Here is a 56872-nt window from a genome sequence, read left to right on the forward strand (position 1 = left end):
GCCGCCACCGCCCATGCCGCTCCGCAACCTGGATAACCTCACGGCTATCCGCCGTTCACTGGGCGCAACCCAGGCCCTGCCTGCCTCAGATCTCGACTTCCTCAGCCGCCGCGCCGACGATCTGGAATGCGCTCTTGCCTCCGTCACCTACGCCTTGCCCGGTGCGGTCCTCCAAGGCGACCCGCAGCACCGCAACGCCCTCCGTGACAGGCAGAGAACCGTACTGTGCGATTGGGATACTGCTGCCATCGGACAACCAGAGTGGGACCTCGTCACCGTGGAGATCCATTGCCGGCGGTTCGGCCATGGCCAGGGGCACTACAACGCCTTCTGCGATGCCTACGGATTCGACGTGACCGAGTGGCCGGGGTACCCAGTACTACGAGCTATCCGCGAGCTCCGCATGATCACCACGAACGCGCGCAAAGCCGATCATGCTCCTGGGACGCTCACTGAGGTCCGGCGCCGCATCAAAGCACTCCGTGTCGAAGAGGACACCCTGCTCTGGAGCATCCTGTGAACCAGGATCGTGGCAGGCATGCCATGGGCTCGGAAAGATCTATCGCGCCGTTCGACAAGCCTGCCCTGGCAGAGTCATCTCCAGCCGCCGACCAGCCAGAATTCCCGCTTTGGGTAAAGCCCCTGCCAGCAGCTGATGCGCTGATTTTCTAAGGTGGACATCCCATCAACGAAGGACATCCAGTGCCAGAGCGAAAGCGCGTCACAAGCCACGAGCGCGAGACCACCGTGCCAGCTCTCAGCAGCGAAGAGCAGGCGTCGAAGTGGAACGTCTTCGGCGAGGAGACGATCTACGAGAACCCCTGGGTCACCGTCGCGCTGGCCGACGTCCAGCCACCAGTCGGCGAGAGGTTCCAGCACCACAAGGTCTATCTGCCGCCAGCCGCGGTGCTCGCCATGCTCGATGACCAGGACCGCGTGTTCCTCATGTGGCGCCATCGGTTTATCTCGGACACCTGGAACTGGGAGTTGCCCGGCGGGGTCGTCGATGCCGGCGAAGACCCTGGTGCCGCTGCGGCCCGTGAGGCCATGGAGGAGACCGGATACCGGCTCACCGGCGACCTCGAGCACGTCGTCACATTCCAGCCGATGATCGGTACGGTCGCCTCAGCTCATCACGTCTACGTGGCTCGCGGAGTCGAGAAGGCCGGCGAGCCTACCGAGAAGAACGAGGCCGCGCGCACCGAGTGGATCCCGCTCGACCACATTCCCGTGATGATTGCGCAGGGGCTGATTCAGAACAGCGGCACGCTGGTCGCCGTCCTTCACCTGCTCGCGACACGCGACCGCGCCTAGGACGCCTTCGAGGTTGCTGCGAGCACCTGTGCAATCCGGCGGCGCTGGCGTACGGAGCTGGTCAGTGCCGCCAGGTCCTGGGCTCGCTGTGCTTGCTGGTGCGCCTCCTGCAGCTCACCGCGCCGGGCCAGCACCACTGCAAGATCGCACCGGACGCCGGCCTCGGCCCGGGTGAACCCCGACAGGTCCATGCTGTCAACCGCCGCCGTCAGATCCGTGAGTGCCTCATCAGCGCCCAGCGTCGCCAGGCAGTTGCCGCGCCACCGGTCGAGATGTGAGCCCCCCAGGAAGACGAACGGCAGAGCTGGGTCGGATGGATCAGCCGGCCGTATCGCCTCGGCCTGGTCCATCCCTCTGCGGCACGACGACTCGTCCTGCGCGGCCGCGTGCGCCTCTGCCTCGGCGGCGAACAGCCACGCCTGCATGAGCGGCGGGAGCCGCGTACCCGCTTCCCGCCGCGCATGGCGAATCTGCTGGATCGCAGCTTGCGGGCTTCCCAGATCCAGCAGGATGTACGCCTGCTGTGCTGTGGCGTGGGCCAGGAGGGCCGGTGAAGCGGACTCGCGTGCCGCGTTCTTGGCGGTCTCGTGCAGTTCCCACGACCTTTGGAATCTTCCCAGGTCGAGCGCCTGCCATGCGGCGAGCGTGGATGCCTCGGTCAAGGTAGAAGCCAGCGTAGTCCGCACATTGGGCGAGGACCCGAAGCGGAGTAGCTGCTCCATCTGCTGGACCTGCGCCTCAAGTTGCGGCAGCAACGTCCCTGCACCAAGCTGCCGATCCAGTTGCCGCATGGCGTCCACCTGCACTGCGAAGAGGCGGGCCACCGCGGGCTTCACGGATGTGGCGGCTCTCAACTCCCGCCGGAGTGCTACCGCATCATCGCCTTCCGCTGGTTCGATAGGCAGCAGCAGCGGGCGTTGCCTCGGAGTAGCCACGAGCGGCTGACCGCCCGTTGTGGCGCGTGAGCGCGTCCTCGATTCCCCAGCATCAGCGTTCTCCCACGCCCGACGGGCCAGTCCCAGCATCTTGCCGGGGATGCCCAATCCATCCGCAATCCGCTCGATCACGGACATCTGTGTAATTTTTCGCCGTCCTGCAATGACGTCCGAGACCCGGCTCGGCGTCAGTTCGCACTGCTTCGCGATCTGCGTCGGGTAGAAGGCTGCGCGCTGCGCCATCGTGAAGATCGTTCCGATGTCCCGATCTCGGCACGCCGCCTCCATTTTGGGGTCGTCAAGTATGCGCGCCGGGAGTCGTCGTCCCCCTCCGACTGTGCGCATCGGCATCGCTCCTGGGCACCAGACGGCAAACCTACCCGCAAGTTTACCCACTTGGGGATCCCCGCCGGGCCTTATCAGCAACTCCCGATCTATGGAGGCTGAATCAAGCGATCCGCATTAGTTCGAATACGGGGAGAACAGCATGCTCGCTCAATTCCAGGCCCATGCCGACCGGCCGCTCCACGGGCCTCTTCCCACGCCGGCCCTGGCGCACGCGACTCCTCGAACAGGCCAGATCACGATCTACTCCGCTTCCTGCACTCGCGGCGCAGAAGCCCGTCGACCAGAGACGGTCCGAGGAACCCGCGCCCGGTGGACCTCAGGCCGGGTAGTCGTATGCAAGCACGTACGCGGCGGCATCCATCGTCGTCTCTTCGACGCCGATCGGGTTTCGTGCGGCGTCGTATGCGATTCGGTACAACCTGAGCACGAATCGGTCGGCCGGGATGGACAGGAGGTCCACGTCCTCGCTGCTCGGCATCTGACTGCGGCCTTCGACGTAAATGCGCGAGGGCTGCTGGCCCAGGGCCTTCAGCGTGACGGCGATGTCACCAGGGACGATGTGGTGGAGGTCTGTCCGCTTTGCGTCGACCAGCCCGTGCGGCAGGAAGGTGCGGACGTATTTGACCGGCCTCCTGCCCAACGAGAAGCGAGCAGCATGACGCAGGACTGTGTCGCTCTCGCCAAGTCTCAGAGCTCGAGCTACCTCATCTGGCGGCGTCACCTCCTCAGCCGCCACGCAGTCAACGTCGAGCGACTGCCCGTCAGTTGTCTGCCAAATGGTGTTGCCGTCTCCCCAGTGATCACCCCCGGTGTACGGGAGGCCCTGATGTGTGAGGGCGAGCTGCTTTTGTACGTAGACGCCGGATCCCCGGCGTCCTTCGAGATAGCCCTGCACTTTGAGCAGTGCAACGGCGCGGGCAGCCGTGACGTGGCTGACCCGATGCTCGGCGGCCAGCTCGTCTTCGCTCGGAAGACGCTGACCGGGTTGAAGGTCCCCTGCGTCGATCGCCGCGCGGATTTTGTCAGCGATGCGCGTGTGCTTGGGCCGCGGGGAAGCCGGCGCGTCTGTCATGGATCTCCCTCTGGGTCTTCTTAGCGACCTGATCGTACGGGTGGCCCTCGCCGGGAGGCCATGAACCCGCGCCGCTCAGCACCGGGGCAGACCATCCCCAAAAAAGTTCCATAGGGAACTCCGTGACCTCCATAGTGAACTCCTTGATCTCCATAGGGAACTCTGGTTCACTAGTTCCGCGCCAACAGGGCTTCACGAGGACCCTGTTCGGCTCTTCAGGCGCTGGCTCTGCCTCGTTTCCACGTACCTCGGCCCCTCCGTGACGGGTGAGGGACGTGGCAGCGAGGGACCGGCCAGGACCGGATCCCCACCTCACTGCCGTGCAAGCGGTCGCTCGCAAGCGCTCGCTGCTCCCGCGACGAGATGGACAAACCGCCCGGAAACCTCCAGCGAAGGAGGCCGAAGGAAGCGGCCGTTCTTTGAAACCTCCACAGCGTGATCCACCGCAGCACGACAGCCGTGACCACACCGGCTGAGGTGAGTGGAGATCAGCCGGCCGAGAAGGGGCCCTACGCCCACGACGTATCGCGCAACCGGCTCAAAAGAACGACGCGGCAGACATTCACCGCACACCGTCCGGGACTGTCCTCCCCGGCGTAGCGGTCCGCGTCTAGATGAGGTCAACGCGCGCTGGAAACGCGCACCGGTTCACCAGTAACCGCAGTCGTCGACGCCCGCGCACACCACGGCGAGCGCCGACGGCCGCGGCCACTGGCACCAACCCCCGCCCCGCTACTCACCACATCCACGGCAACGAGATAGCCGGGCGAACACCATCCCGCTTGCCCGCCACATCGAGCAGCGAACCTGAAGGAGGAACCTATGGATTGGCGCTTCCGCGCGGTCTGTAAGGAAAAGGACCCAGAGCTCTTCTTCCCGATCGGCAATACCGGACCCGCGCTCCTCCAGATCGAGGAAGCCAAGGCCGTCTGCCGCACTTGCCCCGTCATGGAGCGGTGTCTGCAGTGGGCACTCGAGTACGGCCAGGACTCCGGCGTCTGGGGCGGCCTGAGCGAAGACGAACGCCGCGCCATGAAACGGCGCGCCGCCCGCAATCGGGCGCGCAACGCCAGCGCCTGAGCCACAGACCGCTGGCTCCGTCCCTTGCTCAAGCCAAGCGGTAGGACAGCGGTCGCCCATGACTCCGAAGCAGCCCCGGGGCGCCATTCCCCGGGGCTGCGCACAGTTCCTCGGCTGACAAGGAGATTCTGTGACCAGCAACATCATGACACGCCCGGCGCCCCGCCCCATCAGAATGGGGCGACAGGCCATCGATCCCGATGCCGCCGCAGGAAGCCGCGGAGACTCCAGTCGCCGCACGCCGACGGCCGACGAAGAGAAAGCGCTCGGCGAGCTGGTGACGCACCTGCGCCAGGACGGTGACGACCGGGCGCGCCGCGGTGGACGAAGCGCCGCCCGTACCGCGCAGGAGCGCAGGAACAGGGTAGACGGCCGGCTCATCGCGGTAGCCGACCATCTCGACTCCCACCGACCTGCTGACCGGATGGCGGGCGCAGCCCTGCGGCTCATCGTCGAGCGCCTGGTGGCCCCGGTTGACGTCGAGATTTTCCTTCGTCTCGTACCGCCCACGCAGGGAATGCCGCGCGGGATTTACGCAGCGCGTCTGCGTGAGCTCGCGGTCGCATCGACTCTGGCTACCGCCTGACCCACCGCGTTGCCGGGACGCGAGATGTCCCGAAGTCGTACGCAAATGCCCTGACCCGGAGTGTGTGCTCTGGGTCAGGGCCTGCCCGCAACCTCACTGAACTGAGGAGCAGCCGTGTCCAATCCTACCGATCACTCCGATCCTTCCCCGTCCGATGCCGAGAAGGCCGAGCCCGCCCGGTCGACGGCCGAACCGTCCACCCTCCGTGCTCCTTTGCCGACGGTCCCCGCCCGGGTGGCCGCCGCGAGGTACCACAACACGGTTGGTTCGCACTGATGGGCAGGCACAACTTCCACTTCGCCGACCGGCGCAGCTTCAGCCGCCGCACGGACACCGGCGGATCCGCCCTCCCTGCCTCCAAAACGCGCGGCGGGCTGCTCCGTAGGGGGACCTGAAATGGACACACAGCAGCAGGTATCCCGGGGAGCGGATGAAGACGTGGGCGCCAGTCGGCGCCCTGCTCTGTTCCACCGAGACCCCAAGGGCGGCAGCCCCATTCCCCTGGACGGCGCCGCAGTTCAAGCGGCCGTGCTGGATGCGCGGGAGCGGCGCCGGCGCCTGTTCGTCCACCAGCAACCGATTCGCCCTGAGCTCGCCGAAAAATACGCAAACAGGGCGCTCCTGAAGGAAGGGGTGACCGGATGACCCTGCACAGCACCTCCACGCAGGCCGGAGCGAAGCCGGCAGCCGAGGGACCGCGCGAGTCCCTCGTCCGGCAGGCTGCGGAGGCCATCGACGCCTTCTACGACGCGGCCGCCGCTGGCAAGGCCGATCTGGCCCCTGAACATCAGAGTGCCGCCGCCCAGACGCACCGCGCCCACCAGTTGGGTATCACCGACGTGGAGATCACCACTGCCCGCCGGAACGGCGGCATGGTCACCCTCTACGTCGGCAGGCACCGGCTGTCCGGCGCCGCAAGCCAGCCCCGACTGTGCGAGGCCGATGCCCGAGCGTTCTGCGAAGAGCAGGTTCGGCGCGACGAGCAGGACGCACCCCTGGAATGGTCGCCCGACCCCGAAGGCGAATGTCCCCGTGAGTTGTTCACCGAGGACGATCGGGGCGACCTGCGCGAAACGGGCTACAGCATCCAGCCCGTGTCCGTCCTCCTGGTCTTTGATCCCGGCCCCCCGGCCCAGCACGGTGTTTGACCTGATCGTCGGCCAGCAGGGACACGCGCCGCCGGACGACCGCCTGTTGACGACACATCAGGCACCCGAGCCACACCACAGATCACCTGGGCTCCGCCAATCGGCGGGGCCCTCTCACATGAGGAGTCCCATGAACCGCACAGCACGCATAGCCATCGCAGTCGCCGCGGCCATCACCGGCCTCGGGCTGGCCACCACCACTGCCCAGGCCGCCATCCCTAACCCGGGCCCCACCGGCACCCACACCGAGACGCGGATCGACCCGGCCACCGGCCGGCCCGCCCCGGCGCGGATCACCGAGTACCCCAGCATCACCATCCGCCCCGGCGGTCAGCAGAGCGCGTCCACCTCGATCGCGCCGGCCCCCGGCACCGACGGTCTCTTCCTGCGCGCCGCCAACGGTGGAATCAAGGGCCTCATGGCCGAAGGTGACCAGGCGCGCTTCCTGGCCTGCCACCCGACGAACCCCAACTTGGCCTTGGTCCGTCAGGTCACCCACGGCCACGGCGGGTGGGGCGCCTACGTGGGATACGTGAAGATCAGCGCCACCACGGAGCCCGGCCGCATCCCCTGCGCCGGATAGCCGGCGTCGCTCGCGCCCGACCAGAGGACAGCCAGCAAGAGGATCCCCGCGCCGAGCAGGCGGTGGGCTCCCCCGCTGTCATTTCCCTCGGGCAGCTCATGTCCCAAAGCACTTTGAACTGCGCGCCGGTCAACGGCCGCCCACCGCGGGTCGGGCCTCTCACGAGGCCCGACCCGCGCTTTTTTGTGAACGGAGGCAGGCGTGTCACGCAACAAGAAGAGGAGCCGGAAGCCGTCGCCCAAGCCGCGCCCGCGCCAGCTGTCCCCGGCTGAGCAGCCCAGCCTCGGCCAGGGCGACGCTGTCATCGACGATGGCCGCCACAGCGCCGCGAAGTTCGTGCTGCATGCCCGGCTGGCCTCGGCGGCCCGCGGAAGGTGCGCTCAGCTATCGGCCGAGGCGACGGCAGCCGAGGCCCGCGCCCGGGCTGACGCAGTGCTCACAGACGCCGAGCAGAGGGCCCATGAACTGACCGCCGAGTCCAAGCAGGCCGCCCAGCTGCTCCTGGACCGGGCCGACAGCGAGGCGCGGCGGTATCTCGATGAGGCCGGCGAGCGCGCAAATACAGTCCTTTCCGAAGCCTCGCTCCGGGCCGAGTCCCTGAGGGCGGAGGCCGAAGCGGATCGCCAGGACGCTGAGCGCTGCAAGGTCGAGGCAGAGGAGGCGGCCGGCGAGGCAAGGGCCGAGGCGCAGCGCGCAGCCGAGGAGGTTCTCCAGAAGGCGGGCAGCGACGCCGAAGAGATCGTCGAGGCTGCTCGTCGTAAGGCAGAAAGCACCCGGGCCGATGCAGCTGTGGCAGCTGAGCGCCGGCGTGAAAATGCGGAGAAGGCTTCCGCTGATCTTCGTAAGGAGGCCCAGGCGGAGGCCGCCCGGCTTCGCAAGGAGGCCGCGGAGCTTGTCACCGCTGCGCGTTCGGATGCCGCGGAGGAGCGTGCCGCTGCCCAGTCCGAGGTTGAAAGGGTCCGGCGGGAGAGCAGTTGGGAAGCTGAACGCCGGCGTGCCGAGGCCGACGCAGAACTGGCGGACGCCCAGCGACGGGCAGAGGCTCTGCAGGTTGAGGCGGACCGCAAGGTCAAGATCGCCTCGGAGGATGCGGGCCGAGCTGTTGCGGATGCCGAGGCAGAAGCCAAGCGCCTGCTCGAGGAGGCAAAGCGGGAGCGGGCCGCGCTGATGAAGTCAGCCACCGAGTCCCTGGCCCAGGCCAAGGAGCGGGAGACGGAAGCGGACGCTGAGAAGCGTGCGGCGAAGGTTGATCGGGAACAAGCAGCCGAGCTGATGCGTCAGGCGACTGATCGCACCGAGCGTCGGCTGGCACGCAAAGCGCTTCGTGAGAACGATCGTGACCGTCGTCGGGACAAGGCCAAAGCCCGCAAGCTGGAGAGGAATCGACAGCGGGATCAGCGGCGTGCGGAGCGTCCGTCCCTGTCGGAGCGGACGCGGCGTGTCGTTCGCCAGCACGCCCGGCAGGTAATGGTTGTCGGTCCGATCACCGCGCCGATGGCGGTGGCGTGGACCGGCCAGGCAGGCTTCGCCGAGGACGTCCTCGGCTGGGTCATGCCCTTCACCCTCCTGTTCGCCGCCGGGTGGGAGCTGTCGACCACATTCGTCGGCTGGATGTACCACGAAGCACGGAAGGCCGGCGACGCCGGCACCGTGTACCGGGTCGCGACCTGGGTGTTCGCGAGCGGCGCCGCGGTGATGAACTACTGGCATGCTTCCGGCGCGGTGACAGGCCGGACCTGGGACTGGTCCCAGCGCCGGTACGTGGACCACATCACCTACTGGCACGCCACGCCCAAGGCGGTCTCCTTCGCCGCGATGAGCCTGGTCGGCATCATCCTCTGGGAGCTTTACGCCTCCTTGCTTCACCGCAAGGAGCTTCGTAAGAAGGGGATGGCAGCAAACGCCCGGCCGAAGATCCCCTTCATCCGGTGGCTGCGCTTCCCCCGGCAAGCCTTCACCGCCTGGTCCCTCGCCATCACCGACGCCTCGCTCACGACGCTGGACCTGGTCTGGGACGCGGCGGAGGGCGAACTCGCCCGCAAGCGAGCGATGGCATCTGCGCGGGCCGGGCGCCCGCTTCCGCGGACGTACAGGGTTGTCCCCATCACCGCCACTCTCCTTCCCACCGGCGTGCCGGCCTTCGCGGGAGTCCAGGTTGGACTCGCATCGAAATCCGGCCCAGCACTCCGCGCCGAGACTGAGAGGCGAGACCCAGTTCAGGGGTCTCATGAGAGTGGTCTCAGCGAGGGTGAGACCGACGTGCCCGGTGAGAGTGAGAAGAAGGCTGATGAGACCGGGCCAGGTGAGACTGAGACAAAACCCCGTGAGACCAGTCCGCCTGAGAGTGAGACTGAGGCGCCTGCTGAGATCGGCGCACCTGAGACTCAGCCGCCGACTGAGACGGAGGGTGAGAGCAACGTGGTCTCACTGAGCAGCAAGCAGGCCGAGATCGACTACTTGGTGAAACTCATGCGGGAACGCGGGGGGCCCAAGACAGTCTCACTGGAGGAGGCCAAGAGGTACATCAAGCGCTCCCAGGCTACGGTCGACCGGCGCTTGCGAGATGCTCGCGAGCTCGTCAGCGGCTCAAAGGGCGGGAAGTCTGAGATTGGTTGAGTCTCAGGTCTCATTGCCACTGAGACCTGAGACTGCAGTCGCGGTCTCAGTCTCAGGCCGTGCCTCAGTCTCAGTCTCAGTGAGGGTGAGACCCGTTCCGTGAGACCCGGGTGAGACTGAGACTCGCCCTGAGACCTATCGCGTGAGACCGGATCGCTGAGACTCACTTCGCGAGCTGAGAGTTCCGGTCTCACGCAAGTGAGACCGGAGTTAGTTCGCGAGACTGAGAATCAAAGCCTGGAACTGAGACAAGGCCAAGTGAGACCAGCCCCGTTGAGAACGGATGAGACTGGCCGCTGATTCGCAGTTGGCCGGGGTCAGCGATGAGACTGGGCTCACGACTAGTGAGACCGGCCGGATGTTCGTGCGTTCCAGGCCGGCGGCCCGCTCAGGGGGCACATCGCAGCTGCTTTGCCGCCCGATCTGCATCTGCAGTGCTACTCGTTGCCCGCCAGTGCGGCAGAGCGTGTCGCACTGGCTACTGCTTTCCCCACCACGCCGGTAGCGCCTCGGCCTATAAGCCCAGGTAGGAGCCGTATAGGCGGTGGTAGGCGGTGGTAGGTGCGCGACTTCGCCCCTCCACCGCGAGGGGAGCGGCCGCTCGGCGGCCGCGCCATGCCATTCGATCCCGACGGAGCTCCCATGCCCTGGCGCCCCATTGCCCGCCTCGCGGCGCACCTCAAGCACCTCAAGACCTGGAGCGCGCACTGCCGCTTCCCGCACGATCCACACCCACCCGAACAGGACCGCCCTGTTCCTCACAGCGCAGCAGGAGATGACTGCAATCTCAGCGAGGACACACCTGCAGGTGATCCCACCGGGCCAGCGGCCTGTCTCACGGTTGTCCCCGACGACCCTCGGATGCCCGGTGACGACGAACTCGAGGCCCAGCGCCGCGTGATCGATGCGATGCGCACCTGGGGGTGGGAGCGCATGACAAACCCCCACACGAAGTGATCTTCAAAGGGGTTCAGGTGCCGTCGGGCCTGACGGAACTACCGGCTCGTCCCGGTGCCGCCGCGGCGCGCACCTGCCTTGGCGCTTATCGCCGGGGACGTCTCGCGAGCACCGGCCATCCCCACAGCTCCCTTCGCTACTGCCAGGGGACTCCGCTGCTCGGGATCGCACCACCCGGCACTGCGCCGAGAACCGTCTGTACGCCAGCTAGGAGGCACGATGAACGCAATCCGGTGGTGGAGCTCCCACCGCCCTACCGAGGGCGCCCAGGAGGGCACACAGGCCGTCTCTGGAACCGCCAGCGACGAGCGCGAGTCGTGGCTCACCCGCATCGGTGCTCTCACCTCCCCGCGGGAGGCTGAAGCCCCTGCCCCCCGCGCCACTCGCGTACAGATCGCGCCGCAGATCGCCGTGGAACCGCCGTCGGTCTGGAAGGAGCCGCGCGAACTCGCCCTCGCCGACGAGCAGTCCCAGCCCACGACGGCCACCGCAACGAAGGCCGCCATCGCCGTCAACGACGGGCACAACGTCGATGGTGCAGTAAAACGGCTCGGGGACTGGATCGCGGCAGCGACCGGAGGCTCGAAGCCGACCGTTGTGCCGCCAGCACAGCCTGAAGAGAGTCCGGTCGAGAAGGACCTGGAGCTCGAAGAGCGGATCGCCCAGATCTTCGGCCGGGCGGTCGAGCAGCTCGGCGACCTCTACCGCGACGACCAGGCGCTGGACGTGCCCCACCGCGTCCGCGACCAGCTCAGCGAGTGGTACCACGACGAACAGCCAACGGAGCAGCAGCGCGACGGGGGTCGGTGGCGCCATTCGGGCGGAATCTGGCGGCTGCTGTATACGGGCGCTATCGGGTGGGTCTCCTGGCGCCTGACCATCCCGCATCACGTCAACCACCTGATCTGGGACTTCGCCGAACAGGGCGAGGGCATCGGCGGCGGCATGGTCATCGGCGGCGCAATTGTCCTGGTCAGCTCCCTGCCGGCCGTGTGGTGCATACGCCTGGGCCGCTCCTACGACAACAGTCTCGGCGAAATCCTCCGACACCGCGTGACGCTGTTCGCACCCCTCGTCGGCGGCATCGGCAGCGTCCCCCTGCTCGGCTCGATTCTCGGCCTTGCCCTCTACACGCCGGGCCTCGGCGTCCACCTGTAAACGGAGCTTCCACCACCATGATCAATTACATCGATATAGCAGCCCCCGCCGCCAGCGAGGGTTTGGGCAGCTTCTTCGGCACGATCGGAAGCGGCGGAATCGCGCTGATCCTGACCGCAGTTTTGTACTTCGGCATCAAGGAGCCCAAGAGTAAGGGCGGCGGCGGTCCGAAGGGCAAGGGCGGCGGAGGCGGCGGAGGCACCAAGGTGCGGCACCGGCTCGAATGCGACCCGGCATTCTGGATCGGTTACAGCGCCGGCGTCTTCTACACCGCAGCCGGCAACATCTGGGCACATGCAGGGCAGGCCAGCGTCTCGCTGTCCAAGCTGGTCACCCACCACACCTTCGGTGACGTGGGCCTCGGCGTGGCTGCCGCACTCCCCGCGGTCTACATGTACTACCGCAAGCCCCGGGCGAGCGTGGCCGCGTTCCTGGGCATCTTCTGCGCCACCGCCTGGGGCCGGGCCGGGGGCATCTGGGCGATTCCGCACACCCTCGTCGAAGCCGGGGCTCAGGCGATCGGACTGACCGGCTGATGAGGACCCCACCCGAGGACGATGTCGCCACCACGACGCAGCGAGCCGGCGTCGACGGCCGGACAGAATCGGAGGCTCCCATCGAAGACGACGCCCCAGGCCAGAGCAGGCTTCAGCCCGACGAGCATCGGGAGGAGCCCCGCTCTGGGGCTGGCACGCCCGCCCCGGACTCCCGTGCCGAGCCGGAGCTCCGTGCGCCCTGGGTTCTGGCGCCCTGTAAGCGGCTGGCGGAGCGGACGCGGGCCCTCGCGCAGCAGGCGATCGAGCGGATCCTTGAGTACGCGAACGACCCACCCGACGAAGGGGAACGCCCGCGCCTGTCGGTGCGCGCACTGCTCGCTGAACTCGGCCGCCCGTTCACGGGCGGCTTTTTCGTTGTGCGGGAGATCGCTGGCGGCACCGTCACCCTCATCGGGATGGGTCTGCGGTGGCTCTTCGAAGACGGCGTCTCCAGCGCTGGCGGCCGGGCCTTTCTCGTCGGTATCGGCATCTACATAGCCAGTCAAGAAATCAAAGAAGACTCGCTGTTTTGGGGCTGGGGCCTGTGCGTCGGCGTCGTGGTGTGGTGGGCGGCCGCCTGGCTCCACTCGCCCCACCGCCAAGACCGCACCGGCCGGCCCCGCCACGATGGACACGAAGGCAGCAACGACGGCGCCGCGAACGACGCCAGCTCCCCGGCGCCTGAGGAGGTGAAGGGCTCCAGCCTGGAGACACCGCGGGAAGTCACCCCGGAAGAGGCAAAAAAGGGACTCATCGAAGTTATCGAATACACCGCGGAGAAGCTGGACTTCCGCCGAACCCGAAAAGGAGTGCACCTTGCCGAGGTTCTCGAAAACCTCCACGAACGAGGGTCTCTCCTGAATTGGGGCGTGAAAGACTTGCGGATCTACTGCGAGAAGGTTCTCAAGGTGGAGATCAAGGATGTGAACCGGAAGGAAGGAGAGAAGCAGAAGAACAAGCCGGGAATCAGGTACGCCGCGCTGTGTGAACTCCTTGACGGGCCGAAGGCCCCGTCGCACTCCGGGAAATCGCCGGCGCACCCGGTGCCGGACCTGACCCGCGTGGTCCCCATTCCGGGCGGCGGGACACCGGCCCTGCACGGTGCCCCCGACCCGTCCGGCGAGTGAGGCCCTGGGCCCGCCCCCGCCGGCCGCCCGGCCGGCCCCCGGCCGCTGCTTCAAAGGTGCGGCCGGGGGCCGGCCGGCGCCTTCCCCGCCCCCACCCCCGCGGGTCACCACCGTCACCTACCTAACGCACCTACCGGGCCTGTGACCTGCAAGTACTACCGGCCACCTACCACGCCTACCCGTGACCTACCCTTCCACCTACCGGTAACGTCCAGCACCCAACCACCCCCATACACAAGGGAGCTGACGTGCTGCCGTTTCGCTACGTCCACCGCTGCGGCCACTGCCGCACCACCTCACGTGAGCGTTTCCGCTCCCTCGGCGCAGCTGAGGAAAAGCAGCAACAGCACCGCGACGAGTTCCACGGCGGAGACGTCCCCGACCACGACTACATCGTCCGCATCCCCTTCGACCGCTCACGGCGAAGGGGCATCGACACCCCATACGTTTCAGCAAAATTCGTCCTGATCGTCCTCGCTCTGCTGTTACTTGCCGCCCTCAATCAATGCAGGTAGCGGCATTCCAGCTTCCTCGCGCCCGGTCCTTGATAGGCAGAGTTGGTGCGCCGCTGTGTGAGTGACCGATCCCGAGAAGAGCCGTGCTTCTACCGGGTGCGGTCCGTCATTCGAAAGGAATCCGCCCGTGCCGGAGGAGAAGCCAGCTGCGTCCATGCGGGGATCAATGCCAAGGGTCGTGATTGACCCTGGCCTTCCGGAGCACATTCAGAAAGCAATCCTGGACTCCGGGCACCAGGATCTGCTGGCCCCCGCACCGGATTCAGAGCCAAGTCCCTGGTGGGGCCTGTGCGCCCCCATCCGGACGGAGAGGGCGCTCTTCGGCGTCATTGCCTTGAGCTGGTTCCTGCCCCTCGGACGGCACGTCGTCGGGCTGGACGGGGCGTCCGTCTGCAGTTGCGTCGCGGTCGCGATGGCCTACTGGTCGGCACACGCCGTCGCGAAGCGGAAGGCCAGGATTGCTCACTTGCGTCAACTTCGCGACGCGCGCGAGCACTACGTCGTCCCCGAAGACCTCGACAAGTCCACACGTGAGCTGGTGGCTCGGGCGCACTCGGCGATGCACACGATCTCTCGCTCGTCCGCGCACCGCGAGGGGCTCATCGACCATCAGCGCGATGAACAGCGCTTTCCCTTCGAGGCGTGGGAGATCGCCTCGGACCTGGCGGTCTACAGCCGGATGGTCAAAGAAGCGCCGACTCAGGGCAAGAGCGAGAGGGCTGAGAAGCAGCTCCAGGAGCTGCGTCGGAAGCTGGCCCTCGCCCTGGACGCCATCAAGGACAGGGTCCTGGCACTGGAGGCATACGCCGACGAGGCTGTCGAAGCCGACCGGAAGCATGCCGAGCGCCAACAGCGTCAGGAAATCGCTGCCAGGGACCAAGCAGTGCTCGACCTCATGGCGAACTCTGCTCGCCATGACCGCGCGTCCGCTGAGATGCGCCGTGCGGCTGAGGAAACTGCCGCCGTCTCGGAAGCCTTCGACAGCGCAATGCGGTCCACGGAACCGGGCGCCGACGTGATACGCCCGCTGTCCCGAGAAGCGGATTGATCTGGTCCCGATGGCATCGGCACGTACGCCGTGCTGCCGGCGGTTCGGGGCACCAGCGATCCAGAACACGAAGAGGGGTCCGACCTGCTGCGCAGGTCGGACCCCTCTTTTTGCTTTTCCGGCGGCGGTCTCAGGAAGCGGTGGCTGTTGCAGCGCCGGCAGCGTGTTGCTCAAGGCCGAGGGCACAGTCCATGCGGGCGGCGTGGTCCTCGGCCAGGAGGTCCAGGAACGAGAGAGTGTGGCCGAAGCGGTAGGTCGCCCAGTCCGGGCGGATCTCCAGCCTGTCCTCGGTGCGAGAGCGCAGGGCCTGCAGGCCGTAGCTCCACTGCTGGGCGGTGGGCAGTTCCTCCCATGCCTGGAGGATGTCGTCGGAATCGGCGTCGGGGCCGGCGTGGGTGTTGGCCCACGGCCCCCAGGGGGACGGGAAGGCTGCGTTGGTGGAGACGACAACAGGGCTGTCGTCGCGCTTGCTCAGGAGATCCCTGGCTTCTTCCCAGCCGAGCCCGGGTCGGTAGAGCCCGGTGTCCAGGCCGTCTTGCACAACCTGGGCGAGCCACTGGCGGTTGGGGCCGTCGACCCAGCAGTTGCTCTCGCACTGACCATGCAGGCGGGCGGCGAGTTTGACCGGGTCGCTGCCGAGCGAGTGCGCGGTGTTGAGCAGCAGCGTCAATGGGTCAAGGTCGTGATTCCGGTAGGTGGCGATTGGGTCTTCGAGGACTGAGAACGTGGCGCGGGCGTACTGCGCCTGCCAGTTGAGGGTGTGCCTGCCTCGCGGCGCGGGCAGATCGCGCAGAAAGTGGTCGTCCGGGAGTAGGTCATAGAGCAGGCCGGCTCGCTCGCCTGAGGCACGGTTCCCCATGAGGAGACCCGACGCGAGGTCGTGGACCAGGATGAGCATCCAGGGGCGTTCGGTGCGGCGAAGCTTCGCGGTGCTGTGGGGATCCTGGAACTGGATGAAGCTCAAGGCTGCTTCCTCGCCTTCGTGTACGGGCAGGGTCATTGAGTTGATGGTCCGGTCGGCAAGCTGAGGCAGGCGCGCTCTGACAGGACGGCTACGGCTTCCTTGGGCACGTCGATGATGTGCCCAATCAGTCGCATGGCGCGATGGTAGGCGAGTTGGCGCTCGTGGCTGTTGCCGTCCTCGTCGAGGGCGGTGGCCAGCAGCAGGCGGGCCTGCTCGACCGCTCGACGCTCATGCCGCGGCAGGAGCGTTGTGCCTTGTTTGCGGGCGTGCCGGTCAGCCGATGTCCAGGCGATTTCAAGCTCCCAGAGTGCTGTCCGGTAGTCGCTGCGGGAGTCAGCGCGGGCTTCGCGTGCTGCTTCGAGCGCGCGGATGAGCCTTTCGGTTTCGGGGACGGTGACATCGCCGAGAGCGGGACGGTCCAGGACTGCCAGCACGTCCGTGGTGAAGGCCGCGTAGGCGTCCAGGACGCGGTCGTGGCGAGCCTCGGTCTCTGCCCGCCGCTTGCGATCCGTGGCGCGGCGGTGACTCGCCTGCCGCAGGGCGAGTGCGATGGCGATGACGCTCGCCAGAATGAGAGCGCCGGCGGCACACATCGCGAGCGTCCTCCATGGGACATCGATGCCTGCGGCACTCGCGTCGTCGTCGGGCTGCGGCCGGTGCGATCCAGGGGTGGCGGGAGTGCTGTGGTCTCCGGTGATTGCGTCTATGTACGCGCCGGGCGCGTTGGTGATGAGCTGTGGGAAGAGCGCCAGTCCCGCCAGGAGGACGCAGGCGAACAGCAGGGGCACTATGCCGGCCCTCTCCCTTCTGGCCCACATGCCGAAGGTGCGGACGGCGATGGCGAGGAGGAGCAGGTTGGCCAAGATGGTGACGATGTACTGCATGGGCCCTCACAGGTCGCCGCTGACTGGGCGGCGGTCAGCCGCTTGATTGACGATGCGGCGGCCTGCCTGTGGATAGAGGACGGCGCCGGGCGGCAGTCGGGAGATGCCGACTGCCGCCCGGTGGGCCCGTCAGATTTTGTCGCCGATGTGGACCTTGTTCCAGAGCTTCTTGCTGACCTTCTTCCAGCCGATGCGGTCCCCGTCCTTGAGCTTGAGCTCCCAGACCGCGGGGTGGTGCTCGACGTCGGTCTGGACCCGGCCGGCGAACACCCGGTCACAGACCCTGCGTGTCTTGGGAGCGGCGGGCTTCTTCTGGATTTTGGGGCCGCTTGGCTTGCTTCGGCTGCCACTGGAGCCGCCGAAGCTGCCGCCGCCGCGCGAACCACCGAAACTGCCACCGCGCGAACCACCCAACGCCGTCTTGACGGCGAGCGAGATGGGGGCGGCATTGGTGGTCACGTTGCGGCAGTTCCTCTGGCGGTAGGTGTCGCTGTAGATGGGCGTGTCGGGCCGGGCGGCGTGGCCGCGCTTGTCCTTCACGAGGCCGTGCTTGATCGGGGTGGAACCGCTGCATGCCGTGAGGAGAACGGCGGCTGCGGCGGTCGCGCTGGCGAAGGCGATGCGGTTGGCGGAGGAAGTCATCGTGGATACCTCTCTTCAGTTGGCGGAACCTGGCCGGGGCGTGCTGGAGCCCTCGCGCGGTGGGCCGGGTGGACGGCGGCGTTTCGTACGGTGCGGGAGGTGTGCTGTGGACAGCGGACGGCACGGCGTGGTGGGGCCGGGGCGGCGCGTGCGCGGCCGCCCCGGGCAGTCCACGGCGTCAGGCAGTCAGGGTCTGCACTTCGCGGATCCTCTTGGGGCCTTCGCCGTCGCCGTCGTCGACGGTGTAGCGAAAGGTGAGCTCTCCGCGGATGTGCAGGGCCTGGTGAACGGCCTTGGTGACGATGGCGTCGAGTCGGTCGGTGGCGGGGATGTCGGCCCCGCAGGTGCAGGCGACCCGGAGTCGGCGGCCGCCGTGAGCGTGGCAGGCGCGTCCGGAGTTCCGACCGGTGCCTTGGTGGGGGCCGGTCATCGGACAGGTGGTTCCGTCCTTGTGCAGGCCGTCGATCCGCGTGGTGTGGGCGGACTTCTTCTTTTTCACAAGTCTCCATTGGGCGAGTCCGGGCTGGCGGAGTGAAGAGGCGCCCGGCGGGATGAGTGCGAGGCGGCAGGGGTGTCTGGCGCCTGGAAGCGGGAGAGGGCAGCGGCCGCGAGGCCGGTCTCACCGCGTTGACAATTAAGATATTACATTGAAGATCGCGAGACCTCAAGCCCGCAGGTGAAAGTGCGCTCGCTACTCGACAACTTAACTTTGACATCGTTTACGTCTTGATGTAATATCTTAATTGTCAGAGATCGCCGGATGGGAGGGGCCCAATGACCAACGAGACCGACCCCCTTGAATCCATCAAGGCCCGCATGGCGCAGGTTCGTCTGAAGGCCATCGAAGCCCGCGCCAACGGCGACTCCCGCGCCGAGAGCACCCTCGACGGCGAGCTGTCTCGCCTTGGCCAGATGCTGCGGAATCTTCGTCCCGCTCCGCGCTACCCGGACGATCGCTGTTGCACCTCGTGCCGGTGACCTGCCGTGCCGGTGTCCCGGACCGGGAGTGGTCCGGGACACCGGCACGGCAGGACCACGGTGCGACGTCCGCACGCTTCCTCGGCTCCGGCCAGGCCCGCCCTACGCCCGCTTCCAACGTCCTTTCAGGGAGGCATTCATGCAGCTCGGCATCACCCGCCACTCCTACAACTGCGTCGACGCCGCTGACCTTGAGCAGTTCATCCAGTCCCAGTACAACCGTCCATACAACGTCGTCAGCGCCCTGCAGACGTTCAACGACAACGACGCCCTGCACATCGCCGAGGTCGCCCTCACCCACACCGCCCTGGACGGCACCGGCAAGATCGTCCATCGACCGGGCGTGGGCCCGGAAAGCCTCGCGCAGATAGCGGCATGGCAGACCGGCGAAGGCGGCGAGCCGACACCCGAGATCCTGCTGAGCGACCTGGCCAGCCGCAACCTCATCCCTGCCGGTGACTACCTCATCGACATCTGCTGGTGACAGAGCCGGGCCCCGCCCGCGCCCTTGGGCGGGGCCCTTCTGCCCCTCCCCGCGAGCGCCTCGCCAGCTCCGCCCGCCTCGCCCGGCTCGCCGCTCAAGGCGCGGGCTGGGCCGGCGGTCGCAGCATCCAACCTCACCGCTCGCGTACGAGCAATGGAGATCGCTCCCGTAAATTCCCGTGCCACCCCTCCGGAGCCCATGTGATTCATCAGCGCCCCCTGGGCCCCCTCCAGCAAAGAGCGTTGATCAACCTCGCCGCGCTCAACTCCGGCTCTTGGAAGCGGGGTTGTGGTTGGCAGATCGGAACACCCTCACAGACCGAACGCATCCTGGACTCGCTCGCAGAGCGAGGCTTCGCCTCGAAGACCACTGCCAGCGGCCGTTTCGACGCGACAGAGGCAGGACTCAACTACCTCGGCTGGTACACATGCCATACCTGCACCCGGCTGACCCGCCGGCCCCACCGGGGGCACTTCCTGGGCACCGACCGCCACATTCGCTGCCAGATGTGCTTCAAGGAGACCTCCATCGGGCTGTGCGAGCGTTGCTCGGGCGAGTGCCAGAGTTTCCGGCCAGGCCCTCGCGTCAGCGTTTACCACCTCGCCGTCAGCCGTATCTGCCACGACGTCCTGATCACCGCGACCGCCGGACAGGACTGCGGGCCTGTCCATGTCCCTGCCCTGCACTGAGCAGCTGGACCAGGGCTCGCTCGTCCCGGTCGCCTTCTCCCGGCCGCGGCAGGGCATACCACCGCTCTTGCCGGGCCCGTTCCCAACTCACCGCTAGGAGCAACTTGTCCCGCTACACCCAGATACCTCAACCACACGTCCCGGCCCCGAGTACCGCATGGCAGTGGGCCGCGGACTTCGACCAGACAGCCGACGACATCGAGGCCGGGCAGACCCAGCCGGCTTTGGACTATTCCGGCCGTCCCTTCCGGCCCGCCGATCACCGCTCTCTTGCCGCGGCGCTGCGCGTCAACGCGCTGATCGGAGTCCTCACGATCGACGGCGTGCCGGCGATGGGCGAGGGGTGGGCTCTGTCCCCTCACCCGGTCCGCGTGACCCAGCAGGGCAACTCTTTCGGGTTCGGGGACTGCCCGGCCGCGGTGGAATTCCCACTGCTGTCCAGCCTCGACGAAGCCGTCCCCGCGTTCTACCGGGCTCTCGCCCGCACCGTACGAGGGTGCCGCTTCGGGGAGAAGAACCCGTTTGGCTCCCCGGCGTGGACCCACACCCCCTGTCAGCCCTGCTCCCAGTGGGCCGATCAGTACCTCGCAGAACTCATTCCGGCATCCTGACCCTGTCCCGCACCGGCCTGCGTCCCTGACTACGGGGCGCTCGCCGACAGCGACTCGGCCGCGTGCCCACGCGCAACAGGATCCCGATGCGGCACAGCGGTTGCCGCCCCACACCGGTCAAGGTAATATCTTAATTGTCAACAGGGATCCCTTTTGGGATGTGTCCCCTCTACAGCGCAGTTCCGCGCCGCGCTGGATCACCCAGCCCACCCACCGCAAAGGAAGGAGAGCACACCATGCCATCGGCGCAGCCCCACCAGGCCACGGCGCCCGAGGCCGCTTACGTGCCCCGGCCGAACGCAGAGCGCTGGGACGTACGCCTGGCCCGGACGGTGCTCACCACCCGCACCCACTACGCCGACATCGACAACCAGCTCGTTGCGCCCGACGGCTTCTCGATCGGGCCGCACCAAGGTGACGTGCTGGTGCAGTGGACGCAGGACCACAACTTTGCCGTACCGCGCCGCCCCGGTCGCCGCCGGCGGTGGGACGCCGCCCTCGACCAGATCGAGGAGGCTCTGGAGGACGCCGGCTTCACCGGTCTGCGCCGCACGGTCAAGTCGGTCCAGGCCCGTGCCCCCCTGTCGGCCACCGCACAGACCATCGCCCGTGTCCACCCCACGGACGCGCCCTGGAAGTTCACGGACACTGTGTGCTTCGAGGGGTACGACCGCAAGACGGTAGGCGGCTTGGTCGGTCTCCTCGACAACTGTGGCTCCCGTTCTGTCCTGTTCGCCACCGACGCGCAGGGCACCCAGGTCGGGAGCGGGTACCGCGACCGCCCCCACGCGGTCCACGGCCTGGCCCACCACTACGGCCTGCCGATGCCGCTGCTGATCGTCCAAGAGCGCGACGAGGACCGGTGAGCCCGCCTGCCGGCAGTATGAGCTGGCTGCAGCGCGCCGCGCTGGCCTCGGCACGGGTGCACCACGCCGGCCATGTGCCGGCAGCCATTCGCGGGCAGGAACTGCAGGCACTGGCACATCGCGGCCTGGTGGAGGCCCTCCCGGGCATCGAGCTCGTGGACCTCCACCGTCCCTGCATCGCAGCGCAGTTCCGCATCACAGCTGCGGGCAGGCGCCGGGCCGAAGCCACACCGCGACCGCAGCTGATTGTGGTGCCGTGCGCCTCCCGCAAGAGCGACCAGGCCGTGGCGGCCGCCGAGCAGATGTATATCGGCAGCTACCACCTCGCCGCGCGCAAGGCCGCCTTGGCCGTGATCGGCAGCAGAGAGCAACTTCTCGTCCTGTCAGCAAAGTTCGGGCTTCTCAGACTGTCCGATCACATCCTCGCCTACGACCTGACATCCGGGCAGCCCGGCACCGTCGGGCCCCAGGCCCTGCGCGAGCAGGCCCACCACCTGGCGGTCACCGGCTGCCGCGTGACCGTCCTTGCAGGACTCCGCTACGCCGCGCTGGCCCGCCACGTCTGGACAGATCTCCATCACCCCCTGGCCGGTGCGCGGGGCATCGGAGACCACCTGGCCTACTTCGCCACCCAGTACGGCCCGCCGGCAGAGGCCCGGGAGACGACGGGCGGCCGGACCGTATCCACAGGCCCGACCCGTCACTCTCACACCATGCGCCCCGCCAGGGCGATCTCGTCCTCAGGAGCCATCACATGACCTACACGCCCGAACCCGCGACTGTACGCCAACTGGCCACCCAGATCCTGGCGGCCGCAGTGGACGACATCAGCTCCGAGACCGTCGCGGACACCGTCCTCTACGCGGACAACGTCCCGGCCGATCCGCAGGAGTTCGCCCTCCTGCGCGCTGCGGTCGATGAGGCCGTCAGTAATGCCCACGTCAGCGTCAGCTGGCCGGAGGCGCCGGCGTAGCCGTCGTCCCAGCGCTTCCCCGTCCTTTGGGCCACAGCCCGATCCGAGCAAAGCGAGACCCATGTTCAACAAGCTGTTCTCCCGCCCCGCCCTTCAGTCCGCCCATCCCGTATCCCCCGCTACCACTCCGGCCCCGCCGCCGGTCCCGGTGCGGCGGACGTCGGTCATCGGTCTCACCAAGAAGGCTGAGGTCAGTCTGCGCAAGCACGAACTGAGCGGACAGCGGGCCGCTGTCTACTTGGTCCTGGACCGGTCCGGTTCCATGCGAAAGCACTATGCCAACGGCTCCGTCCAGTATCTCGCCGAACAGGTGCTGGGGCTGGCCCGTGGCCTCGATGACGACGGCAACGTCCCCGTGGTGTTCTTCTCCACCGGCGTCGACGGCACCACCGAGGTCCATCTCGGCAACTACGCCGGCAGGATCCAGGACGTCCACCAGGAGCTCGGCTCCATGGGGCGAACGCACTACGCGAAGGCGATAGCCCACGTCGTCAAGCACCACCTCGCCTCCGAGGCTCACGCCCAGGGCATCCCCGCACTGGTGGTCTTCCAGACCGATGGTGGTCCCACCAACCGGGACGCCGCCGAGGCGGCCCTGCGCGCGGCCTCGGTCTACCCGTTGTTCTGGAACTTCGTCGGCTACGGAATGAAGATCGACTTCTTGGTCAAACTGGACGAGCTCGGCCACCGAGCCGTCGACAATGCGAGCCACTTCCACGCAGCTGATCCTCATAACGTGGCCGACGAGGATCTTTACGACAGCCTCACCGGAGAATTCCGGGACTGGCTGGTACAGGCCCGCGCCGAGGGAATCGTGCGCTAACCCACCCGCGGGGCCGACCTCCACGGCCGGCCCCTGGACGGAGGACACCTTCATGACGGACACGACCCCCGAACCGTCGTACGCACAAGAGGCCCTGCGCGCCGGCACGCTTGTCTCCGGCCTGCAGCTGCTGCTCGAGCGCATCCAGCGCGAACCGGCCGTCGGTCGGGCACTGGCACTGATCGAGACCACAGATCTGCGAGGCCCGCTTGATCAAGCGGGCCTTCACGCGTTGCTGGCCGAGGCCAAGGCCGAACGAGACCGCTGCCTCGCGCTCGCCGAACGCGACGTCCGGCGCGGCGAGGCCGGCCGCGGGCACGGAGCGACGTGCACCTGCGGCGACTCCGATTCCGCGCACGCCCGGAAGCTCACCGACGACGGCCGGCTTCCCTGCACCAGAAACAACTGCAACTGCCATGACCTCACCTTCGTGTAACCGCCCGCTGCAGACGCCCTCCGTGCGCACCCCTGGCGCCGACGCCCTCCTCGGGCCTGCGGAACAGCCCTGGGCCGTGTGGCTGTCTGCCTCTGGCGACGTCCTGGAGCGTCCCAACCGCGACGCAGCCCTGGCCACGGCGGCAGCCCGAAATAACACCTACGCCCAGGCCGCTGACGGCCGGCCGCACTACGCGGTGGTCCTGCGCCACGGGCGCCCCTGGCGTGGGGAGGAGACCGCCCCGGGAGCCCGAGTCAGCCCGGACACCCGCAAAGTCCACGTACAGTTCGCCGAGTTGCTGCGCGAGCAGATCCTCGCCGGCCCGCTCAGCCCAGGGGACCGTCTGCCCCCACAGCGTGAGCTCGCCGCGACTTACGGCGTCGGACTCAAGACCGTGGAGAACGCCCAGAAGCTCCTCATGGGCGAGGGGCTGCTCGCCAAGGTCGGCCGCGGCATCGTGGTCACCTCCACGGCGCCCGTGGCGACCCAGCCACTACCCGGGCTCGACCTCTCTCCCGCGCAGCCGGCCGCCGTAGAGGTCAGCCACTTCGGCACGGCGGCCTACCGGCAGTTGGTGCAACGGCTGAAGGAACTCATATCGTCCGGCGATTACCCCGCCGGCTCCGAGTTCCCCACGGCGCGAGCGCTGGCCGACCAGCACGGATACAGCATCTACAGCGCGCAGCAGGCCGTAGGCAGTCTCAAGGACCAACGCCTGCTTGTCGCCGGCCACCGCGGCGTGACCGTCGTGGCCCACACCTCACGTACGGGTGCCGGTGACAGCACGATCCCGGCGAGGGACACCACTGGCGTAATCTCAACCCCGACACACGAATGAAAGACAGGAAGGCACCGTGATCAGCAAGGAACTCATGAGCCTGAGCGACATGGCGCAAGAGCTCGGCGTCGCCTCCGAGGCCGTACAGGGATGGCATCGTTCCGCCCCGGATGACCCGGAACGATCCTCCACGCCCCTCTCCGCGCTCGAAGCCGTCGCCGCGGCCATGCAGATCGCGGTGCCCGAGGCCGAGTCCAAGGAGCCGCAGTATCCGCGGGACGTCTTCGTCGCCTACTGCAAGGCCGTCGGCTACATGGACGAGGTTGGCAACCAGGCCGTCGGATTCATGGACGACGCCGGCAACGTCGTCCCCCCGGAGCAGATCGATCATGTGAAGGTGGGCCGCTACCTTCCGGTCAGTCCGACCATCGAGCCGGGGCCGGAGCAGCGCTTTCGCTACTACGTCAACCACGTCTCCGAATTTACGGGCCTGCCGATCGAAACCGTCCAGCGGTACGCGCGGTGCGAGAGGACCGAACTGTCCTTCCCCGCACCGGACGGCCTGGACGAGGCGGGCCGGCCGTTCTGGTTCCTCCAGACGTTCAGCATGAGCCTGAGCGACATGGCGGAAGAACTCGGCGTCCTCCGCCAGACCGTGCAGAAGTGGCACCGTGCTCCGAAAGCTGGCCGGGCGCGGCCCACGACGCCTGAGTCGGCGCTCAAGGCCGTGGCCGCGGCCATGAAGATGGCGGTGCCCGAGGCCGACCGCGAGCAGCCGCGGTATCCGCGGGCCGTCTTCGTCGCCTACTGCAAGGCCGTCGGCTACATGGACGAGGACGAGAATTTGGTGCCGGAGCTCCAGGCGCGGATCCAGCAGAAGAAGCGGGGCCGCTGGAGGCCGGTCCACCCCACCATCGAGCCCGGTCCGCAAGGGCGCCGGCGCTACTACATCAACCACGCCTCGGAGGTGACTGGGCTCTCCGAGAACAGCCTCAGGGTCTGGGCGACGCCCGGCGTACAGGAATCAGGGGAGCGGTCGTTCCCCGCACCGGACGGGCTGGACGAGATGGACCGCCCGTACTGGTTCCTCGAGACGCTTGGGGGCTACAAGACCCGCAGGAAGCGCTCGGAGCGGATGCTGCCGGCGGAGCCGAAGAACGCAGACGACGCCGGCGGCAGCGCGGAAGGCGCTTCCTCCGACGACGCCTGACCGCGGCCGGCCGGCAAACGGAATCGCGGCGAGACTGCCGGTGCCGGCCCGCATCAGCGTCCGTGCTGAAGCTGTGCCCCGGATCTGGAAGGCAGGTGCCCGCGACGCGCGGAGTTGCGCGTCGCGGGCAGTGTGCGTTTTCGGCCGCTTCGAGCGGGCGGTGCGTGCCACTGGCCGTACGGTCGGTGACGTCGTTGGCCCCAGGGCTGCGACACCGGCCGGCCCGATCGGGGACCTCCCACTGCCGGGCGGAGCCGGGCGGAGCAACGGCGGGCGCGGTCGAGCGCATGACCGCCGTCATCGCCTCGGCCTGTTGCGCGAGCCGACCTGGACTACCTGGGCACGTATGTGCTGGTCGACGAGCCGAGGCCCGTCTGCGCGGGTGGGCGGGCGCCGTCGCTTGTGACGCTTGTGCGTAGGGGCTTGCCGGCCCGTCGTGCGCGGTGTGCCGCCTGTCGGCATGCCGGTCGGCAGAAAACGGCGTCGCGGCGGTGGCCGCGGCCAAGGAGGAAGCGGCGGCCGCAGGCGGGGCAGCGTACGGCGATCGCATCGCGGCCCTGAAGGATCATGTAGAAGCCGATTTCGCATCCCTCGGCGAAGTACCGGCGCGAGCGCCGTGCACGTGCGGCGCAGGTCGGGCCGCAGTAGACCGCATCCCGGCGGGCTCCCGCCCGGATCGGCTCCTGGCAGCACCTGCACCGGCGCAAACGTCCGGTCATGGTCTTAGCGTACGCCGCGGCCGGCGAGCTCAGTGCCGACAACCTTGGCCCGGGAGGCTGGCTGTCTGCGCAGCGCTGCCCGGCCTCGGTCTACGGGGCCCGCCTCAGGGCCATGGAGTAGTCCAGACGCTGCTCATGGTGGAGGCCCTTCTCGCCCGGGGTGGCCGCGGCGTCGTGGTCACCTCCACCCCGCCCGTGCCGGCCCATTCGCTGTCTGGGATCGCGCCTCCCCTCTCCCCCATCGGGTACATCCCTGACGTAGCAGGCTGTGGGAGGCATGGGCGGCGCGGCCACTGCACGTGTGGGTGCGTGGCCGGCAGATCCCTGAGCTGTTATTCGTCGGGGCCTGCTGCCTAAACGGCGAGCGGGGTATGTCTCCGCGGTTACGCGCTGCTCGAGATGTCGGCCGGTCGACGTGGAGCGTCCACCGGCGGCAGCAGGGCGACTCAGCACCCCTCCTGACCTGGTAAAACAGCCATTCTTGTGGTAATATCTTAAGTGTCAAAGGGTGGTTCTGACTCCCGAACCGCCGTCGGGCCGTACCTGACGTCCACAGGTCGTCTGCAGGCCCTCAGCGTGCCCCGGCTGCCCATCGCGCAGCCCGTCGTGTCCCCATCGTAAGGAGTGCTGCTTGACCGAAACGATCGACTTCATCGGTGAAATCCACCCGCTGATCGCCCAGTTCCGCGAGATGACCACTCGCCATCAATCACGGCTTGCCGCGTACCTCGATACCGGCGGCGAGGTCATCGACGAACACCGCCAGGAGTTCGAAGAGGCGGCGATGGACCAGGACGACGAGGCGTACGGCCAGCTGATCACCGTGATGCAGCGGTTGACCGAGCTCTGCGGCTCCCCGCTGCCGGGCCGTGCCCACACCCTCACGTTTGCCGGGCCCGAGCGCCACGACGGCGAGGCGCCCTACCTCTTCGTCGTCAACGGCGACGACCTCACCGACGCCCGCCGCAACCTCGGCTCGCTTCCCTTCTTCCACGAGTGGTACGAGCAACAGCGCTCCTGGGACGAGCCCGAAGAGGACCCGGACGTCGTGTTCCTCTCGGGCCCGCAGCACAGCCATCCCGGAATCCCCGACGGCGGCTACTACAACGACCTGCGTCGCGAGCAGGCCGTGCTCTGGGACGCCGAGAGCATCGTCTGCGAACTGGCCGCCAAGTTGCCCGAGTTGGAGGGCTGAGCCATGAACCACCCCCTCGTCTTCCTCACCGACTCGGCGGCTCGCGTGCTGTTGTGGGCCGCCGACAAGGCGGCCGCCCGCTCCCGCGTCCCCAATCCGATCCTGCTGGCCCGGGTCACCCTCCACGCTCTGGCCCTCCCAGACGCCTCTGGCGCCGACTTCTACCAGATCATCAGCGAGTCCGCCCACGACCTCGGCTTCATCTGGGGCCGCTGCGCCGAGTGCGGCGCCGAGCTCGGACTCAACCCGTACGAGGAATGGCCGCTGTGCCAGGGCTGCGAGCCCTGGGTGTGCGCCTGCGCCTTCGAAAATCCTGGTGTCGACTGCGGCGGCTGCCACCTCACCCGCGCCGGGCAGGGCGAGTGCATGCCGCCGTGCACCTGCGGCTGCGACACCGCCTTCGGCCGCTACGGCGACTACGACACCGAATCGTCCGTCTCCCGCCAGCACTTCATCGACACCGGCCGCTTCCTGCGTCCCGGCGAAGCACTCGACCACTACGACGCTCGGATCCCCTGGACGACCGTCGCCGACTGACCGCCGCTCGGTTCGTGCGCCGGGGCCCGCCTGGCCCCGGCGCGCCCGCCCTACCCCCGAACGAACAGGAGCGCCAATGCCGACGCTCGAACTCCACGAACTCCTCGACTGCGCTACCGGCGAGCAAGAAACGGTGATCCGCGACATCGCCTACACGGCCGGCGTGCTGTGGCAGTGCCGCAACGCCAACTGCGGCCTCCATGACCGACCCCGCAATGAACAGCACTGCCCCGCTTGCGGACACGACCGCCAGGGCCAGCCCATCGGCGACAGAGTGCCCATCACCCACGGGCCGATCCTCCCCCACCTTCTCACCGCTCTGCGTGAGGCACTCGTCGCGTGGTTCACCGAGCGTCACAGGCCCCTGCCCGACGCGGTGAGCTTCCAGTACACAGACCAGTACGAGTCCCATGAATGGAGCGACTGGGGAGCGCTTCACTTCGGCGGCCGCACCGAGCCGTACTGCGATTTCGACGGCAGTGACGTCGCCGAGGTCCTCACTGAGATCAGCGACGACGAGGCTCCGCAGCGGAACGACGTGCTGACGGTCGCTCTGCCCCGTTGAGGAGATGCGCGGCGTATCGGCGTCCAGCTCCGAGCCGCCGCCCGGCCCCACCCCACCCCGTCCTCGCAAAGGAGCACCCCGATGACCGACCTGTCCCGCCAGCCCCTGGTCCCGACGAACATGCTCGAGGATCTGCGTACCGCCCTGATCAGCCACTGGCCTGGGCCGGCGACGGCGCTCTGCTCCGGTTCGGCTCCTGCGAATGGCCGGCCGACGACCTCACCGGAGTTGTCTGCGACGAGCTCGACGCCGTCTCCGAGTGGCGACACACTGATCGTCGGCCTGGCCCCCGGCTTCGTCCAGTCACCGCCGGTCGAGGCCAGTCCCGAGGCGATGCCGGCATTCGATCTGCAGGACCCACGGCCCGGCTGCAGACACCCCTTCGGGCCTTCGCGAGTGCGGCGTGGCGGGCACGATGGCCGGAAGCTGTCTTAGGGTCTTTCCCATGGGGAGTGAGGGCCGCTGGCAGCGGCGGGGTACAGAAATGCTGTTCGCGGGCGGGCCGGGCGGGAGGGTCCGGCTGACGGTGGACCAGGCCGTGCGTCCCGACGGTAAGCAGGTCGCCTACCCGCATGTGGCTGCGCCGGATTCGGTGCGTGTGCTCGCTGTGCACCGCGGGCGGGTGCCCGTGGTCACCCAGCATCACTACCTGCACGACGCGGAGATCACCGATCTGCCCGGTGGTCTCGTCGACGAGAGCGAGAGCCCCCAGACGGCTGCCGGTCGTGAGCTCACCGAGGAGACCGGTCTGCGCGCGGCGTGGCTGCATCCGCTCGGTGCCGTCGCGACGGCCAGGGCGGCAAGCACGGAGAAGGCGCACTTGTTCCTGGCCCACGGCTGCACCGCGGGAGCGAGTGCGCCTGATGCGGGTGAGGCCCTCACGGCGGGGTGGCGCTCGTGGTACGAACTCGCTGAGACGGACGCGATGGCGCTCAGCGGCGTGTTCCCTCTCGCGCTGGCCGATGCCGCGTCGCTCGCCGCGGTGCAGCGTGCAGGCGCTGCGATGCGTGCGGTCGGCGGTCTCCTGCCGGCTCCCGGCGACGACTTGCCCGCGGCGGCGTTCGCGGCCTACACCGTGGCCGAGTTGCGTGATCCGCTTCTGCCTGAGCGGCTGACGTTGGTGTGGCTGGACCTGGCGATCGGCTCGTTCGCGGAGGGCGCGGCCATCCTGGCGGAGCTCGAAGCGTCGTGCGAGGGGCCCGCGGCCGAGGAGGCGTGGGAGCGTGCTGCTCACCGGTTGTGGTCTTTGGCCGGGCCGTGACGAGCGCCGGCCTCGTTGGGGCCTTCCCGGCTGTGGTTCAGGCCGGCGGCGGGTCGCCGTCCTTGTCGGGTGCGGCGGTGCGGCTCGAAGGGATGGGGTTTCGCAGTGTGCGGGCCAGGGGGCGGCAGGCTGCCGCCGCGGTCAGTGCGCTCGTGCCCAGCAGCGCGGCGACGAGCGGCCGGCCGCCGAGGCTGAGCGCGAGGGCGATGGCGAGGGGTGGGAGGGAGGCGACGGCGGTCGCCCCGCTGAGGACCGCCTGGTAGCGGCCGGTCGCGCCGGGCGGCGCCGCCTTCGAGACATACGCGCCGATCGCGACGCTGTAGAAGATCTCTCCAGGCACCACGAGGACGACTGCCACGGCATACCCGAGCACCGTGTGCTGCAGAACGGCCAGCGAAATGCCTGTGCCGAGGATCAGGCTGCCGGCGGCCAGGAGCGGGGCGACGGGGACCCGCATCTTCTCGTTGCGGCCGATCAAGGCCCGCATCAACGGCGGGCTCAAGACGAGCACGGCCGCGGTGTTGGAGATCATTGCCGTACCGAGAGCGGTCGGCGGTAGGGAGTCTGCGGTCATCACCAGCGGCAGCACGCTGGTCAGCCCGTAGGCGCAGATCATCGCGCCGATGGCGGCCACAGTGATCCATCGCAGGCTCGGGTCGTCCCGCAGCATCTGACGGTAGGTGAACGCTGCGGGCGTGGTCGCCGCGGCCGGCCGCGGGGACAGGACGCGTCGGGCGATGAGGGCGAACACCAAGCAGGCGATGCCGTTCGCGACGAACAGCATCTCGTAGCCGTAGTGCTGGGCGAGGTAGCCGCCCAGGCCGCCGCACAAGGCGATGCCGCCGTTCATGCACCAAAAGACGCTGCCCTGGGCCCGGGTCCGGCCCGCTTCACTGTCGATGCTCTCGTTGATCTGGGCGGAGATGGCCGGCCGCTGGATTTCCATGGTGAAGCCCAGCAGCAGCGAGGTGGCCAGCAGCGCGGGGAGCGAGTGGGAGAGCGCCAGGGCGAAGCATGCGAGAGCTGCGAGGGTCATCATCGCGGTGAGCGCGGTGCGTTGGCCGAGTCGGTCAGTGAGCGCGCCCGCGCATGCCTGTCCAAGGCACCAGCCGATGCCGAACAAGGTCAGGCCGGCGCCGGCGGCGGTCATGCCGTGCCCGGTGCCGTCGGAGATGTAGTAGCCGAGGAAGGCCCAGCCGAAGCCGGCCGCCTTGAGCAGGAGTGTCCCTGCGAGGAGCGCTGTGATGACGGTGCGGGCGGACGGGGTGGTGCGGGCCGGCGTCGGGGCCGTGGTGGGCGGGTGGGTGGTGGCCATCGCCTGGTCTCTCTGGAGCGGGCGCGTGGGCGCGAAGGAGTCAGACGTACGAAGGCGGCCGGACCCGGGGGTCGGCCGCCTTCAGAAGGGAGCTCGTCGCCGGGGACCGGCGGGGCTCGGTTGGCGCTACAGGGGTCGCAGAGAGCGGACACTCTTACGGGACGGGCTCATCGGCCTTCACCTCCTCGCTCGTGGGTGGCTGTTCCGCCTGGGCGGATAGCCACGACCGTAGAAGCTGCCGGCTGGGGCGGCGTGCCGTCCTGCCTGCCCGGGGAAGGCTTTAGGTTCGAAGTGATTCCGTGGGGGAATTTCCCGGTCCGGTCTCGCGCCGCGGACAGTGGCGCGAGGTCCAACTCGCGTGATGAGGCATCACGTTCAGATGACGTGCAATTCCGGACGTGCGGTCGGCGCCGATTGCTGTGTTGCCTGTCCGAAGGGGGCGCCGGCGGCTTCGGGGGCCGTGCGTGCCGCGGCGGGCGATCCGAAGCGGTGGGCTGCGCGGCGCAGCAGGACGGCGTACTCCTGCACTCTGAGCGGGTCGGTGAATGCCGCGGTGGGACCGAGGACGGTGAGGATGGCCACGACGGTGCCTGCTCGCCGGACATACGTGGCCAGGGCCTGGCTCCTGGGCGTGCGGGAGGCGGCGATTCGGCTGGTGGTCACGCTTTCACGGATGCGGGCGGGGAGCTCGATTGGCTGGTCGTCGGGCCCAGTGGTCATGCCAGGCGGGAGACTGGCCAGGGCGGCCCGGCCGGCTGCGCTGTGGCGGAGGTCCTCATGCTGCTGGTTGACAGCCTGGTGCAGATCGGCGTGGGGCGGGCAGAGGACGTCGACGAGTTCGAGGCGCAGGCCGGAGCCCAGTCGCCATCCCGGCTGGTGGTAGGTGACAGCAAGGCCGGTCTCCGCGTGGAGGGTGGTCAGGACCTCGCGGATGCGGGGGTGAACCGGGCCGGCGGCGCGGACGTCCAGCAGGGCCCTGCCGGCCCGGGTCAGGCGGTAGGAGCCGTGCCGGGCGCCGCGTTCGGCAACGCGTTCTTCGACAGCTGCGCCCAGGAGCCGGGAGACATGCGATCCGCGCAGGCCGGCCGCGGCGGCGATCTTTGCGACCTGGTGCTCCTGGTAGGGGCCGAGTTCGTGCAGCACCCGCAGGACCCGCAGTCCGCAGCGCACGCTCTGATTGGGCCGGCTCTCACCGAACCCGACGGGCGGCGGCCAGGGAAGGCGGCGCGGCGGGGGTTCGAGGGTGGCGGTGGACATGCGGCTCCCCCATCTCACGTGGTGCGGGACTCCTGGTGCGGGAGGCTGAACGGGTTCGGCCGGCGCGCGATGGCCGGCCGGGGCGCGATGGCCGGCCGGGGCGGTGGTCAGCGCCGGAAGGAGCTGCGCGGGGCCACCTCGGCGGACTCCTCGTCGATCTCGTGCTGGAGGTCCGGATCGGTGTAGCGGGGAGCCTGGAAGAGGCTTTCCCCCGGCGGCTTGGGGGTCAGCGGCGGGCGTCGCTGGGGCAGCTGGCGGGGCGGACGGCGGCGGGGGTCCGGCTGGGTCGGTGCCATCGGGATCCTTTACTGGCTCTGGGTGAGGCCGACGGAGGCATCTGTGGGCAGGGTCTGACGGGGACAGGCGGCGAGCACCTGCCGCATCGCGCCCTTCTCGGCCGGGATGACCCACAGGTCGTACTTCTTCTTGACCGCGATCTGGCGTGCCACGTAGGTGCAGCGGAAGTTGTTGTTGGCGGGCAGCCAGGCGGCGGCGTTGCCGTCGGACTTCTGCTGGTTGGCCGGTCCCGAGACCGCGAGCAAATTGAGGGGATCGTTGGCCAGAGCTTCACGCCGGCTTTGGGGAAGCAGTGCGGCGCCAGTTTGCCAGCTGTCGCTCAGCGCTACGAGGTGGTCGATCTGAACCGACGACGACTGGGGGCCGCGGACGAAATTGATGGTGGCGGCGGTGTACGGGTCGGCCAGCGTGCCCGAGGCGACCACGCACGTCGAAGTCCCCTTGTAAGACACGGCTTTGAGGTCTCTGCGCAAAATGTCGTCGCGACTGTCGCAGCCGTTGTGCGCGCCTGGCGCGGAGGTGGTGTCCGACCAGGCGGAACCGAACTTCGCGGTGCGGTCGTAACCGGCCTTCGGGGCGCGGGCCTTAACGGGCAGGGCGTCCAGTGTGCGCAGGGCGTTGCTGCGGGCGGCGGGAGCGTTCGTGCCGGGCCTGGAGAGGCCGGTGGCAGCATGTGTGCCTGATACGGAGCAGCCGGTGACGGCCGCTGCCAGCACCAGACCGGCGGGGAGAAGTCGGCGGTTCAACGCAGCGTGCCTCGTTTCCGTGACGCGGGACCGGGTGGGCTCGTGCCCGTGTTGATGATTACCCACCGCGGGCCGCCGGGCGGCGGCGGGTGGCAGCCGTGGCGTGCACGGCGTCGGCGAATGCGCGGACACAGGCGGTGGCCCGCGCAGCGCCGATGGCGCCGGGCTGCTCCAACAGCGGGCGGACTGCAGGTGTGCCCATGACGACGCCGTTGACGAAGGGAGCAACGTCCCGTGCCAGGGCGGGCGTCGAGATCCCAATGCCGGCAACGACCGGATGCTCGGTGACAGCTCGCAGCCGGGTGGTGAAGCGGTCCAGGGCTGCGAGGTCCAGACCTCCCCGGTAGCCGGTGGCAGCCGCTGCTGCGGGCGCGTAGATCCAGCCTGATGCGGCCGTGGCGATGTGGGCCAGGAGTCCGTCGTCAGCGTCGCGCGGGGCGAACTGCGGTGTGTGGATGCCGGCCGCCCGTGCAGCGGCCAGCCAAGGCGCGGCCTCGCGCAGAGGCAGATCGGGAATCATCGCTCCGGCGGCGCCTGCTTCGGCCAGGCCCTGGGCGAAACGCGCGATGCCGTATTCGACCACGGGCGCCCAGTAGCTCATGACCACTACCGGCGCTCCGCTGTCCGCGGCATGCCGGATCGTGGACATCACCTGAGCCATGCCCACGCCCTGCTGCAAAGCATGTCGGTAAGCGGCGGATATCACCGGGCCGTCCAGCGGGGCGCAGGCGGTGGGCACACCCACTTCGAGGATGCCTGTGCCGTGCTCGACAAACGCGTGCAGGAGGTCGATGGACGCGGTCGGGTCGGGAAATCCAGCAGGCAGGAACGCCCCGAGGACGGGGGCGGTGTTCCGGTTCAGCAGACGGGTGAGTTGGATGCCGGCTGGCTTGTACACGTTCACGGTGCGCCTTTCACGGGGCGGCGGGGCGCCATCGGCCCGCGGCAGCAGTCTCGGCGCCAGTTCCTGGAGCGGTTGGGAGCACAGGGCCTCGGGGCGGCCGGCGGTGAGTCAGCTGGGCCGGCCGCCCTGGGAGTTATGCCGGCGACGTCCGGCCTTGGCCGCAGCTCAGTGGCATACAGAGACCGACGAGTACAGGTAATTCCCGCTGGCCCAGCCGCGAATCCCGGTGGTGGTATCGGTGACGTTCACCCACCCGCCCCCGCGCTTCGTCCACGAGTGCACCTTGAATTTGTGCGACCTGTACAGGACTCCGAGCGCCCTGGAGTGCGAACTGGGCTTGGCGCGCAGGTTCACAGCCTTGGCATGCAGCTTCCACACGGGACAGGGGTAGCCGTCGCCCTGCACCGCGGCCTGTGTGGCCGTGGTGGCTGCTGGAGCTGCGTTGGCCGCTGGCGCTGCCAGAACAGGAAGGGCGATGGCCGCAGCAGTCGCGGCCAGGACACTGATTCGCTGAGAACGCATAAGGGTGCCTCCGTTGGGCTTCTTGTGGGCGGCGCAGTGACCGCCGTAGCCGCCCAGGCCCCCGCGGTCGGGCCCGCCGGGGTAGGTTCTCGGCGCCGTGTCGTCTGGCGGCGCTGAGACCTGGGTCTTCTCACGGCGTCTCACGCTGAGAAGGGCGCCCGTTCGTCAGTGCTGGCAGGTGTAGACGGTCGGGTAGACGTACAGGCCAGAGACCCAGCCGCGGACGTGCGTCTTCTTGTCGGTGATGTTCACCCAGGAGCCGGTCTTCGTCGTGGAGTGGACGGTGAACCGGTGCGACTTGTAAAGCACGCCCAGGGGCGTGGACTTGGCCGTCGGCTTCGAGCGGATCGTTACGGCCTTCGCGTGGACCTTGTACGGCCCGACTCGGTCGCATTCGCCTGTCTTCACGGTGGTGGTCGCCGCGGTGGTGGCGTGGGCGGGGGCGGCGGTTGCCGCGGGAGCGGACAGGACTGGGAGGGCGATCGCTGCCGCGGTGGCGGAGAGCACGGCAATACGACGCGCAGACATGAATAGACCTCCACAAAAAGGGCGTTGATGGGTAGGGAGTTGCTGCAGACGGGCCGCCCGGGGATGGGCGGCTCAGTAGTGGGGGTTCGGCGGTGTCCCGGCCAGCCGGGCTGGACCACAAGGTGCTCTCCCTCTTCGCGGGCTGGCGACGCGGCGCGCAGGCGCTGGGAGATCATCCGAGTGGCGACACCTCGCGCTCACTTTCGTGGCGGTGAAGCATCCAACCCGGCTGGAGGGCGTGCTCAGCGGGTCTCTGGGACCTAGGAGACGCCGTAGTAGAGCGAGACGTACTTGTTAGCGACCCAGCCCCACTTGCCCTTGTTCGAACCGTCGTAGACCTTGCCGTAGAGCCAACGGTCGCCCGAGGACGTGCAGGTGATGTCCATTCCGGTGTACAGCTTGAGCGAGCCCTTGGCCGTGTAGCCGGTGCCCGGTCCCGTCCGCAGGCGGAGACCGGCAGCATTAACGGAGCCGTACTCGTGCGAGCGCCGCTTGTTGTCGAAGTTGTCATTCGGGACGGTCGAGTGCACGCAGGCAGACGAACCGACTGCGGATGCGGATGCGGATGCGGGGCTGGCGAGGACAACAGCGCCGGTGGTCAGGAGGCCAGCGGTCACGGCTGTGGCAGCCGTACGGCGCATGAGGGTGCGTGCGGACATGTTGGACCTTTCGGCAAGGTGGGAGTGCGGATCTGCTCTTGAGACGGCGCTGTGGTTTGGCCGATGAAAGATCGGGGCGTGCTGGCGCTGCACTCGTGTGCGGGCCTCTCTGGCTTCCTCGATCGATGAATCGTGCGGGGCTGGTGGTGCAGGTGCGGGCCGCGGGGCGGACCCGCACCTGCTGACCAGTCAGCGCCGTGACACCGCGACGGTCATCGGACGGCGGCGGTGCCGTGCAGCTGCCAGGTCCGCGCACCCCGTCCGTCATTCGCGTCGAACACCGCGTACCCGTCGGCCGTCCAGCCGCGCTGCTTCGTCGTCACGTAGGTGACCCCGTAGCCGCCGGCACCGCTCGAGAAGGACTTGGAGCCACTCGAGTTGTCGTTGATTTCCGAGCGGACGTCGTTGGACTCTCCGCTGCTCTTCCAGGCGCCGTGGCTGCCGTGCTGAGCACCTACGTTGAAGTAGAAGTCGTTGAACCTCGTGCCGGGGTTCCACCACGAGCCGTCCCAACTGACCTTGCTGAGCCACGCCTTGTAGTGGTGGTAGCCGCCGTAGGTGCCGGTGTCCTTCACGCAGATCTTGGCGCGGACCGTCACGTCCGGCTTACTCGGCAGGTCAAAGGACTTGGTGGTGGTGTGGCACTGGGTCGTCGTCGCGGCCTGGGCGGGGCCGGCCAGGGCCACTCCGCCGAGAATGACGGATGCGCCGACGGCGGAGGCGGCGATGGTGCGGGCTATCTTCATTGGTTCTCTCCGTACGGGGGTGTGATGGGGCTGGTTTTGGGAGGGGGCCACGCACTGGTGGCACCGGGCATGGGGCACCGGCGGGGCCGGTCTGGGCGGCTGCCGCGGCATCGACGGGGTTGCCGTCTGCGCGACTGCAATGGGGGGAGCACGCCTCGGGGCGCGCGAGCCACGAACTGCGACAGCTCGGGCCGGTGTGACAGCTGCCGTTGAGCGGGCGGTCATGCCGGGACCGGCACTCGAGGGGAGGGCGGAGACCTATTCATATTCATGGAGGAATCTCCAGAAACCGGGCATGAGAAGGTAAGGGCTGGCCCGGGTTCGGTGGGTGAGGGTGCAGCGAGAGGAGGGGAGGCCGTTTCAGGGCAGTCCGCGGATGCCGTGACAGGGCACCAATGAATCCGCAGGTTTGTCCGGGCTGAGTTCTACGCTGCCTGGAGGTGCCGGCACCGCTGGCAAGCCTCGGACGGGTGCGTGTCGTGAGTTACGCGGCGTCAGTTCGGCGGTGCCGGCCCTTGGACCGCTTGTCATATCCAGCAACTCCGACAGTGACGAGACCTGCGGCGAGCAGCCCCCCGGCCGCCAGGCCAAGTTCGGCGTTGCCCGAGGCTCCAGTGGCTGCGAGGCTCTCGTCGCCAGACGGCGAGGTGCGGTCTCCCTGCTTGGTGTTTCGGCTGGCAGAGTCGTGTGAGGTCGCGCTTTGCGCTCCGTCGTGGCCGCCCGTCGCTCCGCCTCCGGTGCTCGAACCGCCATCGCCATGGCCGGAGCCAGAGTGGTCATTCGACCCGCCGGTCGAGCCGCCGTTGTGTCCCGGGGCAGGGGTAGGGCTCGGCTTGTGTGTCGGGTCCGTGCCCGGGTCGGGTGTCGGGTCCGGGGAAGGGTCCGTTCCCGGGTCGGTCGGGTCCGGTGTCGGAGTGCCGGGGTCGGTCGGGTCCGGCGAAGGGGTGCCGGGATCGGTGGGGTCGGGTGTCGGGGTGCCCGGGTCCGGGGGGTCATCGGGGTCGGTACCGTCGCCGGGATCCGTGGGATCGCCGGGGTCACCTGGCTGAGTGCTCGGACCACCAGGGTCCGTACCGTCCCCCGGATCCGTGGTCGGGTCCGGGGGGTTGGGGCCCGGTTCCGTGACAGGCGGCTTGACTGTGTCCCTACCCGGCCCATCCACCAGGTCCTTCACCAGCTTCTTGACCGAATCGGTGGGTGCATTGACGACGGGCACGTCCGGGGCGCTCGCCGCCGGCGCCTTGGTTTCCGCCTCGTGGTCGGCGGCCAGAGCATTCGGGGCAGCGATCGCCCCGGTGGCAGCGACGACGGCTGTCAGTGCGGCGGCACGTCGCAGCACACTGAGTCGGGTTCTGCGCATGAAAGTTCAGCCTCCAAGGGGTGCAGAGCGCATCGCCGCCCTGCGGCGGGCGGCCCGGGCGTGCTGTGCTGCATCCATGGTTGAGGCGTGGGCCTGTGGATAACGTCCGCGGATTTCCCGATACTCCCTGGCACTCCAACTGCCGCCAATACGCGACTAAATCCGAACAAAATGCCCGTTCGCCGCGGTGGTGCGACTCGGTCTCGTCAGTCGGCTGGACGCCTTGCTGGCAAGCTGCCCCGAGAGTCCGTGCCTGCCAGATATCAGATGGTTGTTCATGTTGGGCACGTACGTGGAGCTGGCTCGGACTTCTTCCCGGGCCCGAAAGAAGTCCGCGTCCTCGGCCGGATCCGCAACCCGGCCTGAAGTGTCAGTGCCGACCGTTACCGTGGTTGTGCACCACCCGGCTAGCCGCGTACCGCCGGTCGCCGCTCAGCCCGCGCCCACGCCGCGGGCAGCCCCAAGACGGGGGCGGCCAAGGTCTTCAGGGGCCCGCGTAGATGATCACGGGCGTAAGCCCCTGAGTAGCGCCGTTGCCCTTCCTGGCCCCTGACGTACGGCCGGAGGAGCGTGGGTCTTTCCGGCTGGGAGACGTCATGCCGAAGAAGCAGCCGACCGCAGCGAAGCGAGCACGCGCCGCCGCCCGCGCCGGCGCCAAGTACACCGCCGCCCTCCGCGAGGCCGCCAGTCCCCACCTTCCGCCCCACCTCGAACTCTTCGACGACCAGGCGTTGCCCGAGGGCGAGCGCCTGGTCGTCGACTGTCTCCGGGCACTCGCGGCCGAGGGTAGGCCGCTGCCCGTACGCCTCACCGAGCCGGACCCGGACGTGGTCGAGGCATGGGCGCGGGCCGAGGAGAAGGACATGCCCCTCCTCTGGGAGCGGTGGGCGGCAGTGGAGGCCGCTGTAGACGGGTACGTGCTGCGCGAGACCCAGTACGGCCCGAACCGCTCCGGCTACACCTCGACCAACCGCGGGCCCCGCGTGCCGGTGCCGGCGCGCGCGGCCGACGGCACCGTGACGGTGGTGGCGATGCCCGAGTGGGCTCGTCTGCACGAGGGCCGGTGGATCTGGGAACACACCGGCTGGCCGCTGGATGCTCCCGGCCGGATCGTCGACCCGCCGCAGAAGTTCTCGCCGGCACCGGGTCTGCGCTGGGAGATCGCCGCCTGGCTCGACATGGCGCGCGACGGCAGGGTGCTGGGCGAGGACTACGGCGGCAGCACCGGTGGCTGGCAGACCGTCGGCTGGTGCACCAGCCCGGACGACGCACGCCAGATCGCCCGCGCGTACACCGCGCACCGCAGCTCGTTCGCCCGCGTCGACGTCATCGAGCACGGGACCGACGCCGGCATCGTCTCCCTCACCACGGACACCTACCTCCCGGCCCCGGACGCCTCCGAGCGCCCCCGCCCCCAGCTCGCCGAAGGCCCGCGTCCTGCGTCCCCGGGCAGAAGTGAGGTGCCCGAGCCCGTCTGGTACCAGGGCGAGAAGCACCCGCCGCGCACGTCGCTGATCGTGTGGACCGACGCCGGCTGGCGCACGCTGGTGTGGACCGACTGGCAGGCCGCGAACATCGCGGATGCGCTCGGCATCGGGGCCAGCGGCCCGTACGAGTGGGCCGAGGACTGGTCACCGCGCTATCCCGACCGGGACCTGCACGACTGGACCCAGGAAGGCCGCGAACTCGACGGCCGGTATCCCGAGACCACCTACGCCGAGCGTACGAAGCTGATCGACGCCGCACGCCAGGCCCGGGAAGACGCCCTCGTCGCCGCCCTCGCCGCCCGAGGGTGCCTCACCAGGGACCAGGCCGCCGCCCGCCTCGTCCAGGGCGGCGAGGACTACCGGCAGCTCCTGGACGTCGGGCAGGCCGTTATCTCCCGAGCCCTGCACACCGCCCGCCGCGCCCTGCCCGAGGGACCCGAGCGGACGGCCATCCGTCACGCCCTGGACGACCTGATGGACCGGCATCTCCTGCCGGCGGACGCCGAGCGCATCGCCAACGAGCAGCTGGACAGCGAGATCGAGGCGAACTGCGCCCCCGAGGTGACCGCCTGGTGCCGCCGGGCAGCCGCCGAGTACATCGCGCCCGCCTCCGACCCGGTCACGGCCGGCATCGTACGGTTCCGCCCCCAAGGCGCCTGACCTTGTTTCGGCCGAAACAAGGGTGAACCCCACTTTGGTTCGGACGAACCAAAGTGGGGTGCGCACCACCTGTCCGCAGCGGCCGGAAGCACGCCCGTGCCCCCACTCGCGCCTCCCTGTCGCTGCCCTCTCGGCACTAGCCCCACGGCGCGGTGCGCCGCCCGGATGGGAGTCCAGAAGGTGTTTCGACCGAAACGCCTTCCTCGCTCATTCGAGCTGCTCGTGGACCCATCGGCACGTGCACTAGGCCGACACCGGGCTGCCGGCTGCAGGGGCTGGGGCCGTGACGTACAGACGCTGCCGCCGTTCGTATTCGGACTGCGGCCGCTTGTAGGGCTCCAGCCATGTGCCCGTGCGCCGGGTGAAGCGCATCTGCAGCTCGCCGGGTTTGCCCTCACTGCTTCGGGCTTCGACTCGACATTCGTTACTTTCTCCCGGGTATCGGCCGCACGAGCACACGCTGTGGGTTTCGGTGAGCGGCAAGCCCCACTCGGGGTCTGTCAGCAGGGCCATGAACCGCTGATGGTGCGCAGGGCAGGAGGCGACTTCGTGTTCGTGCTCGATGATCCATTGCTCGCCGTCATCGTCTGCCGGGTTGGTCCAGGCCGTGGTGTGCAGCGGCACGCCGACGGTGCGCAGGAGTCCCGCACGGCGCAGCAGGCCGCTGGCCAGCCAGGCCGTCTTGTTGGTGTCCGTGGTAGGCCAGCTGTATTCGCCGACGTAGGCGCGTTCGATTGGATGCCATTGGTTCGGTGAGTCGCGGTGGCACAACGTCATGCCGTACTCGACTTCTTTCTCGTCCTGGTAGTCGACAGCGTCCCGCCAGTCCTTGGGACTGATGCCAGCCAGGGTGATGGATCCCAGCGAGCCGAGCCGCCGCAGGACGATGGTGTCTCGCTCGACGGCGACACGGACTCCGGTGATGCCGCTGACTCCTCCGGTGTCGTCGGCGCGCGGCAGCAGCGTGCGGGCCAGCTCCCGGGGCATCGACTCTTCGAGGTGCCGGCGGTTGACGTCCTCGTCCTCGAAAGCGATCTTCAGGCTCGCAGGCCGCGGGTCGACGTGGCGGATCCCCCAGGGGCGAAGGGTGCAGATCCGCGGCCAGGCCAGCTGGTGCAGTAGGTACGCCTCCAGGAGGACCTGGTGGGGATGCGGCTGGGGAATGAGCGTGCTTCTGGGGGCGGCCGCCTGCACTCGGTGCAGGGCGCTTTGCCAGGGCAGACGGGTGTAGAGCTGCAGTCGTTCGGCGCGGCGTTCAATCACGGTGCTTTTCACGGATGGCCTCCGCCGCCGCTGTCCCGACACCAGCTCGCGGCAGATCCGCGTTGTGCAACGTAAGTGAGCGTGCGGTGCCAGCCGTGTTGGCTTCGTCCTCACGCCCTGTCGGGTGGGCGCTGGGCAAGGGCCCCTGCCGGGCCACACGGAACAGGGTGGACCATGTCGTCCCGCCTCCACGTCGCGCTCGGGCGCCACGCCGAGCGGTTCACCCGTAAGGCGCTGGCGCGCCCGGGTGAGGGAAGAGATCAGCGCGCCTGGTGCCGGCCGTAGCGCCGGCACCGCGGGCGATGGCCTGTTCAACGGCAGCTGCGCATGTCGCGCTGACAACGCAATTCGGCGGCGACGGGCATCCCGAGGAGTTGTCGATGCGGTGGTGGGCCGCGTGGGGTCGGGAGTTGGGGACCACCGTCGCAAGGCCGACCGCGATCGGCTTGAAACGCGACCGGTTTGGATGCGTCCCAGGACGTGCCGCACAGTGCGGCGCTGTCTCCACGCGCGGCGTAGGAACAACCCTCAACGTGAGGCCGAATAGCTCGACCTGAGCACGCTTCTCCCCGTGGTCTCCCCTTCGTCAAGGCGCGGCTCCTGGGTTCGTCGGTCACCGCTTCCTGCGCATCCCATCCCGTCTGCAGTGTGCCGATTGCCGTCATCGCAGTCGTCGTTGGAGTGAGAGCTACCAGGAGGCGATGGTGCGTAGACCCACGGATGCACATCGAATCGAGGTGAGGGCTTCCGACCGCGCGTGCCTTCGGGGCGTTGCGGGTCCGGCAGGTACGCCAGCCAGCCGAGGTCTTCCAGGGTCTGGATGGCCTGGTTCATGTCGTCCATCGTCTCGGCCCATCTGCGGCCCTTGAGTGCTTGCCAGGCTTCGCGGGCGCGGAAGGGCTCGTCACGTGCCGACTGGTATTTCTTGACGTCGGCTTGGCCGGGAGCGGGCCGGGAGCGGGCCCAGTCCAGCAGGTCGCGTGCTGGTTTGAGGCGTCCGTCGCCGTCGGGGCCCATCAGGTCGTACACGGATTTGGCGTGGGCCACGAGGTAGGGCACAAGCGCGATGGCAGCTCGGATGCGTTCCTCGCCGATGAGCAAGGTGTCGGGATCCTCGAAAAGGGTCAGACAGGCGGCGAGGCGGATGACCTGGCCGCGGAGTTTGCCCGCCCACTCGGCGATCTCATGGAGGTCGCCGCCCGGCTGGCGACGCTTGCCGAAGGCGTCGTAGAAATCGGCGAAGACTTTGCGGGCCTGGTCGGTCAGGCGCATGACGCCCACCTCGTCGGTGTCCCAGACGTGGCGGACGAGGTTCTTGATCCGCGCCGCATAGTCTTCGCGGACCGCAGGAGGGACTTCGGGTGAGTCGAAGGTGTCCTCGGCGGTGGGCTCGGGCCGGGCGTAGAGGAAGCGGCCGAGCAGACCGTTCTCCCGGAACTCGGGGTTCTTCTTGGCCAGGCCGAGCAGCACGCCGGACTGAATGAGCAGCGCCAGGGCGAGGAAGGTGCCACGCATCCGGATGGCCGTGCGGCCAGCGCGATCCACGCTGTAGGGACTACCGGTGTACGCCTCCAGGAGCAGGTCGCTGTTGGCCTGGCCGTTCTGGCTGTACATACCGCCGGCGATCTTCAGCAGGTTCGCCTCCGAGGCGAGCAATCCGATCCGCCCGCCTTGCTCGTGCATCCGCTTGACCAGGGCCTCCATGGTGGCGTCCCGGATCAGCAGCCGTGGCAGTTCAGCCGACTCCCCCAACTGCAGCAGTTTGTGGCGGGCAGCTTCGGCATCCGCGGCGCCCACGGCGCGCTTGGTGGGGTCGTCAACGGCGGCTGCTTGCTCAGCCCGGGCCATGCGTGAGGTCCAGATGCGGATCTCCTGCGCCTTGGCCTCGATAGCGCCGCGCTTGGCGTCGATGACCTCGTCCTCCATCTCACGCAGCGGTGCAGCAGCTGCGTCGAGAGCGGGAGTCTTCTTCTCCGAGGAGTCTGCGAGCGCGGCCATGTACAACGCGATCGCTTCGGTCCAATCGGCCTTGACCTTCACCCGGCGCCGGCCGCCGGTGGCCGTCGAGATGGTGGCGAGCGCGGCGAAAGCCACGAGATCCGGGGCCACTTGCAGAGATTCGGCTGTGGCGGCCACGAAGGGCGCGAGCGCGCCGAGGTGCTCCACGGGCAGCGGCGGCAGCCGGTGCTCGTCGATGGCTGCCGGGGCCTCCCAACCTTGCCCGACGGAATGCGTCCCAGAAATCCCAGAATCTGGATGCTGTACCGGCATGCGGGCCTCGCGGTTGTTTTTGGGATTTGTGGGACGCGATGCCGCAGCGTGGTGGTCACTGACTCGCCGGATCTCGGCGAGCACGCCCGCAGGCAGGGCAAGGGCCCCGGCGGTAGCGAGCGGCCAGCCGTGGGCGGCCCGCAGAATGTCGATCGCCGCAGCGGACTGGTCACCACCGTGGTGGAGCTCGGCGAACAGCCGGCCGGCACTCATCACCTCGCCCGTCGGCAGTCCCGGAGTCTCGGACCAGACCGTCACACACGCGCCGGACTTGTGCACTGCAGCGCCAGTGCCGGATGCCCCCTGTTGCCAGCCGGGATACGACCACAGGGCGCATCCGGCCCGGCCGCACCCGATCGGACAGCTGCCGTTGGCCTGCTCGCGGTAGGCCCAGCCGGCGGCCGCGAGGATCTGCGGGATCGCGCACGCTTGTCCCAGGATCTCCAGCGGCCCCGCCCCGCGCGACGCGTCGGATGCCGGTTGTTCGGGAATCATCCGCCGTGGTCTCGGGGCGGGCGAGAGGTCTGCGACGATGGCGCGGATCTCATCGAGGGTGTATCTCGCGCCCTCCACACCTTCCCCAGCGCCCGTCTCGGGCAGCTCCTCGACCCGGCAGAGGCTCGGCCGGTCGGGAACCTTACGGTTGACGGTGCCAGGGATCCGCAGCACTCGAGGCAGGTCACCGACGCCGGCCCCGTATGCCACCCCCAGCCGGTCGGCCGATGCCTTGAGGATCTGCTGCCAGCCGCGAGCCAGATGCTGCGCTTCCTCGAGGTCCAGGTCCTCGCCGATAACGGCTGGCCGGGCGAGGCAGGCTCGGACGTACAGCCCGCCTCCGGAATGGATCACCTGCGACCACGTGGGCAGTCCGGACTCCCGCCAGATTCTCAGTGCGGACGCGGTATCGGCCGGCAGGTCCTTCGCCTTGTGCCCCGGCCCCAAGATGTCGATGTCGGACCACATGTCCAGCAGGGCGCACGAGTCCTCCGCGGTCCCCCGCATGTCCGGGGGCAACGGTGCGCGGACCGTGGTGACGCGCGCGTAGATACCCTGGGCGCCCCGTTCGTCGAGCTGGGCAGCAAACTCGGCTGCCTGGTCGGCGCGGGCGAACTGCCCACCAGACCAATCCAGGGTGGAGGCCACGGCAATCAGCCCCGGCGCCGACCCGTACTGGGCACTCAGCCAGGCGCGTGCCTGCAGAAAGTCGAACTTCACGTCCACTCGATGTGCTCCGGTTCGTGCGAGCCGCGCCACGGGCGGCTTGATCGAAGTGTTGTCCCCGCGGCCGGCGGCGCGGCAGAGAACGAATCAGCTGTGGTGACGACGCCGGGAGTATTCGCTCGGACGTCGTCGGTACGTGCCCGGTGACGTCGGCTGGCCGGCCTCGCCCACAACCCAGCCCCCGCAGCACAGTGAGTCCGACCTCGGCGTACCTCGATCCCTCAAGCTCTCGCCGCCGGCACGCCCAGGACCGACCCGGCGCGCCACGGTCCAGGGCCGGCGCCCCTGTCATGCGGTACCCGGCACCGGACTTGTTACCCCCGGCCTTCCTGCCCACGGCAGCACCACCGAGCAGCAGCCCCAACCGCTGCCACACCGGCCCTCCACGCAGCCCGGATGCACCGTTCACCACCGCGGGGCTCACGCCGCGTCCACCTCCCCCGCACCCACCACAGCCCCGGCGCCCACGGCCTCGTGCACCAGTGGCCGCCGCGCGAGCTCGGCGCACCGGCTGCGCCAGTCGGCACGCTCCGGCTCCTCCACGCCAGCGCCGCGGGCCTCGGCCAGCCGGCCGAGCAGCCCTTGCAAAAGCTCCCGGGCCGCGGCCTCGCGGGCCTTCTCGGCGGCCCGTTCAGCGGCGTCGACCGCCAGGCGAGGAGTCGGGTAGCGGTGCCGGCGGAGCATCGCCAGCTCGTAGATCCGATCGGCCTCGTCCTCCGCCGCCTCAGAGCACGCCAGCCGCTGCAGCGCCGAACGCCGGCGACCGTCCACGATCCGCTGGGCCACCTCACGCTCGGCGAACGCCGCCACCACCGCCGGCGACTGCTCCCACCGAGCGCACTGCACGGAGATCAGCGCCCAGGTATCCACCTCGACCTTATGCGTGAACTGGGCCACTGCCGCAGGCTGTTCGAGGTCGGCACGTACCGCGACGGCGAGGTCGACCGCCTCGCGCACCAGGGCCTCCACATGGCGCCTCGTGAGGCACGCCGGACACCGCCCCGCAGCCTCTGGGATCCCGCAGTCGACGCACGCGGCCGCGGCCCGGGCCCACTCCTCCTCGGCCAGCTTCTCGCGCTGGCGCGCCACAGCCTGCTGGCGCGCCTCCTGCTCGACACGTTCCCGCTCCCGCCGGGCAACGTCCTCGGCAGCCTGCTGCTGCACCTGGTCGTGCAGACGCCGCTCAACCTCCCTGCGCCGGTCCTCCACCGACAGCTGCGGCAGCTCACCGGCGACCGTCACCGCCACCGACCAGCGCAGCGCTCGTCGGTCGCCCCACAGGCTGTCGCAGCTGTCGCAGCCGCCGCCGGTGTCCATCCGCACCCCGTCGTCGCACCTGTGCGACCAGCAGCCGGCCCTCTGAGGCAGACCGCGCCTGATCAGCCAGCCGCGCAGGTCGGTGACGGGACGGGTGCCTTGCAGCAGCAGCCGGCGCTCCAATCGCTCGGCCAGGACCCGCTCGGCCAGCTCCTCCCCCACCAGCCCGCGCACACGGGCGAGCTCCCTACGAACCACGCCGGCCAGCCACCGGCTGGTCGAGGTCCGACCCAATTTGGACCACAGCCAGGCCACCGGAGCCAGCGCCACGACCAGGTCCTCGGGTACCTGCATGGTCCCGGCGAACCGCGTTCGCCCAACAGGTTGCTGCGGAATTCGCCCGAAATCCTCAACCGGCATGGCGATTTGCTGTGCCCCGCGCAGCGGGCTTCCTTGCCGGGGCAGGGTCATGGCTTCTGCGACTGGGCTCTTCGCCGGCTGATCCTCGTCCACGCCCGCGCGTTCCGGCAGCTGGCCCAAGCCTGAGACGGCAGAGCCGGAACAACCAACCACTTCACCAGCAGAATCCGTAGAGTCCTTAGCCAACTGCGGGTGGGTGGTGTGGAGCCCTCCAGCATCGGGGCGCTCCGCGAATCCGCGCTCACCGCCCGCATCCAGGCCGTCGATCCCAGCAATCCCAAGCCCTTCGGAGCTGCCGGGAACATCAAGATCACCGGGTGCAGCATCGGGGCGCCCAGTCGGCAGCCCCTCCATCACGTCGTCGAAGGACTCCTGCGCCCAGCCATCGCCGCACAGCACCGGAGTCGCCGGCTCGGCACAGTGGCACGGCGCGGGCTGGTGGTCAGCCACGGTGTCCCCACCCTCGGGGCGCGCGTCGCCGCGATCAAGGTCGGAAGTCCGGTTGTGAGCGGCTGCCACAGCCGGCACACGCAGACGGCTCCGTCCGAAGCACGCTGCGGACGACTTCTCCCGCGCGACCTCCACTAGGCCGCGCTTCTTCAGACGGCCGAGGACCTTGGCGCCGCCCGAGACCGAACACCCCAGGAGCCGGGCCAAGGTTGCTGCGGCCCGGCCACGACCCGCTGCGACGCTGCCGCCCACCATCAGCACCCGACCGTCCGGCCGCGTTTGGAGCACGAGAAGCAGCAGCGCCAGCCGGTCCGTCGCAGCCCCCTTCTCCTGGCGGTCCGCTAGCAGCCCTTCGGGCGTGACCGGCGCGTCCTTGGGTGCCCAGCCCGGGCCAATGACGGCCTCGGACAGCCGCAGGAGCGTCGCAAGATCCCGACGGGTCAACGCCATCGGATGATCGCCCCTCCCCTCGCGGGCCTCGCGCAGCGGCTGCAGGTCGATGTCGAGACCGGTCACCTGGCCAGCCTCGTCGGTGACGATGTCCCAGGCCGCGATCCCCGCCTCCTTCAGCCCCGGGAGCACCGAACTGCGCACGTGCGAGGCTGAACAGCCCAACCAGCGGGCGAGGTCGGTCGTACGGGTACGCACAGGCTTTGACTCGGCCGGCGACTTCGCGAGCAGCACGACAGCGGCCAAGCGAACCGCATCCTGCTGCCCGGCAAGGCGCGAATCCGACAACAGAGCCCGTACCGCGGCGAACAACCGGGTACGCATGGCTTCGCCCAGCTGCAGAGGGCGGCCAGGGCCTGTCTTCGGGACCGGACCTGCAGGTACGGACCCGCCGCGCGGCCGCGGCGTCCGGCCGGCGGGACGAGAAGAGCGGGGCCGAGAACCAGCCCCGAAGGTCTGAGAACGAGCCGACTTACGTACGGGACCTGAACCAGATTCAGGCATGACTAGGCCGGCCCTCGGACGGGTAGCTATGATCTGCTCCTGTCGAGGAGGAAGAGGGAAACCGGTATCGCCGTCCGGCTCGCTTGGGGAAGCGCAGATAGTCGGACGCGACGTATTCAGTTAGGGCGGGCTTCACCTCCTCCTCGACAGCGCGAGTGGCCTGAGACCAGTGGTCCCAGGCCACTCAGAATTAGGGGGCCTCGCCGCCACTGCCCAGACGGCAGAGGGCTCCGTAGGAGAGAAGGAGCAGGCTTCGAAGTGCCTCAGCTAGAGGAGGCACGTGTGTCCCGTGCGCTGCTTGAGTGTGGTGCCCCGGGGGGGGCAGGGGGGCGATCGAGCGTCGCGGTCGTTGCCGCAACGCAGCGGAGCAGCTGGCGCAGGCAGGGAGGGCGGGAGAAAGTGCCTTGGAGAGGATCAGGTTCTGAGTCCCCTCACTTTGGCGCGAGGGTGGCATGGGCTACCAGTTTCAGCACGTCACGGCGGATGAGACACGTATAGCCGAGGCTCCACTGTGTGGAGACGTCTCGGCTGGGGGCTGGTAACCTCAGAGGTGGCGAGAGAGGCTACTTGGCCTTTCAGTTCGGCACCCACTCTGTTTGCGGCAGGTATGTGGGTGCCGTTCTCTTTTTGGGAAGCTATCTGGCCTTAGGCAGCTATCTGGCCCTCCTCCTCAAGCGTCCCGTTGAGACGATCCACGAGTTCGGCGTGCCAGGCGCCGACAGGCAGGACGTGGTATGGCCATTGTTTGGCCAGCGCCTGCTCGCTGAGCTCAAGAAGCTGGTAGTCCTTGTGGACGAGCGCGACATGCTCTGGGAAGGCGATCAATCGAGTTCGCGGGTGCACCTTGCCTGCATCAGGTTGTGTATCTGGCTCGCCCGCAGCAACAAGGAGCTCCATCACAACTCGGATCGCGTCCCAGTCCCGTTGGTAGGCAGTCGTGGTGCGCTCGCCCTGTTGGGTATCCCGGTTGGTGGAACGATTGGCCCCCAGGGCGGATGCAACCCGTGCGAGGACGACGTCGTGCGGGCGGAGCTGACTCGCCTCAGGCAGCAAGCCGATTCGCGCCAGATTCTTGAGCGTTCCTGCGCTGACGCCGGACCACTCAGACACCGTGCGCTGAGAGATGGTTCCGTTCCGTCGAATCGGCGACCGGCGTTGCGGCACCTAAGCCTCCCTCAAAAATGGCATAGCACGGCCGAGCGAGAGCTGTTGATCACTCAGCCTGTTCCCGTGAATCATATGACCCTCGTGCATCTACTGCGCCAGATTACCTCGGGCGGCGTGTCGAAGGCCAACGCCTCCGACACGTGACACGCGGCCTGTTCGTGAGGATGAGACCGTCACAGACGGCTATTTCTGCAGGTCCAGCGCGCCAGCGCTGCGCGGTCGACGATTCGTCACGCCTCCACGGGGGCCTTATAGCTGACTTCGAACGGGGTGGACCACTGCCTCACGTGCAGCGAATTGCGCGACCGTCGCGCAAATTGGCGTGCCACGAGAGGCGCGGCACCGCGAGGACGGAGCACTGGAAGGTATGCGCCCAGGGGGAAGGCGAGGAGAGCAAGGGGGGAGTACGCGCCCCGCCGGGACCAGCGCCCAGCGGTGTGGCCCGCACCGTGGCCCGCACTGTGGCCCGGCAAGTGCGTTTGTGAAATGCGTTAGGGGTAGTCCCTCGAGGAGGGACTACCCCTAACAGCGGGCCGGACCAGCTAGTTGCCGCTGGACCCTTCGATCTGGAGTTGCTCGATGAAGGAGCGGATGATCACGTTGATCATGTGCCCGTGTAGGCCATGGGTGTTGGCCAAGAGCAACTCATCCATCATGTCGTGAAGCCAAGTGTCGTTCTCCTTGGCGATGCTGTAATGCGTCGCGGAGCCCCAGTCGTCGTCATCGCCGATCTGGCTATCGCGGAACTTGTCGGCGGCCTCGATGAGGTCTTCTACAGAGACGCCTCTGGCGAGGGTGAGAGCGGCATCTACATACTGGCTCGGCTTGAGCCCACGCAGATTGAGCAGTCGCTTGTCATGAACCAACTGCCGGTTCAGGGCCCTGGTCACATCGTTGTGCAGCCTGATGTTTCGCTTCTTGGGCTTCGTGCCCGTACGTGTCGCCATCGCTCGTCGATAGCTTGCCGCGAGCTCCCCATATGCAACGGGCAGCCCCTGCACCTTCGTGGCGAGCTTCTCGGGGAGGGCCCGTTCCATCTGCGCTTCTGAATACCCACTTGTTTGGGGGAGAGCGAGTGCTGCGGTCCTGTGGGCCGCTGAGGCTGCCTGACCCTCGCCGGGCTGCTGCCCCTTGCTCCCCCAGCTGGCTGTTGCAGGATCGGCAGGCAAAGCGGGCAGGGAGATTCCTTGAAGTGCCGTGGTGCTCTGAAGCAGATCATCTGCTGGTGCGGATGAGTCGGCCTGGGTTGTCGGGGGTGTTTGGCCGGCCGACGGGTCTCCGGGACCGGCGCTGGGGGGCGACTCCGCTCCTCCGCCTGCCACGGGGGTGGCTGGTGCGGATGAGTCGGCCTGGGTTGTCGGGGGTGTTTGGCCGGCCGACGGGTCTCCGGGACCGGCAGTGGAGGCCGGCTCCGTTCCTTCCTCCACCACGACAGGCGAAGGCACGACCTCGCTGCTTGGAGCTGGTACGCGGTGGGGGTGCTCGGGAGTGCTTGCCGGCGAGGCGACGGGAGCGCTGACTGCCGACTCTGTTGCGCCAGCCTCGTGACCCGGGTCGGTTACTGCGTCCAGTGCAGTGTTGGCAGGTGCGCTGTTGTTGATGGCGGTAAGCGCGCCTGAAGCGGACAGCTGGTTGAGTTTGCCGAATGCAGCACTCTGTTTGGGCTTGGCCGGGCGCCTCCGCGGCGAAGCGGATTCAGAGCCCGAGTTCTTGTTGCTGGCCATTACCTCCGCGCCTCCGTCGCCTCGTGCCACCGGGCTACACGCTCAGCGATCACGGTAGTCGGCACTCCGAGCTTCTCAGCCAGCACCGCGCTGAAGAGCCCGAAGTCCTCAGGAATCGAGCCCCAGGTCTCGGCGATGTCCTCGAGCAGCGGGACGGTGCCCTCGAGCAGTCCTACGGTGGGTAGCCCCTCCGGGTAGGGATCTGTGTCGTCTGCATGGGTCAGGCCGACGATGTACTGGCGAGCGTTCGTGTAACTGCGACGGTTGGGAAACGACTTCGCCAGCATCACGCTGAGGTCGATGGGCTCGCCCATCTCCTTGAGGAGATCGAACGTGGTGGTGAGTTGGACGACGTCGCCTACGTGCTGCTGGGTAGGGACGATGCCCTGCTTCGTGAGTGCCCAGGCGGTCTTGAGCACTCCCTTGTCGGTGGGTCCCACGTCGATGATGAGGTGCTTGAACCCGCGGGCCATGAGGTCGGTTACCTGCTTGGCCATAGCTGGCCCGGTGTATCCCACCACCGTGATGTTGGCCGGCCAGTCCGCTCCAGCCGCAGCCTGCCACTTCAGGCAAGTCCTATTGGTGTCATCGGCGTCGACGAGGAGGACGGGCTCTCCGGTCAACGCAAGGATGAGCGCGATGTAGACGGACAGCGTCGTCTTCATGACGCCGCCCTTCGCGTTGCCCATGGTCAGCTTCACGCCGTCTGGCGTGTTGAGAGCAGCGATTACGGCGGTCCGGAGGGGCTCGGGCAGCTCCTCGACCAGAGCCCGAACTTCTGGATTGATGCCTTCGGGCAGCGTCAGGGACGGCGTGGGTAGCTGCCTCGGGACAAACGCGGCTGGAAGGTCTGCCACCTCAGGGGCGACTGAGGATGTGGCCCCTTCGACCGGACCATGGGTGAGTTGCTCAGACATGTCTGGCTTCTACCTGCTTCTCTTGTGGCGAGTCGGTACTTGGCGTCCCGCACGGACGGTTCTTGTGAGTGCGCAGACGCATCGTTGGCGGCGCGCCCCCGACCCTCAATTTGCGGTGAGTCCCGCCGCCAGGGAGTTCTGCGCTGGATGGCACGGCCTTGAAGCCCACGCACCACCGCTCGTCTCCCGACGACGGACTGTCAGGTTGGCGCCGGCCAGCAGCGGCTGGCGGCTCGTTGCCACCCGAAGTGCTCGGCGGCGGGGCCACGCTAGCAGAGAGCGACCGAAATCTGGTGACAGGCGTGGTTAGTTCGTTAAGTGTGTTCGCTAATGGGCCTGTCAAGTCGCACGATTATGCCTCACTGACGCGACGTCGTGTTGCGTGCGGTCACTCTCCATCGAGTGGAAGTGGCGAGAGGGGCCCGGCCTTGCTCGTGGATAGCTGCCGCTGCTCTAAGAGGAGGCTGATTTTGCGGATTGGGGGCGGCCCTGTGTCCTACCATGTGTCCCGCCCTGTGGCCCAGCTCGTGAGCATGTGAAACTGCTGGTCAGGGGCTGTTTTTGCAATTCCGTTGCCTTCAAGAGGGGTGGGTTAAGGCCCTCTGATTTCCCGAAAGACCGTCTGGCGCGCAACGCCAAAGCCCCCAAAGGCGCGTAGTCGACGTTCACCGCGTAGGTGATCTTCCTCTTGAAGCGGGCGACCATGCGACGCTGTACTCAAGGTGAGACTTCACAAGCGCACTAACGGTGCCGCATTGCGGGACACAACGCGGAAAGCGGGGTCACCGAGGCTTCCCTCCTGCGGCGGCGCGCCAACTCTGTACACCTCACCCATCCGCGGGCGGTCGGCTCTCCAGTCACCCCGCGGGCTGGCCTGTGCAATTGGAAGACCGCCCCCCAACTTGCTCCAACTGGGGCGCGGCAGGGAGACGTAAGTGCGTGTGCTCCGTGGGTAGAACAATCCGCCTCGCCTGCAAGGGGCAGCTCGGTTCGTCGATCTCAGAGTGCTTCCCGCGGAGGACCACGGTGTGGGCCGCCCGGGACTAAGGAGCTTCGGCGACTCCGCTCCGGCTGCACGCCGAAGCGCACCGGGCGGAGCACAGGGGGTGCTACCCACTCCGGGGGGAGCTGCTGGAGGCCGAAATCGGTTCGGCGGGTCCCAGGCGTGATGCCATCAACTCCGGGTGGGCGGTGAGGGAATTCAGCGGCGAAGATCTCGACCAGGTCAGTACGCATACAGAGCGCGATGGCTTCAGGGAGCCCGACGACGACCACAACCACCCCGCAGCTCACCGAATCGCGGGGACGGTTCGGTGCCGCCATGCCCTTGCCGCACTTTTTGGTGACCGAGACGACGGACGGCGAAGACAGGGGGAAATAGACAACGCCCCGACGTCCGACGCTGCGATCAAGCCAGTACATGTAGCGGCAAGAACATCAGGGAGGGTTCATCATGTGGCCGCGGGATGTCCACTGGCCTCACCTTGATGAGGTACGCCAAGCGGCTCCGCTTCGCCGCTGAGGGCCAGTGCAAGGGGTGGGCACGGGTGGGGCGCGCACGGAAACAGGCCCTTCCTGAAAGGGCCTGCGGTGTGCGTCGTTGGCTACTGCTCTGTGGTGGACTAGCACTGCGATGGGAGCTGAGGCCGCGTGGATTTGCGCTGATCGAGGTTTGCACGCAGGCAGGTGCAGATCCGGTGAGCCCGGGGTCCAGTCGCTGGCGCAAGTCGAGGGAGAGATCAGGCGCAAGGCGGATCACAGGAAGGCTTCCCGGTGTCCTTCGTGGCCTGAGCTGTCTACCGGACCGCCTTCCTGCGGTAACGGACGAGGGACTGGTGTGCCGGCTACACGTGGATGATGTCGCGGGCGCTGTCGGGCAGGGCCGCGGTCTTCTCGGGGTGGTCGAGGAAGTAGTCACGGATGCGCTCGACCAGGGGGCGGTCGATGGTGACCGGGGCGGGCGCGGCCGGCAGCCCGAGTGCCGTGCGCACCTCGTCGTCGAGGTGCGCGGAGAGCGGGCTGTAGTCGGTGTTGTCGGCCTGGGCGGTCAGCTCCTCGAAGGTCGGCCGGTCCGTCTGGGTCGGCTGGTCGTGGACGGGCCGGGGGGCGGGCTGCCCTGCCATGCGGGAGGAAGGCTGTGGATTCGGCTGCTGGGGCTGGTTCATGGGCGGGGCTCCTTCTTCTTAGGTGGAGTGGTGCGGATCTGGTAGATCCGCTGGACGGACAGGGCGGTCGCGTAGGCGGTGGACTCGACCGGCCACCGTTTGGCGGACCTGCGGATGGCAGCGTCCCTATTCTCCTCCGCCGATTTGATCGCGGCGGCGAGTTCTTCGAGCTCTGCCAGTTCGGTGAGGTCAGGTGCGCCGTGCGGGCCACGTAGAAAGCGGGCGATGGTCTGCCACTGACTGTCGAGCGGTGCGCCGTCGTCGCCGGTCTTGATGCGGAAGGCGCTGATGTAGCGGACGAGGAGGTCGCGTGTGAGGCGTGTGCCGTCCGCGAGGTCGAGGTGGTCGATCTGCTCGCGGTAGAGATCCTCGAACTGCCGGGGAGTGAGACTCATTCCCCTCCTTTGAGTTTTCTAGCTAATTAGAATTCTACGCCCCCACCAGCGAAAAGTCAAATAGACTAGAAATCTACGGTTGTCAATGCCGAGGGATGTCCTTGGTGTCGACCATCTGCACGACCATGCAGGGGTGATCGTCCACCTTCACGTCCTGCTGGATGCCCACCACTCGGTACGAAGCGCCACGCGGCATCAGTCGTTCCCGCTCCTCGTGCCCCTGGACGCCGACCGCCCCCACGGCCGCACCTCGGCTCGAGACGATCTCGAAGACCACCCGGTGCCGGGCATTCCCCTGCTTCCCGGTCTTCGGATTGAACCAGAAACGCTGGGCGAACCCGACCGCGACGGCCGGGCAGTGGGACACGGACATGTAGGAGTCGTCCCGGTAATCCTGGCCCACAACGAAGTTGGAGCGCACCCAGGATTCGACCTTGTCGGCCTCACGTACCTCCTCTGGAGGCGAGAACCCCCGGTAGGTGGTGTGCAGCTTCCCCGGCGCGGCCTTGGACAGGGCCGAGTCGATCCCGCCGGCCACCGTGCGCATTGGCACGACCTGCTCGTTGATGTAGAGGTCCTCGTCCATCGGACGGCCTTGGTAGAGGTGCTCGTTGATCTGCGTATAGCTCTCACCGGTGTACGTGGCTATCCACGACTTCTCCTCCTCATTGAGCCCGGCGCCCCACCGGCTCGACTCCGGTTCGAGTTCCGCCGCCCGCTCACTGGACAGCTCCACGCGATCACCTCGGTCGCCCAGCCCGTGGCGCTCCCACGGCCGGCCCGGCTGGCCCGTGCGCGCCGCGTGAAGGATCTGTTCGGCCTGGTCGACCGGAACGCGGTCGTAGACGACTGCCCCGTCGTTCTCCACCCGGTAGGGCCAGGGGGAGTCGGCGAGGGCCTCGTAGCGGTCCCGGTCCAGGGTGCTGAAGGTCAGGCGGGCGTGCGGGTGTTCGTCATCGTTGCCCGCATACACCGTGGCCACGCCGCAGTAGCCGGGCTGGCCCCAGGCAACGCTCTGCCCGCCGTCCTCCCGCGGGATGAACTTCGCCTGTCCGCCGGCGCCGCTGGCCTGGGCGAGCGCCGAGGCAGCTCGTACATGCTCAGGGAACTCGGGCAGAGCCTCTGGGCGGCCGAGTCCGCCTGGCTCGTCCTCCGTGGCCTGGGCAGAGCCGAGCGCGAAGGCGTCGTCGGGATCAGCTTGCCTGGTCGCGGCGCTGGGGTCGGTCAGCAGGGTGCGGCTGACCTGGGCACACTGGCGGGCGTGGTCCGCGTACTGCCGGGCCTTGTCGTCGTCGCCGTTCGCTGCGGCCTGCCGAGTCTCGTCTGCCCAGGTCTGTGCCTGCGCATAGGCGGCTGCCGCCGGATGACCGGGGCCGGCCGCGATGACGCGCTCAGCAAGTTGGGAGGATGCAGCTCGGGCGGCTGACCGTACGGCCGGGTGGGATGAGGTGCACCGCCGGCCGCCGGCGGCAAGAGATCGGCACACGTACGCGTACTCGCTTTCCGCGGCGTCCCGTGGGATGCCGCGTTGGACCTTGTGGTCCGACGAGGCTGCTGCTGCGACCCTGTGGACAGCGTCCGACGATGGGATCGCGCACGTTCGGCGCAGCGATTCTGCGACTGGTCATGGATGTTGGTGAACCTTCGTGTAGTTGCCGAGTTCCCCGCGGACGATCACGTGTACTTGTTCCTGGACGAGAACAGTCGAACGATGGGGGCTGTCACGCGCATGGATGAGGACCGGCGATCTTCAACCGATCCGGGATACCGGAGTCGGAGGCATCTGGCAGGGTTCCGGCATGCCACGAAGCAGCAACGACCGCGTCCCAGCTCGCTACGTCGTGGAGGGGACCTGGCCAAACGCCGTGCTTGCCCAGGATGCGCCCGTCAGCGCGGACTACGGACAGACGTTGGCGGCCAACCTCCAACAGGCCATGACCACGATGCGCTACACACTGCGAGGGCTTGCAAAGGCGTCTGGCGTCGCGCACGCCACGGTCAGCCGTGTCCTACGGGGTGAGGTGCTACCAGACATGGGCACGATCGCCCGGCTGGAAGCCGCTCTCCGCGTGCAGGTGTTTCCGAGGCCGGCGCCACGGTCCGCACTACACGGAAGGATGCTGCTCGTGCACGCTGAACTGCAGAGCCTCGCCACCCATGACGCGGCAAGGCTGGCAGAGGCACAGAGAAGCGTGCAGGAGTGCGGAAGGCACCGCGAGCAGGCCCTTGCCGAACTGGCATCGGCCCGCCTCCGAGCCGAGGTCTCCGACCGTGTTACCCGTGGCGTCGCGGCTCTCATCGCCGGAGTGACCACTGGCGAACTGCCCGCCGACCGACCATGTCCTCAGTATCGTGTCCACTGAACGGATCACTGCGCTGCTGAACTACCCACTGAACTGTTAGGTGCGCTACTGAACTCTTCGCCGCCGTTCAACACTCCGTCGAATGCAGAGGTCAAACTCAAGCTCCAGCGAGGGTTGTACTGAGCCTTGTAACCGATCTGCCCTGGTGACTCCACCGTCCGCCCCAGGTCGAGCGTGGAGAAGCCG

At 68.2% G+C, this 56872-nt stretch carries 56 protein-coding genes (2 of these 56 cut by a window edge); 32 read left to right on the plus strand and 24 right to left on the minus strand.

Annotation, left to right across the window (positions count from 1 at the left end):
- Positions 1-520 carry the 3' portion of a phosphotransferase family protein gene (locus tag ABR737_RS00925; protein ID WP_350248219.1) on the plus strand. It extends 386 nt beyond the left edge of the window, so the window shows 520 of its 906 coding nt (coding positions 387-906); the start codon falls outside the window, past its left edge; its stop codon occupies positions 518-520.
- Between the two features lie 182 nt (positions 521-702).
- Positions 703-1314, plus strand: a complete 612-nt coding sequence (locus ABR737_RS00930) for an NUDIX hydrolase (protein WP_350248220.1) — start codon at positions 703-705, stop codon at positions 1312-1314.
- On the opposite strand, the gene ABR737_RS00935 is transcribed toward ABR737_RS00930, so the two are convergent.
- A complete protein-coding gene (locus ABR737_RS00935; RefSeq protein ID WP_350248221.1) occupies positions 1311-2492 on the minus strand; it encodes an NsdA family TPR-like regulatory protein in 1182 nt (393 codons plus the stop codon). The two genes, ABR737_RS00930 and ABR737_RS00935, sit on opposite strands and share 4 nt — an antisense overlap.
- A 421-nt stretch (positions 2493-2913) precedes the next feature.
- Complete coding sequence (locus ABR737_RS00940) at positions 2914-3669, minus strand: GntR family transcriptional regulator (RefSeq protein WP_350248222.1); 756 nt, start codon at positions 3667-3669, stop codon at positions 2914-2916.
- An 822-nt stretch (positions 3670-4491) separates the two neighbouring features.
- Between ABR737_RS00940 and ABR737_RS00945 the strand changes: the two genes are divergently transcribed.
- The 11 genes from ABR737_RS00945 to ABR737_RS00995 all read left to right on the plus strand — a co-directional run bounded on the left by ABR737_RS00945 (position 4492) and on the right by ABR737_RS00995 (position 15023).
- A complete protein-coding gene (locus ABR737_RS00945; RefSeq protein WP_350248223.1) occupies positions 4492-4749 on the plus strand; it encodes a WhiB family transcriptional regulator in 258 nt (85 codons plus the stop codon).
- A 130-nt stretch (positions 4750-4879) separates the two neighbouring features.
- Complete coding sequence (locus ABR737_RS00950) at positions 4880-5335, plus strand: hypothetical protein (RefSeq protein WP_350248224.1); 456 nt, start codon at positions 4880-4882, stop codon at positions 5333-5335.
- A 396-nt stretch (positions 5336-5731) separates the two neighbouring features.
- On the plus strand, positions 5732-5980 hold the full coding sequence (locus tag ABR737_RS00955; protein WP_350248225.1) for a hypothetical protein: 249 nt from the start codon (positions 5732-5734) through the stop codon (positions 5978-5980).
- Positions 5977-6483, plus strand: coding sequence for a hypothetical protein (locus ABR737_RS00960; protein WP_350248226.1), 507 nt, complete (start codon positions 5977-5979; stop codon positions 6481-6483). The genes ABR737_RS00955 and ABR737_RS00960 overlap by 4 nt, the downstream gene beginning before the upstream one ends.
- Before the next feature lie 130 nt (positions 6484-6613).
- Positions 6614-7066: a hypothetical protein gene (locus ABR737_RS00965; protein WP_350248227.1), complete on the plus strand. Its 453-nt coding sequence runs from the start codon at positions 6614-6616 to the stop codon at positions 7064-7066.
- A 201-nt stretch (positions 7067-7267) separates the two neighbouring features.
- A complete protein-coding gene (locus ABR737_RS00970) occupies positions 7268-9682 on the plus strand; it encodes a hypothetical protein (RefSeq protein ID WP_350248228.1) in 2415 nt (804 codons plus the stop codon).
- A gap of 1176 nt (positions 9683-10858) precedes the next feature.
- A complete protein-coding gene (locus ABR737_RS00975; protein ID WP_350248229.1) occupies positions 10859-11797 on the plus strand; it encodes a hypothetical protein in 939 nt (312 codons plus the stop codon).
- 17 nt (positions 11798-11814) lie between these two features.
- On the plus strand, positions 11815-12333 hold the full coding sequence (locus tag ABR737_RS00980; protein WP_350248230.1) for a hypothetical protein: 519 nt from the start codon (positions 11815-11817) through the stop codon (positions 12331-12333).
- Positions 12334-12656: 323 nt separating this feature from the next.
- On the plus strand, positions 12657-13460 hold the full coding sequence (locus ABR737_RS00985; RefSeq protein WP_350248231.1) for a hypothetical protein: 804 nt from the start codon (positions 12657-12659) through the stop codon (positions 13458-13460).
- A gap of 248 nt (positions 13461-13708) precedes the next feature.
- Positions 13709-13975, plus strand: a complete 267-nt coding sequence (locus ABR737_RS00990; RefSeq protein ID WP_350248232.1) for a hypothetical protein — start codon at positions 13709-13711, stop codon at positions 13973-13975.
- Positions 13976-14102: 127 nt separating this feature from the next.
- Positions 14103-15023 (plus strand): hypothetical protein, encoded by a 921-nt coding sequence (locus ABR737_RS00995; protein WP_350248233.1) that lies wholly within the window; start codon positions 14103-14105, stop codon positions 15021-15023.
- Positions 15024-15153: 130 nt separating this feature from the next.
- On the opposite strand, the gene ABR737_RS01000 is transcribed toward ABR737_RS00995, so the two are convergent.
- The 4 genes from ABR737_RS01000 to ABR737_RS01015 form a co-directional block, all read right to left on the minus strand.
- Positions 15154-16023, minus strand: a complete 870-nt coding sequence (locus ABR737_RS01000; protein WP_350248234.1) for a hypothetical protein — start codon at positions 16021-16023, stop codon at positions 15154-15156.
- A complete protein-coding gene (locus tag ABR737_RS01005; RefSeq protein WP_350248235.1) occupies positions 16020-16871 on the minus strand; it encodes a hypothetical protein in 852 nt (283 codons plus the stop codon). Before ABR737_RS01005 ends, ABR737_RS01000 begins: the two co-directional genes overlap by 4 nt.
- A 129-nt stretch (positions 16872-17000) precedes the next feature.
- Positions 17001-17513, minus strand: coding sequence for a hypothetical protein (locus tag ABR737_RS01010; protein ID WP_350248236.1), 513 nt, complete (start codon positions 17511-17513; stop codon positions 17001-17003).
- 178 nt (positions 17514-17691) lie between these two features.
- Positions 17692-18012 (minus strand): hypothetical protein, encoded by a 321-nt coding sequence (locus ABR737_RS01015; RefSeq protein WP_350248237.1) that lies wholly within the window; start codon positions 18010-18012, stop codon positions 17692-17694.
- 275 nt (positions 18013-18287) lie between these two features.
- Between ABR737_RS01015 and ABR737_RS01020 the strand changes: the two genes are divergently transcribed.
- The 16 genes from ABR737_RS01020 (at position 18288) to ABR737_RS01095 (ending at position 29638) form a co-directional block, all read left to right on the plus strand.
- The gene (locus ABR737_RS01020) at positions 18288-18491 is read left to right on the plus strand and encodes a hypothetical protein (RefSeq protein WP_350248238.1); all 204 of its coding nucleotides are present in this window, start codon (positions 18288-18290) and stop codon (positions 18489-18491) included.
- Positions 18492-18630: 139 nt separating this feature from the next.
- The gene (locus tag ABR737_RS01025) at positions 18631-18975 is read left to right on the plus strand and encodes a hypothetical protein (protein ID WP_350248239.1); all 345 of its coding nucleotides are present in this window, start codon (positions 18631-18633) and stop codon (positions 18973-18975) included.
- A 200-nt stretch (positions 18976-19175) separates the two neighbouring features.
- Positions 19176-19664 carry a hypothetical protein gene (locus ABR737_RS01030; protein ID WP_350248240.1) on the plus strand — a complete coding sequence of 163 codons (489 nt, stop codon included), beginning with the start codon at positions 19176-19178 and terminating at the stop codon, positions 19662-19664.
- A gap of 104 nt (positions 19665-19768) precedes the next feature.
- Positions 19769-20275: a hypothetical protein gene (locus ABR737_RS01035; protein ID WP_350248241.1), complete on the plus strand. Its 507-nt coding sequence runs from the start codon at positions 19769-19771 to the stop codon at positions 20273-20275.
- Positions 20276-20511: 236 nt separating this feature from the next.
- On the plus strand, positions 20512-21141 hold the full coding sequence (locus ABR737_RS01040; RefSeq protein WP_350248242.1) for a hypothetical protein: 630 nt from the start codon (positions 20512-20514) through the stop codon (positions 21139-21141).
- Complete coding sequence (locus ABR737_RS01045; RefSeq protein ID WP_350248243.1) at positions 21138-21899, plus strand: DUF6884 domain-containing protein; 762 nt, start codon at positions 21138-21140, stop codon at positions 21897-21899. The genes ABR737_RS01040 and ABR737_RS01045 overlap by 4 nt, the downstream gene beginning before the upstream one ends.
- A complete protein-coding gene (locus ABR737_RS01050; protein ID WP_350248244.1) occupies positions 21896-22114 on the plus strand; it encodes a hypothetical protein in 219 nt (72 codons plus the stop codon). The genes ABR737_RS01045 and ABR737_RS01050 overlap by 4 nt, the downstream gene beginning before the upstream one ends.
- 61 nt (positions 22115-22175) lie before the next feature.
- Positions 22176-22937 (plus strand): VWA domain-containing protein, encoded by a 762-nt coding sequence (locus ABR737_RS01055; protein ID WP_350248245.1) that lies wholly within the window; start codon positions 22176-22178, stop codon positions 22935-22937.
- Between the two features lie 52 nt (positions 22938-22989).
- Positions 22990-23373: a hypothetical protein gene (locus ABR737_RS01060; protein ID WP_350248246.1), complete on the plus strand. Its 384-nt coding sequence runs from the start codon at positions 22990-22992 to the stop codon at positions 23371-23373.
- Between the two features lie 22 nt (positions 23374-23395).
- On the plus strand, positions 23396-24211 hold the full coding sequence (locus ABR737_RS01065) for a GntR family transcriptional regulator (RefSeq protein ID WP_350248247.1): 816 nt from the start codon (positions 23396-23398) through the stop codon (positions 24209-24211).
- Positions 24212-24227: 16 nt separating this feature from the next.
- Entirely contained in the window at positions 24228-25361 is a 1134-nt protein-coding gene (locus tag ABR737_RS01070; protein WP_350248248.1) for a hypothetical protein, read from the plus strand.
- 1350 nt (positions 25362-26711) lie between these two features.
- The gene (locus ABR737_RS01075) at positions 26712-27275 is read left to right on the plus strand and encodes a hypothetical protein (RefSeq protein WP_350248249.1); all 564 of its coding nucleotides are present in this window, start codon (positions 26712-26714) and stop codon (positions 27273-27275) included.
- Positions 27276-27278: 3 nt separating this feature from the next.
- On the plus strand, positions 27279-27812 hold the full coding sequence (locus ABR737_RS01080) for a hypothetical protein (protein WP_350248250.1): 534 nt from the start codon (positions 27279-27281) through the stop codon (positions 27810-27812).
- Positions 27813-27888: 76 nt separating this feature from the next.
- Positions 27889-28377, plus strand: a complete 489-nt coding sequence (locus ABR737_RS01085; protein ID WP_350248251.1) for a hypothetical protein — start codon at positions 27889-27891, stop codon at positions 28375-28377.
- 81 nt (positions 28378-28458) lie between these two features.
- Positions 28459-28812, plus strand: a complete 354-nt coding sequence (locus ABR737_RS01090; protein ID WP_350248252.1) for a hypothetical protein — start codon at positions 28459-28461, stop codon at positions 28810-28812.
- Between the two features lie 10 nt (positions 28813-28822).
- Complete coding sequence (locus tag ABR737_RS01095; RefSeq protein WP_350248253.1) at positions 28823-29638, plus strand: NUDIX domain-containing protein; 816 nt, start codon at positions 28823-28825, stop codon at positions 29636-29638.
- 37 nt (positions 29639-29675) lie between these two features.
- Here ABR737_RS01095 and ABR737_RS01100 read toward each other — a convergent pair whose 3' ends face one another.
- The 9 genes from ABR737_RS01100 to ABR737_RS01140 all read right to left on the minus strand — a co-directional run bounded on the left by ABR737_RS01100 (position 29676) and on the right by ABR737_RS01140 (position 36612).
- Positions 29676-30953: an MFS transporter gene (locus ABR737_RS01100; protein ID WP_350248254.1), complete on the minus strand. Its 1278-nt coding sequence runs from the start codon at positions 30951-30953 to the stop codon at positions 29676-29678.
- 375 nt (positions 30954-31328) lie between these two features.
- Entirely contained in the window at positions 31329-32210 is an 882-nt protein-coding gene (locus ABR737_RS01105; protein WP_350248255.1) for an IclR family transcriptional regulator, read from the minus strand.
- 107 nt (positions 32211-32317) lie between these two features.
- On the minus strand, positions 32318-32506 hold the full coding sequence (locus ABR737_RS01110) for a hypothetical protein (RefSeq protein ID WP_350248256.1): 189 nt from the start codon (positions 32504-32506) through the stop codon (positions 32318-32320).
- Positions 32507-32515: 9 nt separating this feature from the next.
- Positions 32516-33253, minus strand: a complete 738-nt coding sequence (locus ABR737_RS01115) for an HNH endonuclease family protein (protein WP_350248257.1) — start codon at positions 33251-33253, stop codon at positions 32516-32518.
- A 58-nt stretch (positions 33254-33311) separates the two neighbouring features.
- A complete protein-coding gene (trpA, locus tag ABR737_RS01120; RefSeq protein ID WP_350248258.1) occupies positions 33312-34157 on the minus strand; it encodes a tryptophan synthase subunit alpha in 846 nt (281 codons plus the stop codon).
- A 165-nt stretch (positions 34158-34322) separates the two neighbouring features.
- A complete protein-coding gene (locus ABR737_RS01125; protein ID WP_350248259.1) occupies positions 34323-34679 on the minus strand; it encodes an SH3 domain-containing protein in 357 nt (118 codons plus the stop codon).
- A 165-nt stretch (positions 34680-34844) separates the two neighbouring features.
- Positions 34845-35207 (minus strand): SH3 domain-containing protein, encoded by a 363-nt coding sequence (locus ABR737_RS01130; protein ID WP_350248260.1) that lies wholly within the window; start codon positions 35205-35207, stop codon positions 34845-34847.
- A 260-nt stretch (positions 35208-35467) separates the two neighbouring features.
- Positions 35468-35737 carry an SH3 domain-containing protein gene (locus tag ABR737_RS01135; protein ID WP_350248261.1) on the minus strand — a complete coding sequence of 90 codons (270 nt, stop codon included), beginning with the start codon at positions 35735-35737 and terminating at the stop codon, positions 35468-35470.
- 341 nt (positions 35738-36078) lie between these two features.
- Positions 36079-36612 carry a hypothetical protein gene (locus ABR737_RS01140; protein WP_350248262.1) on the minus strand — a complete coding sequence of 178 codons (534 nt, stop codon included), beginning with the start codon at positions 36610-36612 and terminating at the stop codon, positions 36079-36081.
- A 1956-nt stretch (positions 36613-38568) separates the two neighbouring features.
- Between ABR737_RS01140 and ABR737_RS01145 the strand changes: the two genes are divergently transcribed.
- Positions 38569-40119 carry a hypothetical protein gene (locus ABR737_RS01145; protein WP_350248263.1) on the plus strand — a complete coding sequence of 517 codons (1551 nt, stop codon included), beginning with the start codon at positions 38569-38571 and terminating at the stop codon, positions 40117-40119.
- 243 nt (positions 40120-40362) lie between these two features.
- Here ABR737_RS01145 and ABR737_RS01150 read toward each other — a convergent pair whose 3' ends face one another.
- The 3 genes from ABR737_RS01150 to ABR737_RS01160 form a co-directional block, all read right to left on the minus strand.
- Positions 40363-41394, minus strand: coding sequence for a hypothetical protein (locus ABR737_RS01150; protein WP_350248264.1), 1032 nt, complete (start codon positions 41392-41394; stop codon positions 40363-40365).
- 516 nt (positions 41395-41910) lie between these two features.
- Positions 41911-44874, minus strand: a complete 2964-nt coding sequence (locus tag ABR737_RS01155; RefSeq protein ID WP_350248265.1) for a YfjI family protein — start codon at positions 44872-44874, stop codon at positions 41911-41913.
- Between the two features lie 420 nt (positions 44875-45294).
- Positions 45295-47697, minus strand: coding sequence for a hypothetical protein (locus tag ABR737_RS01160; RefSeq protein ID WP_350248266.1), 2403 nt, complete (start codon positions 47695-47697; stop codon positions 45295-45297).
- Positions 47698-48522: 825 nt separating this feature from the next.
- Here ABR737_RS01160 and ABR737_RS01165 point away from each other — a divergent pair.
- Positions 48523-49266 carry a hypothetical protein gene (locus ABR737_RS01165; RefSeq protein ID WP_350248267.1) on the plus strand — a complete coding sequence of 248 codons (744 nt, stop codon included), beginning with the start codon at positions 48523-48525 and terminating at the stop codon, positions 49264-49266.
- Between the two features lie 398 nt (positions 49267-49664).
- On the opposite strand, the gene ABR737_RS01170 is transcribed toward ABR737_RS01165, so the two are convergent.
- From ABR737_RS01170 to ABR737_RS01190, 5 genes are all read right to left on the minus strand, one after another.
- Positions 49665-50159: a hypothetical protein gene (locus ABR737_RS01170; RefSeq protein ID WP_350248268.1), complete on the minus strand. Its 495-nt coding sequence runs from the start codon at positions 50157-50159 to the stop codon at positions 49665-49667.
- A 686-nt stretch (positions 50160-50845) separates the two neighbouring features.
- The gene (locus tag ABR737_RS01175; RefSeq protein WP_350248269.1) at positions 50846-51763 is read right to left on the minus strand and encodes an AAA family ATPase; all 918 of its coding nucleotides are present in this window, start codon (positions 51761-51763) and stop codon (positions 50846-50848) included.
- A gap of 1844 nt (positions 51764-53607) precedes the next feature.
- Positions 53608-53928 carry a hypothetical protein gene (locus ABR737_RS01180; RefSeq protein ID WP_350248270.1) on the minus strand — a complete coding sequence of 107 codons (321 nt, stop codon included), beginning with the start codon at positions 53926-53928 and terminating at the stop codon, positions 53608-53610.
- Complete coding sequence (locus ABR737_RS01185; protein WP_350248271.1) at positions 53925-54323, minus strand: hypothetical protein; 399 nt, start codon at positions 54321-54323, stop codon at positions 53925-53927. The genes ABR737_RS01180 and ABR737_RS01185 overlap by 4 nt, the downstream gene beginning before the upstream one ends.
- 82 nt (positions 54324-54405) lie before the next feature.
- Positions 54406-55809: an ADP-ribosyltransferase gene (locus ABR737_RS01190; protein WP_350248272.1), complete on the minus strand. Its 1404-nt coding sequence runs from the start codon at positions 55807-55809 to the stop codon at positions 54406-54408.
- A gap of 313 nt (positions 55810-56122) precedes the next feature.
- Here ABR737_RS01190 and ABR737_RS01195 point away from each other — a divergent pair, with 313 nt between their 5' ends.
- On the plus strand, positions 56123-56686 hold the full coding sequence (locus ABR737_RS01195; RefSeq protein ID WP_350248273.1) for a helix-turn-helix domain-containing protein: 564 nt from the start codon (positions 56123-56125) through the stop codon (positions 56684-56686).
- Between the two features lie 5 nt (positions 56687-56691).
- Here the strand turns inward: ABR737_RS01195 and ABR737_RS01200 are convergent, their stop codons facing one another.
- Positions 56692-56872: the final stretch of a GNAT family N-acetyltransferase gene (locus ABR737_RS01200; protein WP_350248274.1), read on the minus strand. It continues 878 nt past the right edge of the window; only the last 181 of its 1059 coding nucleotides appear in the window; its start codon lies beyond the right edge, outside the window; the stop codon is at positions 56692-56694.

This window comes from Streptomyces sp. Edi2, assembly GCF_040253635.1.
GTDB lineage: Bacteria > Actinomycetota > Actinomycetes > Streptomycetales > Streptomycetaceae > Streptomyces.

What these genes read in the sequence shown, in the direction of transcription:
- ABR737_RS00935 (WP_350248221.1), bottom strand. Translation starts at nt 2,492, where the DNA reads ATGGCGCAGCGCGCAGCCTTCTACCCGACGCAGATCGCGAAGCAGTGC.
- ABR737_RS00940 (WP_350248222.1), bottom strand. Translation starts at nt 3,669, where the DNA reads ATGACAGACGCGCCGGCTTCCCCGCGGCCCAAGCACACGCGCATCGCT.
- ABR737_RS00945 (WP_350248223.1), top strand. Translation starts at nt 4,492, where the DNA reads ATGGATTGGCGCTTCCGCGCGGTCTGTAAGGAAAAGGACCCAGAGCTC.
- ABR737_RS00955 (WP_350248225.1), top strand. Translation starts at nt 5,732, where the DNA reads ATGGACACACAGCAGCAGGTATCCCGGGGAGCGGATGAAGACGTGGGC.
- ABR737_RS00960 (WP_350248226.1), top strand. Translation starts at nt 5,977, where the DNA reads ATGACCCTGCACAGCACCTCCACGCAGGCCGGAGCGAAGCCGGCAGCC.
- ABR737_RS00965 (WP_350248227.1), top strand. Translation starts at nt 6,614, where the DNA reads ATGAACCGCACAGCACGCATAGCCATCGCAGTCGCCGCGGCCATCACC.
- ABR737_RS00975 (WP_350248229.1), top strand. Translation starts at nt 10,859, where the DNA reads ATGAACGCAATCCGGTGGTGGAGCTCCCACCGCCCTACCGAGGGCGCC.
- ABR737_RS00980 (WP_350248230.1), top strand. Translation starts at nt 11,815, where the DNA reads ATGATCAATTACATCGATATAGCAGCCCCCGCCGCCAGCGAGGGTTTG.
- ABR737_RS01000 (WP_350248234.1), bottom strand. Translation starts at nt 16,023, where the DNA reads ATGACCCTGCCCGTACACGAAGGCGAGGAAGCAGCCTTGAGCTTCATC.
- ABR737_RS01005 (WP_350248235.1), bottom strand. Translation starts at nt 16,871, where the DNA reads ATGCAGTACATCGTCACCATCTTGGCCAACCTGCTCCTCCTCGCCATC.
- ABR737_RS01010 (WP_350248236.1), bottom strand. Translation starts at nt 17,513, where the DNA reads ATGACTTCCTCCGCCAACCGCATCGCCTTCGCCAGCGCGACCGCCGCA.
- ABR737_RS01020 (WP_350248238.1), top strand. Translation starts at nt 18,288, where the DNA reads ATGACCAACGAGACCGACCCCCTTGAATCCATCAAGGCCCGCATGGCG.
- ABR737_RS01025 (WP_350248239.1), top strand. Translation starts at nt 18,631, where the DNA reads ATGCAGCTCGGCATCACCCGCCACTCCTACAACTGCGTCGACGCCGCT.
- ABR737_RS01040 (WP_350248242.1), top strand. Translation starts at nt 20,512, where the DNA reads ATGCCATCGGCGCAGCCCCACCAGGCCACGGCGCCCGAGGCCGCTTAC.
- ABR737_RS01050 (WP_350248244.1), top strand. Translation starts at nt 21,896, where the DNA reads ATGACCTACACGCCCGAACCCGCGACTGTACGCCAACTGGCCACCCAG.
- ABR737_RS01055 (WP_350248245.1), top strand. Translation starts at nt 22,176, where the DNA reads ATGTTCAACAAGCTGTTCTCCCGCCCCGCCCTTCAGTCCGCCCATCCC.
- ABR737_RS01060 (WP_350248246.1), top strand. Translation starts at nt 22,990, where the DNA reads ATGACGGACACGACCCCCGAACCGTCGTACGCACAAGAGGCCCTGCGC.
- ABR737_RS01080 (WP_350248250.1), top strand. Translation starts at nt 27,279, where the DNA reads ATGAACCACCCCCTCGTCTTCCTCACCGACTCGGCGGCTCGCGTGCTG.
- ABR737_RS01085 (WP_350248251.1), top strand. Translation starts at nt 27,889, where the DNA reads ATGCCGACGCTCGAACTCCACGAACTCCTCGACTGCGCTACCGGCGAG.
- ABR737_RS01090 (WP_350248252.1), top strand. Translation starts at nt 28,459, where the DNA reads ATGACCGACCTGTCCCGCCAGCCCCTGGTCCCGACGAACATGCTCGAG.
- ABR737_RS01095 (WP_350248253.1), top strand. Translation starts at nt 28,823, where the DNA reads ATGGGGAGTGAGGGCCGCTGGCAGCGGCGGGGTACAGAAATGCTGTTC.
- ABR737_RS01100 (WP_350248254.1), bottom strand. Translation starts at nt 30,953, where the DNA reads ATGGCCACCACCCACCCGCCCACCACGGCCCCGACGCCGGCCCGCACC.
- ABR737_RS01105 (WP_350248255.1), bottom strand. Translation starts at nt 32,210, where the DNA reads ATGTCCACCGCCACCCTCGAACCCCCGCCGCGCCGCCTTCCCTGGCCG.
- ABR737_RS01110 (WP_350248256.1), bottom strand. Translation starts at nt 32,506, where the DNA reads ATGGCACCGACCCAGCCGGACCCCCGCCGCCGTCCGCCCCGCCAGCTG.
- ABR737_RS01125 (WP_350248259.1), bottom strand. Translation starts at nt 34,679, where the DNA reads ATGCGTTCTCAGCGAATCAGTGTCCTGGCCGCGACTGCTGCGGCCATC.
- ABR737_RS01130 (WP_350248260.1), bottom strand. Translation starts at nt 35,207, where the DNA reads ATGTCTGCGCGTCGTATTGCCGTGCTCTCCGCCACCGCGGCAGCGATC.
- ABR737_RS01140 (WP_350248262.1), bottom strand. Translation starts at nt 36,612, where the DNA reads ATGAAGATAGCCCGCACCATCGCCGCCTCCGCCGTCGGCGCATCCGTC.
- ABR737_RS01145 (WP_350248263.1), top strand. Translation starts at nt 38,569, where the DNA reads ATGCCGAAGAAGCAGCCGACCGCAGCGAAGCGAGCACGCGCCGCCGCC.
- ABR737_RS01170 (WP_350248268.1), bottom strand. Translation starts at nt 50,159, where the DNA reads ATGGAACGGGCCCTCCCCGAGAAGCTCGCCACGAAGGTGCAGGGGCTG.
- ABR737_RS01175 (WP_350248269.1), bottom strand. Translation starts at nt 51,763, where the DNA reads ATGTCTGAGCAACTCACCCATGGTCCGGTCGAAGGGGCCACATCCTCA.
- ABR737_RS01180 (WP_350248270.1), bottom strand. Translation starts at nt 53,928, where the DNA reads ATGAACCAGCCCCAGCAGCCGAATCCACAGCCTTCCTCCCGCATGGCA.
- ABR737_RS01185 (WP_350248271.1), bottom strand. Translation starts at nt 54,323, where the DNA reads ATGAGTCTCACTCCCCGGCAGTTCGAGGATCTCTACCGCGAGCAGATC.
- ABR737_RS01195 (WP_350248273.1), top strand. Translation starts at nt 56,123, where the DNA reads ATGCCACGAAGCAGCAACGACCGCGTCCCAGCTCGCTACGTCGTGGAG.